Below are 57,671 nucleotides of genomic sequence, written 5' to 3'. Positions count from 1 at the left end.
GGTTTTGATTATCCGGCGATGTTCCATCGACGGCGCTGTCAGAATTGACGGCATCACCATGGCTACGAACAATAATATGCGCCGGAGTGCCGCGCATTTTAATCGCGGCGACCATTTCCTTCAGGCTTTGCACCGCAGCAGAACTTAATACATGGCTTCCCGCTTGAAACGCCATATCACTGGAAATATCGAAACAAGGATCGAGTTGCGGAACCGCCTTGATGATATGCAAATTCGCGGTATCGATACGCAAGTCCACTTTCCTTGATATTGTTTCCCTGGTTCCGAATGGCGTGGCACTGGACTCGCTGATATTGAATTGCACGAGTGATACGCTTCCCACTGCTGTCCAGAAGATATCTGCATCATGCACGAGTAATCGGCCGCCGGCAGTCCTGCGACAGTCCAGCAGCGGCCGGCCAAGGACTTCAGCTGCGCGGTCGATGCTGCCACGCTCCGATTCCGGCAATTCAATGCTGACATGGGGCATCCTGATGCCTATGCCTGCGAAAACCGGAAACAGCAACGCTTTTACACCAATAAAAAATATGACTATACCCAATGGGAATGCGGCAAAGACCAAACCCAGAACAAAATAAGATGGAGCAGCACCATGCGCCTTGCCACCTGCTGACTTCCGAATATTTGAAATTATCCATAAAAACAGTAACGTGAAAATTCCCGAAAAAAAGAAGGCCTCCAGGAACTCCGTGAAAACTACGTTCGCTTTGGAAAAAGCGACGGCGGCCATCAGCATAAACGTCATCAAGGAAGACAGACCGGGCAACCAGCCCTGAAAAACATGGGGAAGCAGCATTTTCTGGCTACCCGCAGCGACGGTCTTTCTTCCGGACCGGCGAATGCGGGTAGGCTGCCATCGCTTGCCGGGCCGCCAGCGCGCGGTGTGTAAAAAATAAATATCCGAACGCGGACGACGCCCATGAAACAAAAACTGATAAAGAGAACGTAATTTATAAACTATCCAAAGTACTGTCTGAAACGCCCACAACGCAGAAAAAGTTCCATATAGCCAGAATATTGAATATACAAAACCAAACGCCAGCGCGATGAAGACAAAAAGCACGGCCTCGCCCGCAGTCAGGCCAACGGGAAAGAAGTTTATAGAAAATAAGTATGCAAAGGTAATCACGGCACCAACAGCGATCACAAGCTGATACGAGAACGATGCATATGCTCGCAAGCGTTCCATATTTTTATCTTGCAATTCTTTTGCCTCCAGTGGGGCAGGCTGAGGTCCATTGGCTGGCGTATGCGGTGGCGTTTCCGTATCGTTGGAAGACATGGTCTATCCCTTCGCAAAATTCACCGCCGTGTTGAATTGAAGACGTTCCACAAATCGCCATGCATGCTGATCTTGCAATTTATGACAAAAAACTCCTGCAGTATTTATTTTTACGCAATAAGCATCAATCATTCATTAATGAGACACAGACGGCAGCGCGGCATGGGCAAGCTGAATGCGCTACGGCTGGCCTATCGCCAGTGCAAGCCAGCATGGGATGGCAGTCGGCGATGAAGGAAGGTATTTTGGCGGGAAAGAAACCATCGGCACCGATGGCAGGGAGGAACTACCACTGCAACGCTGGCAAGCCAGAAATGCATGGGCCGGACGATGCGGCCGGCCCAGGATAAAAGCCAGCCACGCAAGCGTCCGGTTTATGCGTTTACAAACACTTAGGCCACGACTTACGCCACGGCCGGCAGTCTTGCAAGCAATTTATCCAAGGTCACCGGATACTCCCGCACCCTCACCCCCGTCGCGTTGTACACGGCATTGGCGACAGCGGCCGCCACGCCGCAGATGCCCAGCTCGCCCACACCCTTGGCTTTCATGGGCGAGGACGTGGGGTCCGTTTCGTCCAGAAAAATGACGTCCTGGTGCGGGATGTCGGCGTGCACGGGCACTTCGTAGCTGGCCAGGTCGTGGTTGACGAAGAAGCCGCGGCGCTGGTCGACCACCAGTTCCTCCATCAGAGCCGCGCCCACGCCCATGGTCATGGCGCCGATGACCTGGCTGCGGGCCGCTTTCGGGTTCAGGATGCGGCCGGCCGCGCACACGGCCAGCATGCGGCGCACGCGCACTTCGCCCGTGTCGCTGTCCACGCCCACCTCGACGAAATGCGCGCCAAACGTCGATTGCTGGAATTTTTTATCGAGGTCGCCATATTCCATGTGGTCTTCCGCAACGACGTCGCCATGGTAGGCGGCGGCAGCGAGCGGCACGCTGCGCTCGCCCTGGCTCACCTGGCCATCGGAAAAGCGCGCCTCTTTCTCATCGAAGCCCAGCTTGCCGGCGATGGCCTGGCGCAGGCGCACGCAGGCCGCGTACACGCCGGCTGTGGAACTGTTGCCGCCCCACTGCCCGCCCGACCCGGCCGAAACGGGAAAATCCGAGTCGCCTAGGCGCACGATGACACGGTTCAAGGTGACGCCCAGCATTTCCGCCGCCGTCTGCGCGATGATGGTATAGCTGCCCGTGCCGATATCCGTCATATCCGTTTCCACCGTGATTACGCCATTGCCATCGAGGCGCACGCGGGCGGCGGACTGCATGACGAGGTTGTTGCGGAAGGCGGCCGCCACGCCCATGCCGACGAGCCAGCGCCCGTCGCGCCGCATGCCCGGCTGCGCTAATCTCTCCTTCCAGCCGAATTCCACGGCGCCCGTGCGCAGGCAGTCGATCAGCCGGCGCTGGGAAAACGGTCTACCCGGTTTTTCCGGGTCCACCTTGGTGTCGTTCAGGATGCGGAACACGATGGGGTCCATTCTCAGCTTGTCCGCCATCTCGTCCATGGCGATTTCCAGCGCCATCAGCCCCGGCGCCTCGCCCGGCGCGCGCATGGCATTGCCTTCCGGCAGGTCGAGCACGGCCAGACGCATGGCCGTCATACGGTTCGGTCCCGCGTACAGCAGCCGCGTCTGCATCACGGCCGTTTCCGGCTGGCCACCTTTGAGGTCGCCAGACCACGATTCATGGCCGATGGCCGTGATCTTGCCGTCGCGCGTGGCACCGATGCGCAGGCGCTGGATGGTGGCGGGCCGGTGCGTCGTGTTGTTGAACATCAAGGGCCGCGTCAGGGCGACCTTGACGGGACGCTGCGCCGCGCGCGCGCCCAGGGCCGCCAGCAAGGCTTCCGCGCGCACGAACAGCTTGCCGCCGAAACCACCGCCGATGTAAGGCGAAACGATGCGCACCTTGTCTTTCTGTATGCCCAAGGTCCGGGCCAGGTCGCCCCGGCCCCAGTCCACCATCTGGTTCGCCGTCCACACCGTCACCTTGTCGCCTTCCCAGGCGGCAATCGAGGCGTGCGGCTCCATCATGGCGTGCGACTGGTCAGGCGTCGTATAAGTAGCGTCCAGGCGCACTGGCGCATTGGCAAAGGCGCCGGCGAAGTTGCCCGTCTTGCTGTCGGGCTTGCCGTCTTTCGGCTTGGTGGCCGTGCTTTTTGCCTTGGCCAGGTCGAAAACGCCCTTCTGCTCGATATATTTGACGTCGAGCAGCTGCGCGGCCGAGCGGGCTTGCTCGAAGGTTTCCGCCACCACCAGCGCGATGGCCTGGTGGTAGTGCTGGATTTCAGGGCCACCGAGCAGATTGGCCGTATTCATCTTGCCTTTACCCAGCTTGCCAGCCGACTCCGCCGTCACCACGGCCAGCACGCCCGGCGCGCGCCGCGCCGCGCTCGTGTCAATCGAGGCGATGCGCCCCTTGGCAATCGCCGCGCCGACGACATGGCCGTAGGCGGCATGCGGCGCGGCTTTGTGTTGTTCATAGGCATACGGCGCCGTGCCCGTGGTTTTCAGGGGGCCATCGATGCGGTCCGTGGGACGGCCCACGACTTTCAGCTGGTCGATGGGATTGGTGGTCGCAGGTGTCGAAAATTTCATGGCCCTAGCCTTTCTTTGCTTGCGCTTCAGCCAGCACCGAGGCAATCGTGCGCTGCGCCAGGGTCACCTTGAAGGCATTGTCGTCAGTCGTCCTGGCGCCGGCCAGCAGGCGTTCGCTCACGGCGGCGGCGCCATTGGGGATCGCCTGCTCGGCGGCAGGCACTCGCCACGGCTGCGGCGCGACGCCGCCCAAGGCCAGCTTGCCCGTACCATTGGGCAAGATGATGGCCGCCACGGATACGAGCGCGAACGCATACGAGGCGCGGTCGCGCACCTTGCGGTAGACGTGCGTGCCGCCGATGGGCCGGGGCAAAGTCACGCTGGTGATCAGTTCGCCCGGCTGCAGCACGGTTTCCACGTGCGGCGTGTTGCCCGGCAAACGGTAAAAGTCGGCGATGGGGATGCTGCGCGTGCTGCCGTCGGGACGTACCGTGTCGATGCCGGCGTCGAGCACGCGCATGGCCACGGCCATGTCGCTCGGGTGCGTGGCGATGCAGGCCTCGCTGCCGCCCAGGATGGCCAGCGGCCGGCTGAAGCCGGCTATGGCCGAGCAGCCGCTGCCCGGCACGCGCTTGTTGCAGGCCTGGTTCGTGTCATAGAAATACGGGCAGCGCGTGCGTTGCAGCAGGTTGCCCGCCGTCGTCGCCTTGTTGCGCAATTGCGCCGAGGCGCCGGCCAGCAAGGCGCGCGACAGCACGGCATAATCGCGGCGCACCGTGGCGTGGGCCGCCAGCGCCGTGTTGCGCACGAGGGCGCCGATGCGCAAGCCGCCATCCTTTGTTGCTTCCACTTTATCCAGCGCCAGGCCATTGACGTCGATCAGATGCGCGGGCGTTTCGATCTCCAACTTCATCAGGTCGAGCAGATTCGTGCCGCCCGCGATGAAGCGGGCGCCCGGCGTGTTCACGGCGGCCGCCGCCGCTTCGGCCGGCGTGGCAGCCTTCTGGTAGCTGAACACTCTCATGCCGGCCTCCCCGCCACCTCGGTGATCGCCTCGATGATGTTGGAGTAGGCGCCGCAGCGGCAGATGTTGCCGCTCATGCGTTCGCGCAATTCCTCGGGTGTCGCCTGCGGGGCCACGTTCAAGTCCGCGCTGACGTGGCTGGGGATGCCCTGGCGGATCTCGCCCAGCGCGGCCACGGCCGAGCAGATCTGCCCCGGCGTGCAATAGCCGCACTGATAGCCATCATGCGCGATGAAGGCGGCCTGCATCGGATGCAGTTTCTCCGGCGTGCCGAGCCCCTCGATGGTGGTGACCTTGGCGCCATCATGCATTACGGCAAGAGTCAAGCAGGCATTGATGCGCTGGCCGTCGAGCATGATGGTGCAAGCGCCGCACTGGCCGTGGTCGCAGCCCTTCTTGGTGCCCGTCAGGTGCAAGTGTTCGCGCAAGGCGTCGAGCAAGGTGGTGCGCGTGTCGAGTTCCAGGCTGTGGCGCCGGCCGTTGACGTCGAGGCTGACTTTCATCAGGACTGGCGGCGCCTGGCCGCTCGTGCTGACGGCCTGCGCCGCTCCCGCCGCTCCTGCCACACTGGGCACGGCCGCCGCCGTGGCCGACAGCGCGCCGGCGATCAGCAAGCCGCGCCTGCCGGCATTGATGTGATGGGACTCTGTCATCTCGCGCTTCCTCCTGGCTGTGGACTGGCTGGGTGGGCGCATGCAGGCCCGAAGCACCAGTCTGACGCCCGGATGTTTACGCGTCTGTACGCGAACGAACGTTCAGCCTCAAGCCGCGCCGGGTCGTGCCGACGCCGCCCTGTGCCGCGTAGCCCGTGTGGCGGGCGCAATGGTCGAGCGCCTGGCGCAAGGCCGTATCGACGTTGCGCAGCGACATGTCGTGCCGCTCGGCCACTTCCTGGCGGGTCAGCTCGTCCACGCGCAGCGCTTCGAGCACTTGCCGATGGCGCCGCGGCAGCAAGTCGACGGCCTGCGCCAGACGCCGCACGTCGGCCTGCAGCTCGGCCAGGCGTTCCGGCCCGGCCGCCGTATCGGCGAGGAAATCGACGAGGCCGGCGGCGCCAGCGCCACCTCCATCGCCCTCGTCCGCATATAGCCAGGCGCGGTTGCGGCGCAGGCTGTCCATGGCCGCATTGCACGCCACGCGGAAAACATAGGCGACAGGGTTGAGCGCCAGCGCAGCCCCGTCCCCGGCCGCCAGCGCGCCCAGGCGCAGCCAGGCGTCGTGCAGGCTGTCGCTTGCCAGCTCGGCACAGCCCAGGTGGCGCGCCAGGCGCCGGTGCAGGGCCGCGTAATTGCTTTCCAGCACAGCCTGCAGTTGCGCGCCCTGCCCTGGCGCCACGTCGTTGGCCGCCTGCAAACGGGGCCGGATGGCGGGCCGGTACCAGGCCATGCCAGCCATGCGCAGGGGCAAGGCAGCAGCCATACTCACCACGCCGGCCATCATGGCGACAACCTGCTGCGCTCTTGCGCCGTCAGCTGGCGCGTGGCCGATTCCGGCAGCGTGCCCAGGCCCAGCACGCGCACGGCGCTGCGCGGGTTGTAGTCGGCCGCCTCGATGCGCGCGCCGTCCTGCGGCGCCGCTTGCGCGCTGTCGGGCGGTGCGTCATTGCCAAAGCCCAGCACGCGCACCGTAAACACCGATGGCTGCGCGGAACGGGTGGCGGCGCGTTCGCGCTGCACCACGTCCTGGGCGGCGGCCGTCGCCTGCGTGGCGGCCGCGCTGGCGTTCGTCATGGCGGCCACGTTGACGGACGCCACCGCCGGCATGCCCTTCGCTTCTCCCTTGACCTGGATATTCGCCGCGTTCATCACGGTCAGCGCGGCCAGGTTGACGTTGCCCGACACGCGGATGCCCGCCTCGCCCGCATCGATGGTGCCCAGCGGGGCCAGCAAGTCCACGTCGCCGGCCGGTACTTCCGCGATCGGCGCCAGGGTGGCGATGCCGGCGCCCGTGCTCGGCACGTCGGACGACAGGGTCACGTTGCCCCAGTTGTCATACACGCGCTTGGGCGGCGTGTAGACGATGGTCGACTTCGAGCCGCGGCCCGCGTTGATGTCGCCTTGCGAGGACCAGCCGAGGATATCGCCGCCGAACGTCGTCATGATGCGGCTCTGGCCCAGCAAAATGCTGCCTTGCGAGAACAGGTCGATGTTGCCGCCGCCCTTGGTGATGACGCCCGAGGTCGACGGCGGCGCCTCGCCTTCAATGCCCAGCACCTGCTTGCCGCCCGGCGTCAGCATCTGGATGCCGCCGCCGAAGTTGGTGTGCACGTAGCCGCTGCGGGGGAAGTAATCCCTGCGCTGCTCGCCGTCGTTCCACTTGGAATACAGGCCGCGGTACATGATGATGTCGCCCGTATAGGCAATCGCCTTGCCGTTCGCGTCCGTGGCCGGCGCCAGGCCCGCGATGGCGTTGCGGCTGCGCAGGAAGCTGCCGTAACGCGCGCTGTCCGCATCGTTGTACTCGCGCCCGCCCGCCTTCAGTTCCGCAAAATACACATTGCGGGCAAACACGCGCTGCTGCGGTGCCGGCAAGGCCAGGAAGTAGGCCAGCGCCTCGGCAGGCGTGCCCTTGAAGCCGTAGCGTTCACCGAGCCAGGTGGCCAGTTCGCCGTCGTACGCTTTCACCACCTTGCCGGCCTGGTCGGCCAGCGGCACGCCCGACTGCGCCACGTTCGCCGGGTCAAGATAGGGCTTGACGAAGCGCAGGTAGTCGAGGCCCGCCGCGCCCACGCCGGCCTGCATGGCGATGCCGGCGCCCGGGCGCTTGTCTCCCGCGACGACGGGGCCGAGGCTGACGACGCTGCCCTTGTCCTGCATCAATATATTGCGTCCGGCGCTGATGTCGAGCGTGCCGGGGCCGGCCACGTTGAAAGAGCTATTGAGTATGTCGCGTCCGGCCGAGACCACCGACACGTCGAACGCGTTGTTGTGCACGAACAGGTTGCTGTAATTGCGGAACATCATGTCGCCACCGCCCGTGCCGTCGATGGCTTCCAGCAGCGCCGTGCCGCTGCCGACGATATCGCGGCCCGCCTTCATCCACACCGGTTGCGCCCCCTCGTACCAGGTGACGCCTGCGTGTTTGGCATCGTAGAACGCGACCATGCGGCCGCTATTGACGCCGATCAGATCGCCCTTCACGGCGTAGATGCGCGCCGCTTGCGTGCCGCTGTTGGCCGGACCGGCGGCGGAATCGGGTCCGAAGGCGAACAGCGGAGCGTTCCACTGCGACGACGGCACGCCCGTGCTCGAAACATTGCCGCCCAGGGCAGTCTGGCTGCCGGGCCTGAGGTTCCAGGCCTCGAAGGCTGGCTTGAACGGCGTGGCCATGCTGTCGGCGGCCGCGCCGGACTGGCTGACGGCGTAGCCGCCCGCATAGATGGAATCGCCGGCCAGCCATTCCAGCTGGGCGTTTGGCGACGGCGCCAGCAGCAAAGGATCGGCATACGCGGTCGCGCCACCCCAGTCCGTGATGGTCTTGCCATAGTACAAGCTGCCATTCGCGGCCGCGGCCCGCACGATAGAGGGATAGACGACGGCCAGGTCGGTGGCCGTGCCGATCGGCGCGGTCAGCGGCGTCATGTTGCCGCCGGCGGAAAACAGGTCGAGCGCCGTGCGCGGCGTCCACAGGCTGAACCAGCTGTAGCCGGCGCCCGCTTCGCCCGCCGCGCTCGTATACGACGCGGCGTTGAACATCGGTACGCGGCCGGGGTCGGCCACATCCTGCAGCACCTGGTCGCCCAGGGTGGCCACATTGAAAGTGGCGTCGCCGGGCACCAGGGTCATGCCGCCCTGCGGCGTGGCGCGGGTGGCGCGGAAGGCGTCGAAGGCGCGCGTTTCCAGCGGCACGTGGTCGGTAGCGCGCGTGCCGTACTGCAGCGCGACCTTGCCCAGCTGGGCAGCGGCTACCTCCACGTGGCCGCGCAAGTCGGCCAGCGCGCCATTCAAGTGGCCGCCGCCGGACTGGCTGGCCGGATTGAGGCCGCCGCCCACGCGCAGGTCCAGGTCGCCGCCGCCCGTCAGTTGCAGGCTGCCGTCGGCCAGCACGCGGCCCGTGCTGCCCACGGCCAGCAGCAAGCCCTGCGAGCGCGGATTGATGTTGGTGTTGAAGACGGTGGCAACCTTCGGCGCCAGCACGCCCGCATCGCCGGCCACGTCGGCGCGCACATTGCCGCCGCCCAGGGTGCCGAAGCCCGTAAAGCCCAGCACGGTATCGGCCAGGGCATCGCGGCCCACATAGCTGCCGAAATTGATCCACCACGCCGTCGGCTGGGCCGGACCGCCTGTGGCCACGCCGCCGCTGCCCTGGCGCCACAGCCAGTTGCCCACCGCCACCGAATCGCCGGGGCCATCCTTGCTGACGGGGCGCCCGTTGGTGGCGGCAGCCCCGCCGACCAGCGAGCCGCTCAGGTCGCCAGCCACCCGCAGCAGCAGATTGCCGCCCTGGTCCGGATACCAGGCGCGGTAGAGACTGTCTGCGCCGCCATCGACCAGGCGCTCATGCGCGCCATCGGGGTTGGACAACACCGTGCCGTCCAGATTGCGCGCGCGCGGCAGGTTGTACGGGTCGCCCGCCGCCGTCGCCACCGACGACATGCCGGCCGTGTACACGCCGTACAGGCTATCCATGCGCAAGTCGCCGCCGCTGACGAGGTCCAGGTCGCCCGTGCCCGTGCGCAGCACGCTGTAGCGCAGGCTGGACGCCTTGTTGTCGAAGGTGGGGTTGGAGGTGCCGCACCAGGTGGGGTTTTCCTCGCACATGGTGGGCCAGCCCAGGCCGGCCAGGTCGACCACGTCGCCCGCCTTCACGCTCGGGTCGGCGAATTCTTCGGCGCCGGCCTTGGTCCATACATAGGCCAGCTTCAGCACGCACATGCTGGCGTCGCCAGCGCAGAACTCCGCCACGGTCTGGCCGAACTGGCTGATGAATTCCTCGGTGATCGGTTCGCCCGCCACGATGCCGACGATGCCCTCGCGCTCGCCCAGCTCCTGCGCCGCCTGCGTCCAGTGCTGCACGCCCTTCGGCGGGATCATGACGCCATACATGCCGTAATGGCTGTCGGCCAGGCGCAGGGTGCCGTGGGCCGGATGCGCCTGCACGCTGCGCGTGTCGGCCGCCTCCAGGTCGGCGCCGGCCGCCAGTCGCATGCCCCACGATTGCGAACCTTCGGCCAGCATCGGTGCGATGGCCCACAGCGCGCCCTGGCGCCCCGCCACTTCCGGGCGCAATGCGATGGACGTCACGCCGGGCAGCAGCTTGACGTCGGTGCCGTTCGGGATCAGCGCGCCGACGGGCAGCTCCACTTTGCCACTGAGGGTGACCACGTTGCGCTCGCCCAGCAAGCCCGGCAAGGCAACGCCTTTCGGCCAGGTCATGGCGCGCACCTTGACCATTTGCGCGACCACGCTGCCCGCGTCGAGCCGCATGCCGGCAGTAAAGGTCTGTTCCGTGGCCAGCAAGGTACCCGCCGCGTGGACGACATTGCCAGCGCTGTCGCGCACGGCAGCCGCCAGGACCGTGCCGGCCGGCAAGGTGAGCACCTGGTTCAGGACCACGTCCACGGGCAGGCGCGTGTTGGCGCGGAAACTCAGCGCCTTGACGGGCACGTCGTAATTGAGTGTGACGCCGCCCGGGAAAATGGTGCCGTCGGCCAGGGTCACGCCCGTGCCCGGCACGATGACGTCGCTGCCGTTGATGTCTCGCCCCGGCAACAGCAACCAGCCCTTGTCGTCCTGCGTGGACGGCGGCGGCGCGAAGCCGTCATTGATGCTGCCATAGATATTCAAATCGCCGCCGGCGCGCAGCAGCAGGCTGCCCACCTCGCCAGAGCCGCGCGCATTCGTTACTTGAAAACGCGGGTTCAGGCTGGCATAGCGCATGCCCGACAAATCCAGGTCGCCCTGCACCACCAGGTCGCCGTCTGGCGTCTTGCTGACGATATCGACGCCGGGACGCAAGTGCAGCGCCTCGGCATACGCGGCCGTGTTAAAGCCCGCCAGCTTGCTGTTGCGCAAGTTCGTGTTGGCCAGCGCCGCATTGATAAACGCCGTGCTGTCCGCATGCTTGCTGTCGAGGTATGCCTGGTTGACCACCTGATACGGGCGGCCACTGGCCGACAGGTCCGTGGCATAAGCCGCATCGTCGTAGCGCTGCATGGCGTTGATGGCGATCGATTTCGCGCCGCGGATGGTAAAACCGCTGCCGCTGGCGATGGCGACGTCGCCGAAGGTGGCCGCGTCTGCGTCCGTGCGGGAACCGCCGCTGCCCAGGCGCGGCGCGCTCAGTTCCACCGTGCCGCGCGTGGCGCCGTCGTATTCGCCCTTGCCCTTGCCAAGCACGGCGGCCGTGCCGTGGCGCACGTCGATCTGCGCGCCACCGGCCAGGTCCAATGTGCCCTCGCCCCCGTTCAGTTCCACCGTGGCGCGGTTTGGACTGTCGATGATCTTGCCATAGCTGTCGACGCGCAAGACGGTGCCGTGCGCATCGAGCACGGCGTTGCCGGCCAGGGTGACGCCATGCTTGCCGGCCAGGCGGATGCTGCCCACGCGCTCGCCGCTGGCGTCGATGGTGCCAGCAACGGTGAGGCGGCCGTTATCGACGGATACCTGCACTTCGCCAGCCTTGATTTCGTTACCTATCGTCAGGTCACCCTGTTTCAGCTGGAAGCTGCGTGCGCCCGTCACGCCGCCTTCGCTCAGGCGCTTGTTCAGCGACGCGAACTGGCTGTCCAGGGTGCCACTTGGGCCCAGGGTTTGCGCACGCACGTCCACGCTGCCCAGCTTGTACGGCACCACGGTGCCGCCCGCGTCGTAGCTGCCGCTGGCGCCGCCCAATATCTTGCCTTGCAGCTCCACCATGCCGGCCGCGCCATCGAGGGCTACGGCCTTCAGGCTGCCGGCGCGGTTGTTCTCGGCCGACAGGTCGAGCACGCTGCCGGCAGCTGCGCGGATATCGCCGGCGCGGCTGTCCAGGACCACGTCACCGCCCCAGCTGTATTTATCAACGTCGAAGAAGGTGCTCTTGCGGCCCGCCATGTCGATGCGCGCAGCGTCGGCCACGCTGATGTCGTGCTGCGCGTTGACGGTGAGCTTGCCGCTCGGCAGCACCACGGCTGTCGCCACCGTCACGCTGTCGCCGTTCAAGGCCAGCTGGGCGCCCAGCGCCGCGTTAGTTTTGGCGAAAGGGGCTGGCGCGCCGGCCGGCGCCGTCACGGCCAGCGCGCCGCCCGCCGTGTAGCTGTGCGACGAGCCGGCCTCGCCCGTCAGCAGCGGCGTGCTGATGTTCAGGTTGCCGCCGCTGTACCGGAAGCCCTTGCCCGTTTCATACGCGCCCTGCGCCTGGTAGACGGACAGGCTGCCCTTGTGGTTGGCCGTGACCTGGCCCGAGGCTTTCAGGTTGACGGTGCCAAAACCCAGCGCCAGGCGGTCGAAGGTGGCGACACCGGCCGGCTGTGTGAAGGGGCCGAAGCCGAAATCGATGCGTTCGGCCTCCAGGTTCAGGGTGCCGCTGCCCGTGCCGGCGCCATGCGCGATCACATTGCCGGGCGCCGACAGGGCCCCGCCCCAGATCAGGTTGGCCGTGCGGATGGTCGCCACCGTGCCGGCACCGCCCTGGCCATACATGGCCGGCGTGGTCAGCACCAGGCGCTCCAGGTTCGATTTTCCGCTGACTTTGTCGTAGGTGTCGAGCACCACGTCGCCATAAAAATTGACGCTGTCGGCGGCGTTCAACATCAGCGCCTGCAGTGCCGGCGCGCCCGTGCTGGTGTCGCCGCGCAGCAAACGGTCCAGCAGGCCCTGGTTCAGGGTCAGTCCGGCGGGACGCGTGCCGCTGGCCTGGGCCGCCGCCAGCGCCTCGTTCGAGCCGATATTGATGGCGCCCACAGCCAGGCTCAGGTTGCGCGTGCCGTAGCGGGCCGTGTCGTCGAGCTGGAAGCTGCCGCTGGTCGCCAGCAGCAAGGTGCCTTCCGAGTACAGGCTGGCCGTGCCGCTGCCCGCGCAAGCGTCGGCGCACATGCCGATGCGGATGCCGCCGCGCGTCGCGCCGCTGACGGGCGCCACGTTGAGCAAGCCGTTCGACGCGGCCAGCACGTGCACGTCCGGGCGGCTCTGGTAGATGAAGCCATCGTTGGCGTCGTAGGCCGCCTTGCCGCGTCCCAGGGTGTTGATGCCGGCGCCGGGCGCGATATCGATCACGCCGTCGCCCAGTTCAGAATTGCCCGGATCCTGGGCGACGAGGAATACTTCGGGCGCCGACAGGACGGCGCCGGCGCGCAGGTAAATGGCGCGCGCCGACTGGACGCCGAAGTTCACGTAATTGCCGCCCTGGCCATATTCCACCGTGGGCGCATTGCCCACCACGATGCGGGCCGCGCCGATATTGTTCAAACTGGAAGTGCGTATGCTGACCTGTTTCGCGTCACCGCTGGCCGGCGCGCCATCCGCGAGGAGCTCGATCTCGCCAGCGGAGGTATTGCTCGACATCAGCACCACGGTGCCGCCATAGCCGCCCTCGGCCGCGGCGAACTTGCCCGTGCCGTGGAACTGGAACGTCTCCAGGCCGCCGCCGGGCGCCAGGTTCAGCTTGAGCGTTTTCGCATCGGCCGGCAGCATCGCGCGGGGAATGCCCCGCGTTTGCGCATCGGCCAGGGCGAACGCGGCATAACCCATTTCGTTGTACTGGGAATACGTGCGCACGACCTTGGCCGGCGTGATGATCAGCTGGCTGGCCAGCGGCGCGCGGATGTCCGTGCCGGCGATCGACAAGGTGCCGGGCGCGGCCCAGGAACCGTTGCGCAGCGGCTGCGCCAGCGTACCGGCGCTACCCTGCCCCGCCAGGCCGTTCAGTTCCACGCGGAAGGCGCCCGGCAGCAAGGCGTAGGTCGACGGCATCAGGGTGTAGGTGCCGGCCGCCAGGCCAGGCACGCCGTTGCCTATCGTCACCTGCCGGCCGATGGCCGCATCGGCGGCGCCCGAAGGCGCTTGCGGCGCCTGCACACCGGGCACGATGGCGTACACGGGATTCGTCGCCAGGCCCGGCAGGATGAAACCGCCGTTCGCATTCACTTGCGCCAGCGGGTGGTAGCGCGCATCGGTGGAACCGCCGCGGCCCGCGATGAAGCCGGCGCCCGTCAGTTCGCCGCCGCCCGACAGGTCGAGCAGCGCGCCCGGCTGCACCTGCACGGCCACGCCGGCCATTTCCACGCCGACGCGCAAGCCGCCCTGCGCATTGAAGCCGCCCACGCCCATGAAGGTGGCCAGCTTGCCATCCACGTTCCAGCTCTGGCCATCGACCGTGCCGCCATACGGCATGACCAGGCCGGCGCCGCTGACGGAGCTGATGCTGTTGGCCAGCAGATTGACGCTCAGGCTCTTGTCATTTTCATAGCGGGCAGCGCCGATCGCCAGGCGCCCCAGCGGCGCACGCACCACGCCGCCCTGCTCGATATGCGCGGCCTCCAGTTCCAGCGAGCCGAAGGCGGAATACGGCATGGCCGGCACGCTGTCCGTCGTGCGGGCGATGCGCAGGCTGCGCGCCGGGTCGTAGCCAAACGTTCCATCGACGCGGCCGTAGCCGACGCGTACGGCGGCGCCGGCGCCCGTTTCCGGATACAGCTGGGCTGCACTGAGGGTCATGTCGCCCGGCGAGGACAGCACCGTCGTCGCCTCCGCGCCGCCCCAGCCCAGCGGGGACAGCAGGAAGCGCAAGTCGCCGCGGCTGCTCAGGCGCACGTCGTCGGCAACGATATTGACCAGGCCGCGCACATCGATCAGGTCGCCCGCGATGCTGACCTGGCCGGCCATCGGCGACTCCCCGGCCGTGCCTGGCGTGACATAGAAATCCTTGCCGGCCGGCTTGATGCTGGCCAGGCGCACGTACGGTGCCGCGATGCTGACCTTCGCGCCGGGCTTGCTGCCTGGTGTCAGCACGGGCGCGCCGTACAGCTGGAAGCTTTGCTGCAGATTCAGCGACACGTCGCCATCGAAGGAGGCGGCGCCCAGCAGGGCCAGGCTGCCGAAGCCGCCCGCTTCCACTTGCTCGACGGAAAAACGGCCGTGGCCGTACTGCAGCGTTGCCGCCGCATCCCGAGCGTTCACGTGTTCAGCCAGGTCGCTGGCGCCCTGGCGTTGCGTCACGGCCAGCTGGCGCCCCTGCAGCACCTTGTCCGTGGCCAGCACTTTCAGGTAGACGGGGGTGCCCGTGGCGACGGACAGGCTGCCGCCCGCCGCGCCCGCGCCGCCCGCCCGGGCCAGCAACAGGCCATCGAGGTACAAGCCATTGTTCGACGCCAGCGCGATGCTGCCGCCCGCGCTGGCCACGTCGATGGCCGCGCCGTTCACATCGAGCACCGCATGCGCGCCCGAAGCGTCCAGCACGGCGCCGTCGCGCACGACGACGAACAGGCTAGCCGCCGACGTGCTGCCCTGCGCATGGTCGATCTCGCCGCCGATGACGATGCTGCCGCCATCGAGCACCTTGCCGTAGCGCCGGCCCTGCACGTCCGTGGCCGTGACGGCGCGCGAGGCCACGTCGAGCACGGCATTTTCGCCTATCCACAGGGAGCGGCCATGGCCGGCCGCTTCCACCGCTTCGGACACATTCACGGCGACGCCCACGCCGCCGAGGCTGATCTTGCCGCCCCAGGCGTTCAGCCGCCCTTCCACCGTCAGCTGGCCCACGCTGGACAGCTTGATCGACTGGCCCGCATCGACATTCACCACGGCGCCCTTGCCGACCAGCAACTCGGCGCTGGCCATGTCGGCCGCATCGGACTGCACGTCGCCCACCTGCAGGGCCAGGCTGGCGCCCTTGCGCTGCGTCAAGGTGCCCTTGACGGCGTTTTCCGTGACCTGTTCCGGCGTCCACAGGGCCAGTTTTTCATTGTCCACCACGCGCAGCACGGGCATGCGCACGTCAACCTGCGCGCCGTCCGCCACCGTCACGCCCTGCTTGCCGAGCAGGCTGTAGCTGGAAAAACCCTTGTCGAAGAAGTCGCCCTCCAGCTGCAGGGTACCTTTCTGTCCGGTATCGGCTTGGCCGACCAGGATCTTGTTGGCCTGCAATTCCAGCTTGCCGCCACCCGCCACGCCATGGCCGCGCACTTGCGCGCCCTCGCCCAGCACCAGGTCGGCTTCCGGCCCATAGCTGGCCAGGGCCACGTTACCGCCCTTGCCGCCCTGCTGTTTCGCCTGCGACAGGATGGCCGCGCCCGAGCTCACGTCGATCAGGCTGCCATTGCCAATGCGCACGTCGCCAAACGCGCGCAACGATACCGTGCCGCCGTTCAGGTACGGCAAGCCGGCGGCGGCCAGCGGATCGCGCAGCACGTTGCTGAGCAGACCACTCGTATCGAGGGTCACGCCATCGGCCAGCAACAACGTGCCCGGCGACACGCCCGGATTGACGACAGTGTCAGCCATGCCCAGCGCGCCAATCTGGTTCAGCACATTGCCGGCCAGGATGCTGCCGCCATGGCTGCGCAGGCTGCTATTGATGGCCACATCCTTGCCGAACAGGGTGATGTTGCCGCCGTCGGCCACTTGCAGCGCGCTGTCGACGGTGATCGCGCCCTTGGCGGCGATGCGGATGGCGCCCAGTTGCTGGCTGTTGAGCAAATTGGTGTCGAGCAGCAGCCGGCCCTGGCGCTCCGGCTCCAGCGCGCCTGTCACATCGAGGCCGGCGGCGATGCCGTCCTGCACCCGCGTCAGGCGCACTTCGTCCATGACGGCCGACAGCGCATGCTGCAGCACGCCCGTGCGCTTGTCGAACATGGCCTGATACTCGCCGACGACCAGCTGGCCCCGCTGCGCTGCCGCCAGTTGCGACTGCTGGTAGCCGTCCAGCAGCGCCTGCGGCGCCTGGCTCTGGCGCTCGCCCTGGAAGACATCGCCCGCAATCGCTCCTTCCAGCACGGCCGACCCCGTGGCAACCACCAGCTTGCCCGCGTCGCGGCCCACCGTGTAGCCGTTTTCCAGGCGCTTTTGTGCGGCGATCAGGGGGTTGGCGTAGAAAGCGCTGGCTTCCTTGCCCCAGCGCGCATGTTCTTCCTCGTAACCCTTGTACACGCCCGCGTACGGCAAGTCGGCCGGTGCGCTGCCCGCTTCGTACAGCTTGCCGTCCGCGCCTTTCAGCCAGGTCTGGCGCAACGCGCCCGTCTGCACGTCCAGGGTGCCGCCGGACAGATTGATGCTGGAGCCAAGCTGCGTGACGACATCCTTGCCGCCGAAGCTCACCGTGCCGCCCTGCCCCATCCATTCGCTGACGGAGTGCCCCTGCGTGCCCAGATAACCGGCCACTTCCAGCAAGCCGCCGGCCGTGTACCAGCGGTCGCTGTCGTAGCCATTCGTGCCTTTCGGTACGAACACCAGCTTGCGGCGGTCGACCCAGATGCTGTTGTTGATCAGGGCCTTGCCGTCGCGGTTGACAGGCGCATCGCGCTGCTCGTTGCCCTGCACATTGATCTCGATATTGTTGGCCGCCATCGCCACCTTGACGCCGACGGCGCCGGACACGTCAAGCTGCGCCCCGTCGCGTAACAGGCTGCGGCTGGCCGCATTCACGGCGATCTGGCCGCCCGTGGCCAGGGTCAGCGAATCGGCGAGCAATTCCACCGTGCCGGCGCTGCCGATCTCGATGCGCGACTGGTCGCGGCGGTCATTGACGAGCGAGATATTCTGTTCCGCCGACACGGCCGGTCCGCGCATGGCGTCGCGCTGGCTGTCGAGCGCCATCGTCTTGCCGTCGTCCTCGACGAGGATGGCCGTGGTGGCGCCGCGTCCCACGGTGACGGCAGCGTCGCTGCCCAGGGCGTTGAGGTGGACCGTGCCGCGCGTGGCGGCCGTGGTGGTGGCGAGCAGCACGCCTTCCTGGCGCACGTCGCGGCCCGCCAGCGTGACATCGCCTTCACGCGCCTGTATCAGGCCCGTGTTGACGACCTTGCCCGCCGTGCTGCCGGCCGCGAACTGCGGCGTGACTTCGCTACCGCGCGTGGTCGACAGCGGATTGCCATCCGTGCCCACGCCCTTCTTGATGCTAAAACCGTCGCCGGCGGCCAGCAGGGCCTGGCCCTTGGGCGTATTGATCTCGCCCCCATTGTGGACCTCTGTCCCCAGCAGCATCACGTAACCACCGCCTTCCGTGCTGCCCTTGGGCGCATTGCTACTGACGCGCGCGCCGGCCTGCACCTGCACCTTGCCGGCCGCATCCGTGAACGTTGCGGCGCCGGCCGTGCCAGGGCTGTAGATGCCGTTTTTCTGGAATTGCGCGTCGCTGATGCGGGCCGCGGCCGCCACCAGGCTGCGCGTGTCGACCTGGCTCGTGCCCGTAAACACGATGCCGTTGCGGTTGACCAGCAATACCGTACCGTCGGCCTTGATCTGGCCCTGGATCTGGCTGGGACGCGCCAGCGGATCGTTGACGCGGTTCAGCACGGCCCAGTCCTTTTGCTGCTGGAACGTCAATGTCGTGTCCTTGCCCACGTTAAACGTTTCCCAGTTCAGGATGGCCTTGTCCGCCGTCTGCTGCACCACCACGGCCGTCTTGCCGTTCGCCACCGTCTGCACGGGACCCTGGGCATGGAGCCAGCCGGCCGTCAGGCTGTTGGTGTCGACCTGCAAGCCGCCCTGCGCCAGGCCATTTGGCACACTGGCGCCGCCGGCGGCCGCCTGGCGCGCCTGCGCCTGGGATGCTTGTTGCGCGGCGATGGCGCGCGCGGCCAGGTTCAGGTTGTTGAGCGAACGCTGCAACTGCTGATTTGCTTGCTGTTGCTGGCCGTCGGGACGACTGCCCAGCGGCAGCGGCTGGCCATTCGGCAGCCGGCCCGAGTTGGCCGCCGTATTTTGCGCCGCGCCCTTGGCCGCGAACCAGCCGCCGCTGAATGCCTGCTGCGCGCGCGCCGGCGTAGCAAAGGCGCCCGCCATCAGCATGGTGGTCAGTGCGTAAGCGAGCGGCGTGAGCCGCAAGCGGCTGCCCAGCGTGGAGGTACGCTGCGCGTCCGTGTCAACGTTTGGGACTGGGCGCTGGGCAGTGTGAAACTTGGTCATGGCAATGGTTTCCTGGCTAGAGAGTAGGGAACGGAGCCTGGCGGTAGCGCAAGCGTCCATACCTCCATGACGTAGCTGGGCGGCGGAAGGGATAATGCTTTTTGAAAAATATTTTGATTCCCCTGCCGCAGGGAAACCAGGAATCAGCTGAGCAGCACGATGCCGCCCGGCAGGCTGGTCATTTGCGCGCCGTACAGGTCGCGTATCATCGCCAGCGCGCCATCGATTTGCCCGATGGAAAAACGCATGCGCACGAGGCGGCGGCCCAGCTCGGCGTTGCGCAACACCACCCGGCCGGGCCGGTAGCGGTTGATTTCATCGACGACATCGGCCAGCGGCTTGCCGACAAACGACAGCGCGCCCGTGCGCCACGCGCTGGCCTCTTCCACCGGCGCCGCCATGGCCGCCTGCACGCCCCGCTCGTCGTAGACCAGTTGCTGTCCCGCATCGAGGGTGTGGCGGCGCTGCCGCCAGACCACCTCCACGGCGCCCGCCAGGCAGGTGACGCAGACGGCGTCGTCCGTATGGCGCACATTGAAGCGGGCCGACTGCGCCAGCAGGCGCCCCGCGCCCGCCAGCACCGTGACGGGCTGGCGCGCGCCGCTGGCGAGGATTTCCGCCTCGCCGCCCAGCAATTCGATGGACTCGGGCGCGCGCACATCGATGCGCGTCTGCGTATTCATCTGTATCGTCATCTGCTGCGACAGGGCCACTTGCCGCTGCTCGCCCGTGCCCGTGCGGTAGTCGGCGGAGAATTCCTGCAGCGACGGCCAGGCGCCCAGCGGTGGACGCAAAGCCAGCACGGCCACGCCGGCCGCCAGCGCGCCACCGAGAAACGCCCGCCGGCCGGGGCGCGCCGGGAACGCCAGCACGTTTTCCCCCTGCGGCGCGACGGCGGCGCGGGTCAAGGCGGGGTCGAGCGCCTGCCATACTTGTTGAAGCTCGCGCCAGGCGCGCGCATGGCCGGGGCTGCGTGCGCACCAAGCGCGCAAGGCGTCGGCGTCGGCCTGCGTAAAATCGTCGGCACGCAGCCGCGCCCACCAGGCGGCGGCTTCCCGGTCGATGGCCGTGTCGGTATGTTCAAAAACGTCGCGTGGATCGCGGTCAGAAGCAGTCATGGGATTCATCAGTATTTACGCCGGCCCGACACATCGCTGCGCTGGGCGGCATCGGCGCCGGCCATGCACGTTTTACAGTGTTGCATGGCGGCCTGCAATTCTTTCTTGACCATCGCCACGGAAATGCCGAAGCGCTCGGCGATGTCCGCATTGAGCATGCCGTCGATGCGCGCCGCCGTCAGGATGGCGCGGCGGCGCGGCGACAGGCCTGCCAGCGCAGCGTCGAGCGCCTGCACGTCGAGCCGCGCCGAGACGATGCGCGCCGGGTCGCTGATGTCGTCGCCGGCCTCGTCGGCCATGTGCATCAGTTCTTCGCGTTCGCGCTCCGTGACGATGATGCGGTCGCGCCGGTACGCGTCGGTGGCGATATTGGCCGCCATGCGCAGCAGATAGGCGTCGGGATTGTGGACGGGCGCGGCGGCCGGGCCAGGCGCCACCATCGCTTCGAGGCGCAGCCAGGTTTCCTGCAGCGCATCGGCCGCATGGTGCTTGCAGCCGACCACGCGCTCCAGGCGCCAGCGCAGCACGGCGTAGCGCGAACTGAGGTGGCGTTTGAGCTTGGTGCGCAGGTCGGGCATGCTCATGGCGCAAGCCTTGCCGTCGTGCCGGGGCCGCAATCGACTTCGCTGCCCGGCCCCTGCGGCAGCAGCAGGATGGAAACGGGCTGCGGCATCGACGGCAGCGGCGCGGCGCCCACTCTCATGCCCAGCACCAGGCGCGCAATGGCCGTGTCGCGCGCGCGCAAGCCTGTGCTGTCGAGCAGGTGCACGCGGTCCACCACGCCGGCGCGGTTCAGATACAGTTGCAGCGCCAGCCGGTAGCCGCCGGGACGCGTCTGCGCCGCGCGGCACAGCAGTCCCAGCAGCACGTGCTGCAAGCGGCTGACATAGGCCGCATGGTCGCCGCCGCCCTGCGTGGCGCCGGGAATGTCGGCGGCGGCCACGACGGCCGCCTGCGGCAAGTCCGCAGCGGTGGCCGCCGCTGAAGCTGCGGCCGGCGCATACACGATGACAGCTTCCGCATCGGACAGGCGCGATTGCAGGCCCGTGCCTTCCAGCAAGGCTTGCAGGGCCGCGCCGGCCGCATACGCGCCGCGCACGGCGGCCGACTGGCGCTGCGCGTAGCGCTGGTCCATCAGCACGGCGATGCCCGTGCGGCGGCTGTACAGGTCGAGCGCGTCGCCCAGATTTTGCGCGGCAATATCGAATTGCAGCACGGCGCCATCGGCCGGCTGCGCCCGCACCGGTCCCACCGCGGCCAGGAAACCCAGCAAAACCAGGTATCCCGCCAGCGCTAGCACATGGACGGATGCCGGGCTGCCTGTCATATCACTATCGAGTCGCTATCGTGTGAGGGAGAAATGCGTGGAAACAAGGCATTACCAAGTAACAATTCTTGCATCAACTGCAATAGCCTACACACAAAAAATGACGGCTTCGTGACATCAGCGGCGTGCGCAAATTTCGCCATACGGGACGTCGGGCGCGGCGCTTATTTCGGCTACACTGGCTGCTACTCTCCCTTTCAGACGCCTGATGATCGAAAAGAATCTGCCCGAGCTGGTCATGCTGAAGCGCCTCATCGACGAGGGCGGCAGCCACCTGGAAGTAGCCGCGCCCTGCAGCATCGCCATGGATGGGCGCGAGTTTCCCGTGTACACGATTGCGCTGGGCAATCCGAGTCCCGACGTGCCCGTGCTGGGTTTTTTTGGCGGCATCCACGGCCTCGAACGCATCGGCACGCAAGTCATCCTGTCTTTCCTGGAAAGCCTGATCGCCCGCCTGCGCTGGGACGCCACCCTGCACCAGCAGCTGGAAAGCATGCGCCTCGTGTTCATGCCGCTGGTCAATCCGGGCGGTATGTGGCAAGCCACGCGCTGCAATCCGCAGGGCGTCGACCTGATGCGCAACGCGCCATTGAGCGCACGCGAAAAAGTGCCGTTCATGCTCGGTGGACAGCGCTACAGTGCCCGCCTGCCCTGGTACCGCGGCGCGGCCGGGGGGCCGATGGAGGTGGAAAGCCAGGCCGTGTGCGACCTCGTCGAGCGCGAACTGCTGTCGCGCCAGTTCAGCATCGCCCTCGATTGCCATTCCGGCTTCGGCTTACGCGACCGCATCTGGTTTCCCCACGCGCATACCCAGGTGCCAATCGAGCACCTGGCCGAGATCGGCGCGCTGGAAGAGCTGTTCAGCCAGAGCTACCCCAACCACAACTATGTATTCGAGCCGCAAAGCCGCCAATACCGCACGCACGGAGACCTGTGGGACTATCTGTACCTGAACGGCACCAGCTACAGCGGGCGCGTGTTCCTGCCGCTGACCCTGGAAATGGGTTCATGGCGCTGGGTCAAGAAAAACCCGCGCCAGCTGTTCAACCGGGTCAGCATCTTCAACCCCACGGCCGCGCACCGCTTGCAGCGCGTGCTGCGCCGGCACCTCGTGTGGTTCGATTTCCTCATGCGCGCCGCCAGCAGCCACGGCCGCTGGATGCCGGAAGGTTTGCTGCGCAAGGCCCAGCGCCGACGCGCGCTGGCGCAATGGTACGAGTCATGAGCGGCTCGCCCACCTGGATCCTGCTGCGCGGCCTGATGCGCGAACAGCGCCACTGGGGCAGCTTTCCCGCCACCCTGGCGCGCGCCCTGCCCGGCGCCCGCATCGTCACGCCCGACTTGCCCGGCAATGGCGGGCGCCACGCGCAGGACAGCGCCACCCGCGTGGCCGACATGGTGGAAGCCTGCCGCGCAGACTTGCTGGCGCGCGGCATCGCTGCACCGTACCACTTGCTGGCCCTGTCCCTGGGCGGCATGGTGGCCGTGGAATGGGCTAGCCGCTATCCGCAGGAAATCGCCCGGTGCGTGCTGCTCAACACCAGCATGCGGCCATATAGTCCGTTTTACCGGCGCCTGCGCTGGCAAAACTATGGCGCGCTGCTGCGCCAGCTGCTGCTGGGCGACAAAAGTAGCCAGGAAGCGCTGATCCTGCGTCTGACGAGCCAGCGGCATGCTGGCGGCAACCCCGCGCTGCTGGCCGACTGGCTCAGTTTTCAGCAGCAATACCCGGTCAGCCGCCGCAACGCGCTGCGCCAGCTGCTGTCGGCGGCCCGCTACCGCGCCCCGGCAATCCGCCCGGCCATGCCCGTGCTGGTGATGGCCGGCGCGCTGGACCGATTGGTCGACCACCGCTGCTCGCAGCGTCTGGCGCGCGCCTGGCAAGCCGATTGTTTGATCCACGGCGACGCCGGTCACGACCTGCCGCTCGACGAAGGGCAATGGGTGGCGCAATCGGTGGCGCGCTGGCTGGGCGTGGCAGCGGCAGAGCATGACAAGATAAACACGGCACAATCATCATGCAAATATCGGAACATACGGACCAACTGACGGCGCTGGTGGAAGCCGGCGTGCATGAACAGATTTTTCCGGGTGCGGCCTGGTCCGTGGGCAGCGTCGACCACGGCGTGGCAGGCGCGGCCGGGCGGCTCACGCCCGAGGCGTCCAGTGCCGCGATGCAAGTCGACACCTTGTTCGACATCGCGTCGCTGACCAAGATCATCAGCGTCTGGTCGCTGGTCGGCCAGCTGGTGAAGCAGAATCGCCTGGGCCTGGACAGCCGGCTGGCCGACGTACTGCCCGGCACCCAAGGTTATGCGCTGGCGCCCATCACGATTTTCCAGCTGCTGACGCACACGGCCGGCTTGCCGCTGCGCGCCCGCCTGCGCGCCAGCTATGGCGAGGTGTACGACGATATCGTGCGCGGCGTGCTGCGCGAGCCGCTGGAAGGCATGCCAGGCCAGGCTGTCGAATACACGGACCGCGCGGCCCTGATCCTCGGCCTGGTCATCGAGCGGCTGCTGGGCATGCCGCTGGACGTGGCGCTGGCCGAGCATGTGCTGCAACCGCTGGCCATGGCCGCCACGGGCTACGGCCCTGTGACGCCACGGTACGGCCAGCTGGTCGCGCCGACCGAATATTGCGAGCAGGCGGGTGCGCACCTTGCCGGCGTGGTGCATGATTTTTCGGCCCGGCTGCTGGGCGGCGTGTGCGGCATTTCCGGGCTGTTTTCCAACGTACCGGACCTGGAGCGCTTCCTGCGGGCGATGCTGGCGCCGGACGGCAAGGTATTCGACGCCGGCTGGGTGCGCGATTCGCTGACGGTGCGGACGGGCGAGCTGCAGCCGTCGCGCGGCCTGTTCTGGCACCCGGCGGCAGGCACCGGGCCACAAGACGATGTCTGGTGCCACCTGGGCTTTACGGGCACGGCCATGTGGATCAGCCCGAGGCGCGGCCGCTATGCGATGCTGCTGACGAACAAGCTGTATTACACGCGCGAGTTCGACAGGATCAACGACATCCGGCGCGACTTCATGCGCTGCGCATTCGATCTCTGAAGCCACGCCGCTTTTCAGAACAGTCCGATTTTCCGTGGATGCCGAAGTTCCTATACTTCGTCCATCTTAACCTGTCGGGAAAATCGCCATGAGCGCAGCCGTGTATGCCCTTTCATCCACCACGATGAGGCAGCGCCTGCCGGCGCGCCCCTTCACCGTGCCCAGCGACGCGGACGTCATCCATGCCATCCATTCGGGTGACGGGCTGCGTGTCGTCTACCAGCCCCAGTATGACTTGCACAGCCGGCGCGTTGTCAGCGCGGAAGCGCTGCTGCGCTGGGACCATCCACAGCATGGCAGCGTGCCGCCGTCGGTACTCATTCCCATGGTGAACCGGCTCGGCCTGCATCTGCCGCTGTTCGACCTGGTCGTCAAGGAAGTCATCGCCATGTTGCAGCACCTGCGCCGTCAAGGTGGCGACGTGCCCGTTGCCGTCAACGCCTCGATCGATACCGTGTGCACGCCCGGCATGGCCGATCTGCTTGCCACAAAAATGTGGGATGCCTGCCTGCCGACGCGGCTGCTCAAAGTCGAAGTCACCGAAGACTTGCCGGTGCTCGACGAACTGTGCCTGTCGGCTTGCCTCAACACCTTGCGGGCGAAGGGCTTTCCCCTGTCGCTCGACGATTTCGGCGCCGGTTCCGCCACCTTCAACGTCCTGTTCAAGATGCCTTTCGATGAAGTCAAGATCGACGGCGCCTTCATTCGCGACATGGAAACCAACGCCCATTCGCACGCCATCGTCGCCACCCTCATTTCACTGGCACAAAGACTCAATCTCAAGCTGGTGGCCGAAGGCATCGAGAACGAATCGGTGCTGGCGGCCTTGCTGGGCATCGGCTGCCATATCGGCCAGGGCTATGCGCTGGCGCGCCCGATGGAGCGCGAAGAGTTTATCCAGCGTCAACTGACCAAGCCCGTGGCAATGGCAATGACACTGAAGGCGATGTGACATGAGCGACATGAAGCAATTACCGCTGATCTTGACCACCGATGCCATGGCTGCCGGCACAAGCGTCCACACGCACGATGCCGCGGCGCTGGTCGAACGCCTGCTCGCCTACATGGGGCTGCGCAATGATGCCTGCCTGGCGCGCGAACTGGGTGTGCCGCCCTTTGCGATCAGCAAGCTGAGAAGAGGCAATGCCGCGCTCGATACCGACATGCTGATACGCATGCACGAGGCATCGGGCCTGTCCATCGGCGAACTGCGGGCACTCACGGGCTCCAGCCCCTGATCGCTGACGGGCGGCATGGCCGCTCCCCACGCAAAAACGGCGCGCCATCACTGGCGCGCCGTTTTTTTTGTATCGGAGCATGCCCACATGGCGGCATGCTCCAGCCATTGCACAGCTTTATGGCTTTCTCTTTTGCGTGATGCCTGCGGCGGCCAGCTGCGGGCCCTGGCGCGGCGAGCGCGCCGTGAGGAATGCCGGAGGCACCTGCAGATCGAGGCGCTGGACGGCAGCCTCTTGACTCCAGCTGGCGCCGGGAATCGATGCCAGCACTTGCTGGCAAGGCAGCAGATGCTGCGCTTTGGACAGCTGCACGCCATATTCCTGCAAATCCACCGTACTCATGCACGGTGAGGGGCGGCTTTCTCCAGCCACCGGCAGGAAGGCCACGTCGCGCCGTTCCATGCGCTGGCCATTGACGAAAATGTCGACCGTATGCGTGCCGCCCAGCAGTTCGGCGCTGCGTTCATCGGCGGGCGCCGCCTTGGCGTTGATCAATTCCGGTACGCACACGGCATCGGCCTGCTGCAGCTTGCCGCCCTCGCCCTGCATGACAGATGCGGGAATGGCCAAGGTACAACGTTCATGCGCCCTGCCGCCCCAGGAAATCGACAACTGCCGGGTAGTTTCCTGCAGGCGCGCATACAGCTGGCCGCCCTGTCCCACCACGCCCACCGGCAAGCCCTGCTCATCTTTCACTGTGGCGCCAAAGGCCAGCGCCTCGCCGTTCGCCAAGCTCACGTTGAACAGGATCGCGCGGCCCGTGCTGGTGCCATACTTCAAAAATACGACAGCGCCATCGCGCGGTGCCACCTGCTGGCTTGTTTCGCTCAGCTCGACATCCATCGACGTGCCCTGCGGATCAATCGCCACTTCATTCAATTCATACGGACGCAAATAGGGCAGAACCGCATTGCCGCTGGCGTCGAGCCTGAGGCCAGGATAGCCGGCCACCCTGGCGCCGGCGGCACCAGGCGCATGCACGACGGCGATGGTTTCGCCACGCAGCGGCGTCAGGGTCACACCGCCCGGATGGGCCACCACGCTGCCGCTCATGCTGACCGAGGCACTGCTATAGCCGGTACCGCGCCCCACGCTGGCGCCAACCATCGCCTGCGCCCCGGTATACTGGCCGTTGAGGGTGCTGCTGTTGCTGCTGCCATTGCGGCTCACTGATGCGCCATAGCTAAATTGCCGTTCTTCTCCCGCGCTGCCGCTCAGCGTTGCCAGCTGGTCATAGCGGCCATCCGTGTCGCGCGATACCTGCGCCGACATTTGCGGCCTGTACAGACTGTCATTGCCACCCAGCGGCATGCTCAAGGTCAGTTGTATCCTGCTTTCCATGCCGCCATAAGATACCTTGCTGCGATTGGCATTGATGCCGTAGCTCACGCGCCCCACCTGCTTGTTGTAGCTGAGCTGATATTGCAAGTCCTGGCCCGGCCGGTTCCAGTAATTCTGTGCATAACCACTGATGCTGACCTGCCCCCACGCACCCAGGCGCTGGTCGGCGGTCAAGGACACGCGGTTGCGGGGTCTATACTGCATATTGGAATCGTAACCATTGCGTTCGGCGTCGAGTACTTGCGTCGCATTGGCAAAATCCAGATAGCCGCTGGTGGAAAAACGGTAAGCAGCCATCGAGAAATTACTGCCGGTGCTCAAGACATTCTTGCTGTATGACAAGCGCAGACTTTGGCCCTTGGCCGTGTCCGCGGCAAGTTTCGTCTGCGCGTGACTCAGATCGATGGATACGGCACCTATCGGTAATGCAAAGGCCACGCCGCCGAGCAGGGACAAATAGTCCTCACTGGCCTGCAAGCCACCGTAACCGGTCAGGCTATTATTCAAACCATACTGCAAAGTGCCCTGCAGGACGCGCGCCTGCTTGCTCAAGAAATTATTGCGCGTTACGCCAGCCGCCGCGCCGAAGCGCAGCGAACCCGGACGCAGCAACTGGCTGACGGCCGCATACGGCACGACAAAGCGCTGTTCGCTACCGTCCGCTTCGGACACCGTCACGTTCAAGTCGCCACCGTAACCCGTGGCATACATGTCATCGATGACGAAGGCGCCTGGCGCCACCGTCGTTTCAAACAGGAGATTGCCCGCCTGGCGTATGCTCACGCGAGCGTTGGTGCGGGCAATGCCGCGCACCACGGGCGCATAGCCGCGCAAGGAATTGGGTAACATGCGGTCATCGCTGGCCAGTTGCACACCCCGGAAGGACAAGGTATCGAAAATCTCCCCGCTGGTATTCGCATCGCCCAGTGTCAGCTGGCTTTTCAGCGCCGTCATGTCGCGCCGCGCATAGGTATCGAGCACCTGGTAACGACTGCCTCCCTGCTGCTGCCAGCTGAGTGCGCCATTATGGCGAAAACGCCAGCCGCCCATATTGAAGCCGCCGTTGAGACCCAGATAAGCGGAGTCGAATGACGTTCCGCCACTCTTGTTGTGATAGCTGTTAAAGTTGTAGCCCAACATGCCCGAAGTGACACCGCTATCCCACAGTTCCGGGCTGACATAACCGCGCGCATTGCGCCGCAGCGACGCCTGGGGAATGCTGATACTGACCTGCTGAATCTCCGGCAAAAACACGGCCGTGGCATTCGCTATCAATTTGCCCAATTCGACACACTGCCCTTCTGCCAGCAAGGTCATGGCTTCCGGCGACAGCAGTGATATATTCACGCCCAGCAATTCAAGCAGTTTGCGCGATATGCACACCACGGGATTACTGCCGTCATCGTTGGCATTGATGCGGATATCCTGGCGATTTCTCAGCTCGCCGTTGAGAGCGATATCGGCGCGGTACGTGCCCGGCAAGACAGGATTGCCTTTTTGATAAATAGCGAGATCCAGGCTGCGCGAGCCTTCCGGCAAGAAAACACTATTAAACTCGACCTGGTCCGCATGCGCAGCTGTTACGGTCAAAGCACATGAACTGAACGCCACCGCCTTGAGCATACTGCCAACAAGCGCATTGACGCCTGGACTTGGCCTTGCTTGAGGATAATAGAAGACGTGGCGATGATTATTCATGATTCAAACCTTAAGGAGCGGGCCGCGCGGCCGGCGCAGAAAGGCTACGCCGTGCCGGCATCGGGACACCGTAATCATTGATGGCGCTAAACTCCACCTGTGCGCCTGCGGCAGGCAAGGCCTTCAGGGAGGGCAGCGCAAATTGTTTCGTCTCGCCTGGCGCCACCATGCCGCCATCACTCTCGCTGCGCTGGGCGCCGGCCACCAGCGACAGCGACGCCACCGACACGTGAAAGGCGGACGGGTTGTATGCTTCCAGGGCAAAGCCCTTGCCACTGCTGGCAGAAACGGCACGCCATTGCACTTGTTCGATCGCGTCGACAGGATTGCCAGCGAGCCCCTCGGGGCGATAAAAAATCTTGATGCGTGAGCGGAACGCCATCTGCAGGCTGTTCACATCGGCGTCTTGCGACTTGGGCGGGATCTCCAGCATATTCAGCCAGAACACCGATTCTTTCGTTGCCGGCAGGGCCGGACCGACAAATATCAGGCGCAGGCTCTGGCCCTTGCCCGGATCGATGCGGGCCAGCGGCGGCGTCAGCACAAAAGGCACTTTGGCCGCCGCCGGCGTCGATGCGACATCGCCAGCATCGACCCACGCCTGCACCAGCGCCGGCACTGCGCCATCGTTATTGAGCTTGACCGTGATTTCCTTTTGCTTCGCCGGATAAATCTGCCGCGTGCCCGTGATCACTACGCTGGCCATTGAGGAAGAACAAAACAACAAGGCGAGACTGAGCAACAACGAACTTTGCAATGAATGATAGGGGAGCATGGAAGACCTCAGAATGTAGACCGGAAGCGCGTCCCGCCTATGCGGCGAGGACGTGCTTCCCTGGCGAGTGGATTACTCGTAAGTGATGGAGTAGGTAACGGCACCCTTCACCAGACCGGCAGCGGCAACGCCGGTGGAAATATATTGCACGGCATACGGCAGAACCGCACCGCCGCTAGCATCTTTCGTGACCTTGCTGGTATTCGCAACTTGCGAGAAATCACCAGCCTTGATCACCTGACCGTTATTGGCATCGACCAGCTGCAGCTGAACATTCTGGGCACCATCTACGCTCTTGTCGTTATTTCTCAGATTATGGGTCAGTGGATCAACGTTGGCACCCGCTTCGAAAAATGCGGCGGCCTTGGTGGTCGTACCGCTACAAGCACTCAGCGTAATGTTAAAACCTGTCTGACCTGCAATGGTGCCAGCCGTTTTCAGCTGGGCAGCCGAGACTTTCGGCAATGTCACGGTCGCAGCAGCAGGGCCAACCGTGCCGTTAACATTCACGGTACAAGTCGAATCGAGCAGTTGGCCTTCAAAATTGATCGTGCCATCGGAAGCGAAAGCGGATTGGCTTACAGCGGCGGCCAGCAGAACGGCGAGGATACGGACTTGGGATTTCATTGAGACTACTCCTGAAAGATAAAGGTAAATGCGCACCAGTTAATGTAGGAACGCGGCTGTTGTTGCAGATACGTACTTTACATAGCCGCGGTAGTTGTCGATATGAGAATGGTCTTAAAAATCCGCGCCGCCGGATAAGACATGTGCAAATAGACGCACGCATCGGCAACAACACGCACAGGATGCAAGCGGCCTGGCAAATTGACGTTGCGGCGTGGATGGAGAAAATGGGGGAGGCAGTGCGGGGATGAAAGCGATGGGAAAGCCTGCAAGGCGGCGCTTGCAGGCAAGGTAAAGGCCTGCCGATCAGCCGGGCGGCACCGCCTGATCGGCAGGCGTCAAGATGCGCTGCGCCAGCCAGACCAGAACGGTCGCCAGCACCAGTGGCAAGACAAGCTGCAATAACACCAGCGTTGTCAAGCCCACCCTCTCTTTCAGATGGGTGAAAAGCACATCCGTGGCAGGAATGCCCAGGTTGAACGCGACATAGAACAAGCCCGCCGCCCGCATGTTCTGCATGGGCGGCACCGATTGGATCAGGGCCGCCAGGATGTTGATATAAAACACGGCGCTCAAGCCAAAGCCCAGGAGGAATGCCAGCAACATGAGGATATCCACGGGCAGATGCCATTCCAACGCTATCAGGCCGCCGATAGCCGCCGTGATGGGGAGCGTGATCAACAGTATTTTCATGGCGCCATGGCGGTCCCCCAGCCAGCCGCCCAGTGGCGATAGCAAGGTTGCACTCATGGCAATGCCGATCACCATCTCTACCGTCCTGAGGGGAAATCCCAGTATCTCGCGCATGTACACGCTATACAGGTAGTCGAAATTACCCGCACTCAATGGCAGGCATACGGCTGCCAGAAACAGCAGCAACGGAGCACGGGACCAGACCGACCCCACCTGGCTCCTGGCTTCAGGACGGATAAAACGCCGCTCGCCGGCGGCGCTGATCTGCTGGAAAAAATGCCAGATCAGGATATACAGCAGGATCAGGATGAGCATGCCCGCCAGGGCGGGCAACAGGGGCAGTTTACCCTGTTCATTGATGGCATGCTGAATGGCGCTGAGTTTGTTCGCGACAATGTTACTGGCCGCGGTAAGGCAAATCATGAGTCCCACGACCAAGGCGCAATGGCGGGGGAAATACGTGGCCCCGATACTGATCCAGGCACAGATATTCATCGTGCATCCGATGCCGCCCAGCAAGCTCCAGCAGCACAGTTCAAATAGCGAGCGGGAAAACATGCCCATCAACGCAGCGACCGCCAGCAACAGGAAGCCCGCCAGCAAGGTTTTCTTGCGCGACAGGGTTTCCGGCAGCAGTGCCAGCACCAGCCCCGTCAACCCCATGCTGATGTAAAAGATCACGGCCGCTATCGGGAAATTGCCAAGCGTCGCGGGCAGGCCGAATGGCAGGGGCTGGGATGCCAACGGCAACTTTGTCGGATCCATGCCGGACAATACCAGGAACAGCAAGGTGGTCGGCAACATCAACGCCAGCATCCCCATGGCCTCTTTTTTATTCTTGTTCATCCTGCGCAACATGATGCTCCTTTCAATTGAAATCAATGCTGACCGCGGCTGCGCCAGGCTGCCACTACGTCCTGCAGAAGCTGGCCGCAACGCGCATCAGCGTGCGCTGCCTCACTGCGCAACAGGCTCTCGAGCTGCCCTGCCGGCTGCACCATCTCCGTCCATTGCATGGCCAGGGCGGCGCCATGCAGGCGATGCGCGGCACGCACCGCACCATCCGGTTCGTGCATGACCATGGCCTGCAGCAACTCGCCCATATCGTTGGCGAACGCTGCGCGCACCTGCGGCATATCGAATACCGCCAGGGTTTCCATCGGCGGCGCATGCAGCGCCAAGGCCACGTCGCACCACAGTTCGACGATATCCTGCAGTTTCGCCAACCGGATCGGCTTGCTCAATATGCCATCCATGCCTGCCTCGAAGCAGCGTTCCGCATGATCCTCGCCCGTCGAAGCGGAAATCGCGATGACCGGACAGCGCGCCTGCTCCAGATCCGCTTCGCGCCTGCGCCATTCGGCCGTCAGGCTGTAGCCGTCGATGTCGGGCAAGTCGCAATCCATCAGTACCAGGTCATATTCGCGCAGCTGGAAACAGGCCAATGCCCTGGCGCCATTCTCGGCAATGTCGGCATCGCAGCCCAGGCTGGCGAGCTGGGCCCGCAACACGGCCTGGTTGGCCGGCACATCCTCAACCACCAGGATCGACAGGCGCTGCGCCGCCGTGCCACCCACCGGGACGGGCCCCGCAACGACCGCGTCTATCGCCGGAGCGGCCCCGGACGCTATCTGTGCAGGCAAGGAAATCAGCATGCGCGTACCCCTGCCCATCTCGCTATCGATGGTGATCGTGCCCTGCATCAATGTCACCAATTCGCGGCAAATGACGAGACCCAGGCCGGTGCCGCCCGAACGCTTGTAGGTACCCTCCACCTGCACATATGGCCGGAACAGGGTCGCCTGCATGGCGGCGGCTATGCCGATGCCCGTATCGGCAACGGCAATTTCCAGCCGCGCCTGCCCCGGCCCGTCGTCCAGCATGGCGATCTGTATCTCGACGCCGCCTGTCGCCGTAAATTTGATGGCGTTCGAGACCAGGTTGTGCAGCACCTGCAACAGCCTGGCCTCGTCCAGCATCAGCAGCGGCACCGCCATGGGCAGCACCACATCAAGCGTAATGCCCTTCTCGCGCGCCCGCAGCTGCTGCAGGGCCACCACGTCGTTGGCCAGGGCCGCGACATCGATGGCATCGAGGCTGAGCGTGAGTTGCCCCGCCTCCAGCTTGGAGACATCGAGCACGTCGTCGAGCAAGCGCAGCAGGATATTTCCGCCGTTGCTGGCCAGGTCGACAAAGTGACGCTGCTCCGCATTCATGGGCGTGGAGCGCAGCAATTCCACGGCGGCCAGCACGGCATTCATGGGCGAGCGGATTTCATGGCTCATCACGGCCAGGAACATGGCCGCCCTGCGCTCGTTGCGCAAGGCACGCCGGTGCGCGCTGTAGGCCTGGTACGCCAGGCCCGCCAGGATCAGCAGCAAGGCGACAGCCAGGCCCACATGTTCGCCAAAGTGGTCCGCGGAGAACAGCATGCCCGAGTGATCATCGCCCGGTGCTCCCAGCCAATCCTGGCGTACCAGCCGGATCTGGGCCGGGGTCATCGCGGCCAGCGACTTGTTCACGATCGATACCAGCAAGGGATCGCTATCGCGCAACGCCATGCGCACGTCGGACGTCATCGCCACGGGCAGTTCCGTAAAATGCAGGTCCGCGCCTTCCTCGCGCATCAATCCCGGCAATAACTGCGCCTTGCTGCCGATGGCGACGTCGGCGCCGCCTTTCGACAGCAGCGCCAGCGCCTGACGCATGGTGGGACTGACAACGATGCGCATGCCGTCGTGGCGTTCACGCAGGAAGGGACCGAACAGGCCAGCTTCCGCGGCCGGCAGCGCCACGGTCTTGCCATCGAATGCGATGCCATCGGCACCAGGTTCACCCTGTTCACGCGTGGCGGCAATAGCCGTGGTCGACAGGTAGGGCAAGCTGTAGCTGATGCCGGGCACCTGCTCCGGCGTGCCGATGCTGCGCACCGCGGGCAGGCAATCGACCCTGCCTTCACGCAGCGCAGCCAGACCGTTGTCCGTGTCGGCCAAGGTCACGATGTCAAAGTCCAGGCCGCTATGCCGTTGAATGACTTTGATGTAATCGGCGGCGATGCCAACCCCGGTCGCGCCGCGCTGGACGATTTCAAATGGTGGCCGGTTTTGCAGCAGGCCCAGCTTCAACACGGGATGCGCGCGCACCCAGGCTTGCTCCGCGGCGTTGAGCGCGTGCGCCCTTTCCTGCCCCTGCGCCGCCATGCAGCAAACGGCCAGCAGGAAAGCGGCGATGCCGGCTCGCCAGCGCCTCATGCTTCGCCTATGGTATGCCTGATCTTGAATAGTTCATTATTCGACGTGACGCCGAGCTTGCGGAAGGCGGTGGTCTTTTGCGAGCTGATGGTCTTGATGCTGCGCTTGAATTTTTCGGCGATTTCCGTCACCGTCATCCCCGCCAGATAACAGCGGATCACCTCGCGCTCGCGCGCCGACAGCGCCGCCCCCAGCAGCAGCGCATCCGCGCCGTCCTCACCCTCTCGCGCATCAAAGGTAGTGCTCGCCTCCGCCACCCGATAGGACATCTCGGCGCTCAGGTACACGGCGCCCGACACCACCTTGCGCAGCGCCTTGACCAGTTCCGACATTTCCTCGCCCTTCCCGGCAAAACCGCGGGCGCCGACGCGCAAGGCTAGCGCCACCGTGGCCGGCTCATGATGCGTGGACAACACGAGGATGGGGCAATCGGGGAATTTGGCCCGCAGCGCACGGATCAACGACACGCCATCGAGTTCGTCCGGACCCAGCGCATAGTCGAGCAAAATGACGTCGGCTGGGGCCGCGAGCAAGCCCGCGATCAGCTCCCGGCTGGTACTGTAGGCGCCCACCACGTCGATATCCGGTTCCGCGCCGAGGCGGGCCACAAGGCCATGCCGCACCACGGCGTGATCGTCGAGCAAGGCAATGCGTAAGCGTTTCATAGGCATGGGCAAGAACCAGACGCTGTATGAAAAAAGTTTCTTTTGATGAGATTACTCCTATTTGTGCCACGACCGCCATACGAGATGCAGTTTATTAACATAGGTGCTCCTGTGCAACAAAAATGCTTCGATTGACCCGCCTTCAGACTCACATCACAATAAAGTTACTTTTATTGCATTAGCGAAGGCACGCATTATTTATTGCTGACGCTGGCGAAAAAGTCGCGCAACTCCAGGGGGCGCGCCAATGCATAGCCTTGCCCCGTGGGGCAGCCAAGCTGGCACAGCGCCTCGATGCATGACGAATCCTCGATACCTTCCGCCACCACTTTCAGATTCATCAACCGTGCCAGATTGACCGTCGCGGTAATCACGGCCTGCGCGGAGGCACTGGTTTTCATGTCGCGCACAAACGCGCCATCGATCTTGACCTCGTCAAAGGACATCCTGGCCAGCAGATTCAGGGTCGATGAACCTTGCCCAAAATCATCGAGCGAAACGGGAAATCCTTTCGCGCGCAGCGTATTGAGCGAGGCGGACAGCAGCAGTTCATCGTCGACCGGCAGATCGCCAGTCAATTCAATTTTCAGCAATTGCGGCGGCACACCAGCCCGCTGCATCTTTTCAGCCAGCCGCTGCGCGAGACCTGGCGTACACACGGTTTCGGCAGAAGCATTCAGGGCGATGGGCAAGGTCACCTGGCGGCTCTTGAGCACCAGCAGGACGTCGATCACGCGCGTCTCGATAAAGCTGAACAACAACAAGTGCAGGCCCAGGCGGTTGACCATGGGAATCAGCACCGATGGCGGCACTTCGCCAACGCCGGGATGATTCCAGCGCAGCAGCGCCTCGGCGCCGATGATGCGCCTGGTACGCAAATCGTACTGCGGCTGCAGCATCACGCGCAGATTCTTGCCTGTCGTCAACGCTTCGATCACATCGGCTTCCGTCGGACCGTCGGACGGCGCAAAACAGGATGCCTCCCGCTTGATCGACGGGACCAGCAGCAAGGCGCGCAAGGCCTCGGCAAACGCGGCATTACCTCCACCGTAGACCATGCCGACATTGATGCCGGCGCGATGCGCCAGCCGGGCATGCGCCAATAATGCCGACACGGACAGGCCGCCGATGCGGGCAACCGCCGGTTTTTCCAGCATCGCCGCGGCTTGCCCTTGCAGCAAATTGAGCAGCGTCGGCTGGCCAACCCACAGCACATGCGGAAAACGCGCCAGCGGATTGGCCGCATCGAGCGTCTTGAGCAAGGTCGGCACCATCAGGCCACCATGTTCGACATCCGCGACGATCACGTCAACCTTCCCTTCGCGCAAAAGCGAGGGAATCAAGCTCAAGGAATTGATACTTTTCACGTCTGCAACATTGATGGCACTCAGCATCGTGCCCAGCCATCGGGCACCACTCTTGTCCGTATCAGGCGTCAAGGTCAGCACGCGCAGGCAATGAAATTCGCTACGCACAGGGGAGCTGATGGTTTTCACGGAAGTTTTCCTTGGGTTAAGACGCATGGGTGAACAAAGAGTGGGAACGCCAGAAAATGACGGGCGGCAAGCCTCTTAATTGCTGTCCTCGTCATCGGGCATGCCGAAACGCGTGCGATGATCGCCCATGCATGCCCGCAGCTCTTGAATACTCAAGCGGCTCACTTCGTGCATGCGTATGAGGATGGCGGCGCTCACTGGCAGCGAACCATGTCTGATTTTGGAAAGGATGGGCGCCGACACCTGCAATTCGCGCCCCAGGGCCGCATCGTTCTTCAAGCCCAGAAAATCGATGAGCACATCGAGCAGATCGGCATTGCGAAAACCGCTTGCGGCATTCAGAGGAAGCCGGTTGCGTAATCCCGTCACGCGTGGGGAATGCTGCTGTATTTGCTTTGTCATAGCCGCTACTTTCAATATGGAAGGTCAGGAACCGGCCGCGCCATGCGCATGGGGGCTGGCGCGAACCGGTGATGACTTGAAGTGTAGCGACAGACTTTCTTGACCGAAATCAGAACAGTCCTAAAATTCCCAGCGAGCATTTAAAGCGGCGGCTTACAGCCGCAGGCTGACGACAATCGCCAGCAGCAGCGCGCCGGCCGCCGCCAATAATGCATTATTGAAACTATGCGACTGCGCATACAGGCTGCCGGCCAGCAAGGGGCCGAGGATCTGTCCGATGCCATACACCACCGTCATGATGGCCATCATGTTGCTGCCGGCCTTGACTGCGGCCCGCTGCGCGGCAGGCATGGCGATGGTCACCGTGCCGACAAACGTGCCGCCGACGAGAATGGCGCTGAGCAGATAACCGGCGGCCGAGGGCGCCAGCACGGGCAAGGCCACGCCCAGCGCCTGCAGCAGCAAATTGAGCCTGAGCACCTGGCGCGTGCCCAGGCGTTCGTGCAGCCGGTGCCACAGGAAACACGAGGGTGCCGCACCGAGGCCGAAAACGGCCCATATGTGGGCGGAATTGAGTCCGGGCAAGGCCGCGCCGACCAGCACGGGCAAATACGTGGCCGTGACGATGTAGCCGAGCCCTGCCAGTCCGTAGATCAGCACCAGCGGCCACGGCGCCACGGGTGCCAACGCCGATGCAGCGGCTGGCAGCGGCGCATCCGGCGTCGTCTGGCCGCTGGCGGCAATCGCGGGCGCGGCCGCCAGCCCCGCCAGCACGGTGACGCCGGCCAGCAGCAGCCACATGTCGGCGCTGTGCCAGCCCAGGTGCGACGCCAGCACCAGCAATTCGGCCGAGACGGCAATGCCGGCGCCCACGCCCGCGTACAGCAGCGGCGCGCCGCGCGCCTGCCGGCGCTGCACCAGCAGCCACAGCGAGGCCGCCACCATGGCCAGGGCGCTGAAGACGCCCGCCACGCCGCGCACCGCCACGATGAGCCAGACGGGCATAGGCAAGGCCAGCACGCCCAGGCAGATGGCCGTGCCGGCCACCGAGCACAGGCACAGCCGGTGCGCGTTGTGCGCCCGCGCGCGCATGGCCAGGATGGCGCCCAGCAAATAACCGGCATAGTTGGCCGAGGCGGCCAGGCTGCCATCGCGCAAACTCAACACGCCTTCCTCCACCATGTGAGGGTAGATGGCCGTGAAGGCGAAGCGGCCAAAACCCATGCCGATGGCGAGAATGGCCGCCGCGGCGATGGCCGCGCGCAGCCTGGCCGGCGCGCTCACGGCGCCTCGCCGAGCTGCGCCAGCAAATGCTGAAAGGCGGGCACGTCGAATCCGGTGCGCCACACCAGCACGGTGTCAATCTGCCCTGCGGGCAAGGTTGTCAAGGTGGCCGGCGCGTCCGACAGCGCCAGCACGCTGGCCGGCAGCAGGGTCACGCAGGCGCCGGCCGCCACGCAGGCGATCATGGTGTGATATGAACTCAGCTCCTGCACCCGCCACTGCGTGCTGCCGGCCACGCCCAGCAGCTCTTCGGCGATGCCGCGGTAGGTGCAGCCCTGCGGAAACGCCGCCAGCGAGCGCGTGCGCACATCCGAGGCGCGGCGCACTTGCCCTTCGCTGGCCGGCAGCAGCAAACACAGTACTTCGCGCCACACGGCTGTCGATGCCAGGCCAAGTTCCTCCAGCGCGCCGGCGCCGCCGAACGCGGGCGGCAAGGCGACGAAGGCGCAGTCGAGCAAGCCCGTGCGCACCTGCTCGATCAGGGGGCGCGACGGCCCCGTGCTCAGCGTCAGGCGCGTGGCCGGATGGCGGGCGTGATACGCGGCCAGCAGGGCCGGCAGCCGGCTGGCCGCCGTGCTTTCCATGCTGCCGACGCGCAAGGTGCCGCCCTCGCGCCCGCCCGTGACGACGTGCCGCGCTTCTTCCGCCAGCGCCAGCAAACGCTGCGCATACTCAAGAAAGCGCTCGCCGGCCGCCGTCAGGGCCATGCGTTTATTGGTGCGCACGAACAGTTCCGCGCCGATATCGGCTTCCAGCTGCTGGATGCGCGTGGTGACGCTGGATGGCGCGCGGCCCAGCCTGGCGGCGGCCTGGGTCACGCTCAGCTCACTGGCGACAGAGCAAAAAATCCGCAATGATTCCGACTCCATCGTATTCTCCATTTGAAAATGATTATGCTATTATATTCTTTAAATACGAATACCGCATAGCCGCCTTAACTTCGTGAAGGAAACACCATGAGCTCCTCCCAAGCCTTTCTCGACCGCCTCGGCTTGCAACTGTCCATCATCCAGGCGCCAATGGCGGGCGTCTCCACGCCGCGCATGGTCGCCGCCGTCTCGAACGCGGGCGGCCTCGGTTCGCTGGCCATCGGCGCCGGCACGGTGGCGCAGGCGCGCCAGGTGATAGCCGACACGCGCGCGCTGACGAACAAGCCCTTCAATGTGAATGTGTTTTGCCATGCGCCGGCCGTGCGGGATGCGCGGCGCGAAGCGGCCTGGCTGGCCCATCTGGCGCCCCTGTTCGCCGAGCTGGGCGCAAGCGTGCCCGTGGAACTCGACGAAATCTACGCAACGTTCATCGGCAATGAGGCGGCATTCGATCTGTTGCTGGAACTGCGCCCCGCCGTCGTCAGCTTCCATTTCGGCTTGCCGACGCCGCAGCAAGTCCAGGCCCTGCGCCAGGCCGGCATCTACACCATGGCCACCGCCACCAATCTGCGCGAGGCGGCCCTGATCGAACAGGCCGGCGTCGACGCCATCGTGGCGCAAGGCGTGGAAGCGGGCGGCCATCGCGGCGTGTTCGACCCGCAAGCGCCGGACGAGCGCCACAGCACCAGCGTGCTGCTGCGCCTGCTGGCGGGCCGCACCGCCCTGCCCCTGATCGCCGCCGGCGGCATCATGGATGGGCGAGGCATTCGCGCCGCGCTGGACCTGGGCGCGGCAGCCGCGCAGCTGGGCACGGCATTCGTGCTATGCCCGGAATCGTCGGCCAATGCCGGCTACCGCGCCAACCTGAAAAGCGAGCGGGCATCGGCCACGCGCCTGACCAGCGTACTCTCGGGCCGCCTCGCGCGCGGCATGGTGAACCGCTTCATCGACTACGGCGAAGCGCCGGGCAGCCCGCCACCAGCCGACTACCCCGTCGCCTACGATGCCGCCAAGCAACTGAACGCGCTGGCCAGCCAGCACGGCAACAGCGAATTCGCCGCGCAATGGGCTGGCCAGGGCGCGCCGCTGGCGCGGGAAATGGGGGCGGAGGAACTGGTGTTGACACTGGCCAGGGAAATGGCGCGCTGATTTCAGCACGCCGCTGACATGCGGGCGGCCAGGACAAGAAAGCCCTTGGTCGCATGCCGTGTTGGCTAGATGCTGCGACCCAATTGCAGTATCCGCTTCAGGCGCGAAACGGACCTTTCAGCGATGTTACGCTTGCCACGAAGTAGCCTTAGAGACAGCCCCAAAGATACATGGATTGTCCCGTGGTGGCGGCTTGCCGTGCGAGCGATTGCAAATCCTTTAATAGCGGCTGCAAATCTGCTGCATCGCAGTCGATCTCTTCAGTTTTTGCCCATTGCTCCGATGCGCTCTCCAACCCGTCCGCATTTGAATTTGCAAGAAGGCTTGTCAACTCGTCCGGAAATCGGTGAAGCCAGGACTCGCCGTCCTCCTCAACGTAAATGTCTTCAGGCATGTGTTTTTCTATATCCCACTCCCTGCTTTCCAAAATGGCCCAAAGAGTACCGATTTCCAGGTCTGTGATGCCATTGAATTGGACCGGATTCAACAAAAGCGCAATTTCCTCGCCTTCGTCAGGCTCTTCAATCCGATTTGCATATCGGATGGCCTCGGCTGGACCGGCGATAAAGAAGTCTGCAATTACTCCCAATGTAGTTCTCCCAGTTTTTTGCACAAGATTGATTGGATATTCAACGACTGCTGCTGGCCGGCTGCCGTCGTTTCACTAACGGGCTAGGCGCCGATCCGGTGGGATTCCCTCAGGTCGTCTTCTGACCGAGCTGTTCGGCAAGCCCGATGAGGATTCCTTCCGGACCACGAATATAGCAGAGCCGGTACATGTTTTCGTACTGGACTACTTCGCCGACCAGCTTCGCGCCGCGTTTGACGAGCCGGACGAGCGTATCGTCGATATTCTCGACGGTAAACATGACGCGCAGGTAGCCGAGCGCGTTCACTGGGGCGTTGCGGTGATCGGCGACCACGGGCGGCGCGAGGAAGCGGGATAACTCCAGACGGCTGTGACCGTCCGGCGTACGCATCATGGCAATCTCGACGCGCATGCCGTGCAGTCCGGTGACCCTATCTGCCCACTCTCCTTCAACCGGGGCGCGCCCTTCGAGAACGAGACCAAGTTCGGTGAAGAATGCAATGGCGGCATCGATGTCTTCTACCACGATGCCGACGTTGTCCATGCGCTTGACTGTCATGTTGCCTCCTGGGTGTCTAACGTAGTGTGCGGTCAGGGAGAACGAACGCCCCGCTACGGCAGCCTGTGCCGGAAAGTCGGCTCGATATTGCGCGCATGCAGCCAACGCACGATGTCTTCCAGGGTGGCGTCCTGCAGCAGCAAGCCCGGCGCAGTCGCGGACGTTGCCACTGGCAATGCGGCGATGGCGGGAGCGGGAGCGGGAGCGGGCACGGCGTCAAGCAGGCCCGCATGGCCCTGCAGCTTGGCCAGCGCCTGCGCGAATTGTCCCGGGGTGATGCTGCGCAAGCTTTCCAGGAAGCCCAGCTGGGCGGCGGGCGGCGGCGGCATGTCCAGGCCCGGCTCATCGACAAAGGCGGCGCCCATGCTGGGGTGGATGAAGGCGGCCCACTTGCCCGTCGGCTGCAGGCACGGCGGCAGCGCCGCCTGTTCCACGTAGTCTGGCGGCACGATGGCGAGGATGTCGGTCGATGCTGGCAGGAAAGTCGAGCGCAGCAATTGGACGAACTGGCGCGCCTGCGCGACGGGTACGGGCGTGGCCAGCGACAGCCACAGCTGGAATGCACTGCCCGAGATGCTGACGGCGGGCGCCGGCAAGTCCAGCTCGTGCTGCACGGCATTGGCGATCATGCACAACGCGCTCCAGTGCGCCTCGCCGCCGCCCTTACCGCCAAACTCCAGCACCAAGGCGCGCGTCAGGCCGCTCCCGGTCACGAGTTGCACCGCCACCGTCTGCTCGCCCGACAGATGGCGCGCCAGCACGGCTGGCGTCAGCGGCTGCGCGCCGCCATCGGCCTCGACGTATTGCTGTTGCTCGTCGAACAGGTACAGGCGGGTGAGTTCGGAAATCAGTTTATGCATGTGCGGCCTCGTAATAACGTTGAGCAAGACTTGTCAACGTGCCCGGATTATAGCCGAGCGCCAGCGTCCATTCCGGCCGCCGTCACGCTGCACGTCAGCACCGGCAGCATGAGCGGCCAGGGCCAGCATGATGCACGAAACAAACCGTTTCGAGGCTTGCGTTCCCCACACTATGTTTCCTCAAGTTAATCATAACTGATCGTAAACGTGGCCGACGCATTTGCCGGACCTGGCGTCACCTTGCTGCCCGTCTGCAAGTAGCGCGCGCGCAGCGGGATGACATAACTGCGTTCGGTGGAGCTCAGGGTCAGGCCACTGTTCTGCAGGCTGGCCAACGGTATCGCGTTAGCGGCCTGGTTTGCTATCTGCAGGCCTATGCCGGCAGCGGCGGGAGGACGCCCGTCGGCAGCGGAGTCGAGGCTCAGCACGCCATTGCCTGCGTTGATGGCCATGCGAACGGGATCGATGCGATAGCGCAGGCTGTTCACTTCACGCGTTCCGCGTGTCCCCGTGCCGCCCGGGGAGCTGCCGCTTTGCGACTCCCAGCTTGCAGCGGTCTTGCTCACTGTTCCATGAAACGCCGGGCAATCATTCAAGCGTATGGAAAAATCCTTCCAGCCGGTGGCGCTGTTGGTCCCGCTAAAATCTTTGGGTGCATACGTGCCCATGGGCACCGAGACATCCGGCGTGCTGCAGGTCTTCGAGACGATCTGGAGACTGCCGGTGATGCCCATCTGGAAGCCCAGCACTCTGGCATCGCCGAAATTGCCGTACAGGCTGACGGTCGGCAATGAGCTGTTTGTCAACACCCCGGGAGTCACGTCTCCCAGTTTGATCAATATCAGTTCAAAATTGGACGGCACCTCGAAAGGAATCAGACAGCGATGGCCCGGCGTACAGGTGCTCGGTTGCGTGGAGGTCCGTCTTGGCAGCACACCGCCCCGACTATTCATGACAACCCCCAACCCCGGAATACTGGTCCTGTAGACTTTATTGGCATACATCCCGCTGGTCCAGGTTGCCAGGCCGAAGCGGGCGTCAACCGTCAGCTCGGTAAACATTTGAAACGGCGCGTACTGGCAATCCGGTGTCACTGCCTGGCCGGAGGCCATTTTGAATGTCTGGCGATACACCTCGGTACCCACCGGCACGTCGCGCCCGACGGTGATCGCCGACACTTGCAAAGGCATGTTGCCTATTGCCGGCTGGATCCCATTTGAATAGGTGCAGTTGACCGCGAAAGCCGAATCGGCTACCGCCCACAGCAGCGCGACGGCCAGACCCGATTTGAGTAAAGAGCCAATATTCATAACGCGACCTTTTATATGTTGATTGGTGCAACTTACTGATGATTCATGACGTAATCATGGCGCTGGCGAGGGCGCCCAGCGGCGCAGCAATTGCTCCGTGGCAGCCCCGAACCAGGAATGTCCGGCGTTCAGATGGAAAGCATCGATGCCCGAAATCGCTCCTGTGTTGTTGCGGATGAAGTGTATGGCCCCCACGGCACATGCCATATAGGAGCACTCCGAAAAGCGGATACATTGCAAAAAATGGCTATGTCACCGTCAGATGTGGGAATGCGCCCAGCGTTGCTTTCAATAATGCTCCGGTGAACGGATACACCGGGCGTCGAGTATCCAGCGCCATAACTGAGCAAACTGCGCGATAAAACTGATCCATCAAGCAAACCCGGCAATACCCGGCAGCGAGCTGGAAAGCCTGGTGCCTGGAACGATGCCGATGCGGCGCCGGCGGCCATTTGAGCCAGCGCAAGCCTCCTTCGAGCGTGCACGGCCACTTGCGCGAACACGCGTTTACCGCGCGGCGGCGCAGGTCTATAGTGGCATCTTCCCCACCTTTTCAAGGACAGGATCGCCATGAAACTCTTTTATTCTCCAGGCGCCTGCTCGCAGGCGCCGCACATCCTCCTGCGCGAAACAGGCACGCCGTTCACCCTGGTCAAGGTCGACCTGGGCCAGCACCGGACGCAGGAAGGCGGCAATTACTATGAACTCAACCCGAAGGGACAAGTGCCGCTGCTGGCGCTCGACGATGGCACGACCTTGAGCGAAGGCCCCGTCATCGCCCAGTACATCGCCGAACAGAGCGGCAAGCAAGACCTGCTGCCGCCCGTGGGCAACCTGGCCCGCTACAAGGTGCTGGAGTGGCAGAACTACATCACGTCCGAACTGCATAAATCGTTCAGCCCCCTGTTCGATTCCCGCATCGACGCCGCCACCAAGGCCTTGTTCATTGAGCAACTGAGCAAGAAATACAAATGGGTCGACAGCCGCCTGGAAGGCCAGGACTACCTGACGGGCGACACGTTCACGGTGGCCGACGCCTACCTGTTCGTCATCACGGGCTGGGCGCCAGGCGTGGGCGTGGATTTGTCCGCACTGGCGAATCTGCAAGCCTTCCTGACAAGAGTGGCCCAGCGCGACAGCGTCAAGGCGGCTTGGGAAGCGGAAGGATTGGCCAAGGCGTCTTAAAAGCAGTGTTGCGGTGCAGGGAAAGACCGTTCCTTGACGGCGCCGACATAGGCCGTGAAGGCGCCGCCGATGCTGGCCTGCCCCGTCATGAAGTCGCGCACGAAGCGCGCCTTCTTGCCGGGAAACACGTTGAGCATATCGTGCATGACGAGTATCTGACCCGAACAATCGGGCCCGGCGCCGATGCCGATGGTGGGAATGGCCAGCAGTTCCGACACTTCCTTGCCCAGCGCGGCCGGGATGGCTTCGAGCAGCAATAGCGTGGCGCCAGCCGCCTGCAGGGCCAGCGCGTCGGCTTTCAAGACTGCCGCGCTTTGCGCCGTCTTGCCCTGCACCTTGAAGCCGCCCAGCTGGTGTACGGACTGCGGCGTCAGGCCGAGATGGCCGAATACGGGAATGCCCCGTACGGTCAGGAAGCGCACCGTGTCGCATAGCCAGCTGCCGCCCTCCAGCTTGACCATATGTGCGCCCGCCTGCATCAGCTGGACGGCGTTGGCATACGCCACTTGCGGCGTGGCATAGCTGCCGAACGGCATGTCGGCCGCCAGCACTGCCGTGCGGTTGCCGCGCGCCACGCTGGCCGTGTGATAAGCGATGTCGGCCACGCTGACGGGCAAAGTCGTACCCTGCCCCTGCAACACATTCCCCAACGAATCGCCGACCAGCAACAGTTCCACGCCGCAAGCGTTCTTCAGGGTGGCGAAACTGGCGTCATAACAAGTCAGTGCGGCAATTTTTTGCCCCCCATCGCGCATGGCCAGCAAGGCTGGCGCCGTCAACGGTTTGCTATGCGGCAGGTGTTCATTGTGGTCTGGGGTGGGCATGTTCTCTCATTTCATGAAGTTACGTTTTTTCGGACTTGCCGTGCATCACCATGATGGTTTGCTGCATCAGCGCGCACAGGGTTTCCTTGCCATTGCGTACGGCGAACACTTCGGCTTGCGTAACGATCAGGGTGCGTCCCGGACGCACCACCTTGCCACGCGCGATCAGTTTCTCGCCATCGGCGGGCGCCAGCAGGTTCATCTTGTATTCCACCGTCAGCACGGACGCACCGTCAGCCACCATGGTCATGGCCGCATAACCGGCGGCCGAGTCCGCGATCATGCCCACCACGCCGCCATGCACGAAGCCGTGCTGCTGCTCGATGCCGCTCCAGTGCGGCACGTGGATTTCCGTGCTGCCATGCGTCACCACGGGCAGGCTGGCCTTGATCAAGGTCATGGCGTTCTGCAAATCAAAACTGGCGCGGACGCGATCGGCGAATTGCGTGTCAGGAAGTCGGGTCATCGTGGACTGCTTTCTCAAGTGAACTGGGGAAAATGATTACAGCTCCACTCTACCCTGCTTCTGACGCGCCGCGAACCGCAGCGTCAGCGGACCGCTTGCACTGACCAGCACGATGCCGGCCAGCACCAGCGCCGCGCCGATGAGAAAAGCCGTCGATACGTGTTCGTCCAGCAACATGGCGCCAGCAGCACGCCGAACAGCGGCGTCAGGAAGGAAAAAATACCCAGGCGCGACGCCAGATAGCGGCGCAGCAAATGAAACCACGCCAGCAGGCTGGCAAACGAGACGACCAGGGACTGGAACACCAGGTTGCCGATCACCAGGGGCGTGGCCGCGAAGGCCAGCTGACCCAGCATTGCAGCCGCGCCCAGCAGCAGCACGCAGCCCGCCGTCAACTGGTACAGCACCACCTGCGTGACCGGCACCTGCGCCAGGCGCGAACAGCGCACCACCAGGGTCGTCGCGCCCCAGGCCGCGCCAGCGGCCAGGCACAGCAGATCGCCCAGCAAGCCGCGCGGGTCGGCCGGCGCGCCCGCTGGCGCAGCGCCAGGCACAAAGGCGACGACGATGCCGGTAAAGGCCAGCGCCACGCCGGCCCATTGTGGCGGAGCCAGGCGCTCCGACGCCAGCCTGAAATGCAGGCCCAGCGCCACGAAGAGCGGCCCCGTGTAGAGAAACACCACGGCATGCGCCGCGCTCGTATATTGCAATCCAGCCCCCAGCAGTAGGTATTCGAGCGCAAACAGGCTGCCGGCCAGCAAGCCAGGGCGCCAGGCGGCGCGCGCCGGCCCCAGATTTTCGCGGCGCGCCAGCATCAGCAGTATCACCAGCATGGCGGCCAAGCCCGAACGCAGCGCGATCTGCAGCACCGGCGCCATGTCATGCGCCACCGCCTTGATACCCACCTGCTGCAAACTCCATACGAGGCACAGCAGGGTCATGACGACCACCGCCTGCCCATCCATTGCCTTGCGCGTTTCCACAGTATTCCCTCAGCTAATCCGGAGCGGCTAGTATGAAGGGTGCGGCTTTTCTTGATATAGTGAGAATCCGACAGTACCTCGCGCAATACAGCCACCTGCAAACATTCCCATGTCCACTACCAGACACTTGCTGACAGCACCCTACAGCGGCGTCTTGCCCGCCCCCATCTGCTTTCGCAGCGCCGCCATGCCCGCTGCGGCCATGTATCCCAGCCACAGCCACTCCTGGGGCGAATTCGTGTATGCGCTTGGTGGCGTGGTGGAGGTGCTGGTGGCAGAAAAACACTACCTGGTGCCGCCCCAGTACGGCATCTGGCTGCCGCCGCGCGTGGCGCATACGGGACAAAATCGCCATCCCGCCTTCCACAGCTCGCTGTATGTGAGTGAAGCACTGTGCCGGGAGCTACCCGCCGCGCCATGCGCACTGGCCGTCACGCCCTTCGTGCGCGCCATGCACGAGCACTTGCACGCGCACCCGCCCGGCTTGCCGCAGACTATCCATGAAGAGCGCCTCTTGCATGTCTTGCTGGACCAGTTGGCACGCGCCACGCCCGTGGGCAGTTACCTGCCCAGCTCGGATGACCCCATGCTGGGCAAGGTATTGGCCATGCTCGACAGCAACCCCGGCGACCACCGCCCGCTGGCCGCGCTGGCGCAGGCCGTCAACACCACCGAGCGCACCCTGATGCGCCGCTGCCAGCGCGACCTGGGCATGAGCTTTGCCCAATGGCGCGCGCGCCTGCGCGTCATCAAGGCCATGGCCATGCTGGAAGCGGGCCAGACAGTCGAAAGCATCGCATTCGACCTCGCGTATGCCAGCTCCTCGGCCTTCATCACCATGTTCCGCAAGGTGACGGGCGAGACGCCGGACGAGTACCGGCGGCGCACTGCCTAGCCAAACCCGCCGCCCCCCCGCAAGCGTGCGCGCTGTGCGAAAATGCCCGCCTCTGCCATAGACGGACTTTGCCCATGCCGCACGCTGCCATTGATCTCCTTTTCGAACGCGACGCACGCCGCATCGCCCGCCACGCCCAAGTGGCTGATGCGGCCCGCTTCCTGCATCCGGTGCAGCAAGCCTTGCTGCACCGGCGCGGCTGGCTGACGATGCTGGCGCCGCGCAGCGCGGGCGGCGCCGAGCTGCCCTTGCCGCAAGTGGTGCGCCTGGAAGAAGCCGTGGCCGCCGTCGATGGCAGCATGGGCTGGGTGCTGACCCTGTGCGCGGGCGCGGGCTGGTTCGCGGGTTTCCTGGAACCTGAGCTGGCGCAGGCCATCATCGGCACGCCGCGGGTCTGCCTGGGCGGCAGCGGCGCGGCCACCGGCTACGCGGAGGAAGAAGGCGACGGCTACCGCATCACGGGCAGCTGGGACTACGCCAGCGGCGCGCCCATGGCGACCCACTTCACCCTGAACGCCCGGCTGCAGCGCGATGGCCAGCCGCTGCTCGATGCAGATGGCAAGCCGCGCATCCGCGCCTTCCTCGTGCCCGCCGCGCTGGTGCAACTGGTGCCCTCGTGGACCAGCATCGGCATGCGCGCCAGCGCCTCGCACAGTTATCGGATCGACGGCCAGTGGATTGCCAAGGAACACGGTTTCACCATCGACGCCAGCGCCGCGACGGCCGGCGGCCCCCTGTACCGCTACCCTTTCTATTCACTCGCCTACGTGACCCTGGCCGCCAACGTGGCCGGCATGGCCGCGCACTTCATGCAACTGGCCGAAGAATGCATGCGCCACCGCCGCCACGCGCGCGCAGGCTTGCCGCTGCTGGAGGTACCGGAGGTGGCGGCCATGCTGCAGGGCAAGAAAGACGCTTTTATTGCCGCACGCACCCGTTTTTACGCCGTGCTGGACGACAGCTGGGCGCAGGTGGCGGGTGGCGCGGCGCTTGACGCGGACGCCATGCTGGCCGTGCAAGAGCGCTCTCTGGAGCTGGTCGCCGTGTGCCGCGCGGCAGTCGATGGCCTGTATCCGTATTGCGGCCTGTACGCGGCCCGCGAAGACAGCACCATCAACCGCGTCTGGCGCGACTTTCATACGGCCGGCCAGCATGCATTGCTGCTGCCCTGACAGGCGCATGGCTGAAAAGGCTGCCGGGCGCCATGCAGGCCGGATTGCCTGATACTATGGGAGCATTGCTACTTCCCGCTCCCCTACCCATGCACGTCAACACGCTCAGCAGCCTGGCGCAACTTTTGGCCAGCGCCGAAACGGAAACCCTGGCCTTTCCCACAAGCATCAATACGGCCCTGCTCCTGCAAAAGGAACTGGCCAATCCCGATTGCCACTCGGCCGACATCAGCCGGCTGCTGCTGTGCGAACCGACCTTGTCGGCGCGCGCCGTGGCGCTGGCCAATTCGGCCCTGTTTGCGCCCGGCCAGTCGCCCGCCATCACCAGCGTGCGCGCCGCCGTCGAGCGGCTGGGCCACCGCAACCTGTATGCGCTGGCGACGGCGGCCGTCATCCGCCAGCTGAACGCGGGCATCCGCGACGAAGCCTTGCGCGCCCGCGCCACCCAGCTGTGGGCGCACACCGTGCACGTGGCGGCGCTGGCGCATGGCCTGGCAGGCGCCGTCACGCACACGGATGCCGATACGGCCCTGTTCGCCGGCATCGTGCATGAAGTGGCCGGCTTTTATTTGCTGGCCCAGGCCGACAAGACCCCGGGCCTGTACGCCCACCTGGAAACGCAGATGGCGTCCGCCCTGGAAGTGATCGGCCGCGCGCTGATGCGCCAGCTGGGCGTGCCGCTGCAGGTAGCCGATGCCGTCAATACCTTGCCCGGCTCGACCATCATGCTGCCGCCCGAGGGCTTGCGCGACACCCTGCTGCTGGCCAAGGCGCTGGCGCCCGTGCCTTCGCCGCTGCCGCAGGCCGGCATCACCATCAGCGCACCGCTGCAAGCCTACCTGGAAAATGATCCCGTGCTGCAGGCGCTGCGCACGCAACCGTCGGCCGAAGCGAAGGGCCTGATCGAGGTACTGCTCAGCTGATGGCCTATCTGCTATGATTGCGCAGGCCGGAATGGATCCGGCTTGCTTTCATTGACGTCCACTGGAAAACTGCCTTGACTACCTCCTTACGCATGCTCGGCCTGGCCGCAGCTCTGACCATGGCGTGCAACGCCAACGCCGACAGCTTCGTTTCCTCGGCCTCCAGCGCCGGTTCCCAGTCGAGCGGCAGCATTTCCGATTCGCTCAACGGTTCGAGCAACAGCTCCTCGCGCGACAACAAGGTGGCCAATGGCCCCTACCGCATCATCGACGTGGCCGCCGTGCCGGGCCGCGATGGCATGACGCGCCTGACCATGCAGGCCGACGCCACGGCGACGCCGCTGGTGCTGGACTTGCCGCAAGCGGCGCTCGACAAGCAGCAACTGGCGCAGGGCGACGTGGTGCATGCGCAAAACCGCGCCTACGGCATCGAATTCTCGCGCAACGACACGCGCGCCGCCTTCTTCCTCGTGCTGGCCGACGACTGGTACGGCGAAATGGCCACGCGTCCCGTCAGCCTTTGATTCGTTTTCTCCTGCACCGCCCGGCGCTGCTGCTGGGCGTTTGCGCCATCGTCGGCGCCGGCGCGGCGCAGGCGGGCACCTCGCTCGCCTCCTCGCGCTTTTGCGACCGCGCGCAGGAACTCACGGCCACGGAACAGGATCGCCTGTTGCGCTTTGCCGCCGTCGTGCGCGAGGAACTGGCCGCCAGCGAAGGCAGCGTGGCCCTGATCAGCCGCTCCGGCCTGGACCTGGCCCGCTTCGGCATCCGCTATTCGCATGCGGCGCTGGCCTGGCGCCACGACAATGACAGCGGCTGGTCCGCGCGCCAGCTGTACTACGCCTGCGACGAAGGCCGCCCGCGCATCTTCGACCAGGGCACGGCCGGTTTCGCCATGGGCACGGAAAATCCGTCACTCGGCTACATCTCGCTCGTGAAACTGCCGGCCGAAACCGTGCCGCCCCTGCGCCGCGGCCTGCTCGACCCCGTGCGCGTGCAGCAGTTGCTGGCGGGCCGCTACAGCGCCAACGCGTACGCCTTCAATTTGAAATACCAGAACTGCAATCAGTGGGTGGTGGAAATGCTGGCCGCCGCCTGGGGCGAACTGGCGGCCGGCGGCGACTTGCGCGCCCGCGCCCAGGACTGGCTGCGCGCCGCGCCGTATGCGCCCTCCCCCGTCGATGTGGGTGCGCGCTGGCTGATGCTGGGATCGATCTTCGTGCCGCTCGTGCACATGGACGACCACCCGCCGGAAGCCATCGGCACGATGCAGCTGGCAGTGAGCCTGCCGGCCAGCCTGGAAGCGTTCGCGCGCCAGCGCCTGCCCGCCAGCGAACGCGTGGAAATCTGCCACGACGGCAAGCAGGTGGTGGTGCACCGGGGCTGGGATGCGATCGCCGACGGCTGTATTCCAGGCGCGAACGACAGGGTCATCGCCCTCGACTGATCATTTGTCCGCGTCGAGCGCTTCGCCGATCGCATAAAAGCGCCCGCCGGCGATGTAGTGCAAGCTGCGCCACGATGGATCGGCATCCTCGAAATGCCAGTGCCCGTCGCGGAACACGCGCGTGTCGGCCCAGGCGCCCACCACTTCGCCAATGAACAAATCATATGCCTGCTGGTTGTGCGGCTCCGGCAGCAGGCGGCAAGCCAGCCAGGCCGAGCATCCGGCCACGAACGGCAGATCAAACCCTTCCCGATGGAACAGCCCTACCCCGGCGCGCGCCAGTTTATCGGGCTGCGCATCGAGGCTGTGCGTGCCCACCGCATGCGTGAGCTGCAACTGCGCCGCCGTCGGCACCTGGATGACGAAGCTGCCGCTGCCTTCGACCAGCGCGCGCGTGCGCGTGGCCTTGTCCAGCACCACGGTCAGTTTGGGCGGCGCGAAATCGAGGGCGCAAGCCCACGCGGCGGCCATCACGTTGTCGATGCCCGCATGGCGCGCCGAAACGAGAATAGACGGGCCGTGATTGAGCAGCCGGTAGGCTTTTTCCAGTGGCACGGCGGCGATGTGGTCCCGTTCATTTAGCGACAGCAGCATGTCCCACTGGTCGATGCCGGGCCCGAAGCCGTCCGGCGTCACCTTGACCGGTTCAAAGCCGAAGCGCGCATAAAAGGCCTGCGTGTGCTGGCTGGTGTTCATGCTCACCCTGGCCACGCCCGGCACGGTGCGGATGGCGTCCAGGCGCGCCTGCGTCAGCACGCGGCCCAGACCCTGACCGTGCATATCCCGCGCCACCATGCCCCAGCACAGGCTGGCCACCGTGCCGCTCGCATCGAGCGCATGGCCGCCGCAGGCGACGACGCGTCCGTCGCGTTCGATGACCAGATAAGGATGTGTCGAATTTTCCAGCCAGGCGACAAAGCTGGCGCGCTCGGACGGGTCGAAAAAGCGCGGCGTATTGCCGTCAAAAAGGGCCAGGCAGGCGTCGCGGTCGCCGGCCTGGTAAACACGTACTGTCTGCATTGTCTGTACTCGCAAGTAGATGATCGGGAATTATACGGGCGGCGCGTTCAAACCAGCTGCTCCGGGCTGACGACGTGCACGCCCGGCGCGCTGGCCAGCGCCGCTGCCAGCAAGGCGCTGGCGATGCGTGGCGCGGGATTGATGCGCCAGCGGCGCGGCAGCACGGGACCGAGCACGCGCAGCAGGCGCAAGGCGGCACCCTCGCCCGCCCGCGCCACGTCGCGTTCGCCGCCGATCAGACCGGGACGCACGTGCGTGAGCGAACCAAAACCCAGCGCTTCCAGGTCGCGTTCCAGCTCGCCCTTGACGCGGTTGTAGAAAAAGCGCGAGGTGGCGTTGGCACCGGCGGCGGAATTGAGCGCATACGTGCGCGTGCCGGCCGCCAGCGCCAGGCGCGCCGCGGCCAGCGGATAGTCGTGGTCGACCCGCCAGAACGCCTGCCGTGTACCCGCCACCTTCATGGTCGTGCCCAAGGTGCAGATGACGGCGTCCGCCTGCCACCAGGGCGCGTCCGCCGGCAAGCGGTCGAAATCGACGAGCGGCGCATCGAGCTTGGGATGCGCCGGCAAGGGCTTGCGCACGGGCGCGACGATGGCCGTGACGCGCGCATCAGCCAGCGCCAGGCGCAGCACTTCGCGGCCCACCAGGCCCGTGGCGCCTATCAGTATCAGTTTCATTCCTTCTCCCGCATACACTGGACGCCACACGATACAGTATCAGGCGCCCGCGTGCGTGTGATAGATCTTGCTGACGATGGTCCACTCGCCCTGCACCTTGAGCAGATTGAAAAAGTCGGTGAAGCAGAAGCCCGAGATGTCGTCCGTATCGACGCGCGCGCTGGCCGCCGTGCCCACGATATCGATGCGCGCAATGGCCGCCTTTGCCTGCGGCGATGGGCGGAAGACGCTGTCGATGATCTCGAACAGACCTTCGATGGGCCCGCCCGTCAGTTGATCGTCGCCATCGACGCCGAAAATGGTGGCCTCGCTGCTGAAGGCCGGGCGCATGATGCTGCTGTCGGCCTGCGCTCCGCCTGCATTGTATTGATTCAGCACGGCGACGATGGCCTGGTAATCCTGCACATAAGTGGTGGTGTTCATGTTGCGCTCCTTGGGGTGGGTGAAAAAATCAGGACTGGCTGGCGGGCCAGTCGGTGTAGCCGACGGCGCCGCCGCCGTAATACGCCGCGCGCGGCGCCACGGCCAGCGGCACGCCATGGCGCAGGCGCGCCACGAGGTCCGGGTTGGCGATGAAGGGACGGCCAAAGGCCACCGCATCGACCTTGCCTTGCGCGCGGCGCGCCTGCGCCAGCGGCAAATCGTAATGGTTGTTGCCGATGTAGGGGCCGGTGAACAGCGCGCGCAGCGCGTCGAGATCGACGCCATCTGGCACGTCGCGCGAGGTGGCTGTGGCGCCCTCGACGAAGTGCAGGTAGGCCAGAGCGTGGCGGTTCAGTTGCTCGATCAGGTAGCCATAGGTGGCCATCACGTCACTGTCGACAGGCGTGTTGCCCGCGTCGGGCGTGACGGGCGACAAACGGATGCCGACCCTCGCTGCGCCCCACACTTGCACCACGGCGTCGGTCACTTCCAGGGTCAGGCGCGCGCGGTTGTCGATGCTGCCGCCATAAGCATCCGTGCGCCGGTTGGTGGAATCGCGCAGGAACTGGTCGAGCAGGTAGCTATTGGCCGAATGCACCTCGACGCCATCGAAACCGGCGCGCAGCGCGCATGCGGCCGCATGCGCATACTGGGCCACGATGCCAGCGATTTCCCGCGTTTCCAGCGCGCGCGGCATCGATACGGGCTGCATGCCGCTGGCCGTGTAGGTGCTGCCCTCGGCCCGGATGGCGGAAGGCGCGACGGGCGCGGCGCCGCCGGGCTGCAGGCTCGTATGCGAAAAGCGTCCCACATGCCACAGCTGGCAGACGATCTTGCCACTGGCCGCATGCACGGCATCGGTCACCAGCTTCCAGCCCGCCACCTGCTCGTCCGTCCAGATGCCCGGTGTCATCGCATAGCCGCGCGCCTGGGGCGAGATATTCGTCGCCTCGCTGATGATCAGGCCGGCGCTAGCCCGCTGGGCATAGTACTCGGCGTGCATGGCGTTCGGCACGCCATCGTCGCCCATGCGGCTGCGCGTGAGCGGCGCCATGACGATGCGGTTGGCCAGGGCCAGCGCGCCCAGGTCGACTGGAGAAAATAGATCGCTTTCATGCTGTTCGGTCATCGTACTGCTTTCATATTGTGCGAGAGGTCAAAATAACTGACCGGTCGTCTAGTTAATGGTTAAAAAAAACGGCTAGGACAACAGCCGTTGCGTGGTCGACATGGCAGCGTCGAACGGTCCGCCGTTCCTGGCCACCTTGACCATCAGGGAAGCGCCCAGCCACAGCTGGTACAGCGATTCGGCCAGCACGCGGGCCGGCGTCGCCGCCGCCACGGAACCGTCGAGGTGGCCCGCTTCGATACACTGCGTCAGGCGCTCCAGGATGGCGCCCGTACCCTGCTGCAGCACGGCGCCCATGTCCACGGACAGGTCGCACACTTCGGCGCCCAGCTTGACCACCAGGCATTTGCCTTCCGGCGCGCTGCCGGCCTGGGTGGCGCTCCAGTAGTCAAAATAGGCCAGCAGGCGCTCGCGGGCATTGCCCGGGCCGTCCAGCAAGGCGTCAACCGTCTGCAGATAGGTGGTGAAGTAATCGTCGAGCAAGGCTTGCCCAAACTCTTCCTTCGACTTGAAATAATAGTAGAACGAGCCTTTCGGCACGCCGGCCGCCGCCACCAGTTCCGCCAGGCCCACGGCCGTATAGCCCTTCTCGGCCATCAGGGCCTTGGCGATGTCGATCAGGTGCTGGCGCATGTCAGCGGAAGATTTTTTGCTCATGCGGCCAGTATAGCAATAAATCTGACCGGTCGTCTAGTAGACCATCCCCCGCTCCGCCATCACCCCAGGCGCAGCGCCAGCGCGGCCAGGGTCACCAGCAGCACGGGCATGGTCAGCACGATGCCGACGCGGAAATAGTATCCCCAGGAAATGTGGATGTTCTTGCTGTCGAGCACGTGCAGCCACAGCAAGGTGGCCAGGCTGCCGATGGGCGTGATCTTCGGGCCCAGATCGCTGCCGATGACGTTCGCGTAGATCATCGCTTCGCGCACTGCCCCTTGCGCCGTCGTCGGATCGATGGCCAGCGCGCCCACCAGCACCGTCGGCAGGTTGTTCATCACGGAAGACAATAAGGCCGTCAGCACGCCCGTGCCCATGGCCGCGCCCCACACGCCGTACTGCGCGAAGTGGTTCAGCATGCCCGTCAGGTAAGCCGTCAGGCCCGCATTGCGCAAGCCGTACACGACCAGGTACATGCCCAGCGAAAAGACGACGATCTGCCATGGCGCATGGCGCAGCACATGGCGCGTGGAAATCACGTGGCCCTTGCCGGCCACGGCCAGCAGCAGCGCCGCGCCCACGGCGGCGATCAGGCTGATGGGCACGCCCAAGGCTTCTTGCGAGAAAAATCCCACCAGCAGCAGCGCCAGCACCAGCCAGCCGGCGCGGAAGGTAGCAAGGTCGCGGATGGCGGCGTCCGGGCGTTTCAGCTGCGCGACTTCGTAGTCGCGGGGGATATCCTTGCGGAAAAAGAGCAGCAAGGCCGCCAGGGTCGCCAGTACGGCGACGACATTGACTGGCGCCATCACGGACGCGTACTCGGCAAAGCCGATCTTGAAGAAATCGGCCGACACGATATTCACCAGGTTCGACACCACCAGCGGCAGGCTGGCCGTGTCCGCGATGAAGCCGGCGGCCATCACGTAGGCCAGGGTGGCCTTGGGGGAAAAATTCAGGGCCCGCAGCATGGCGATGACGATGGGCGTCAGGATCAGCGCGGCGCCGTCATTGGCGAACACGGCGGATACCAGCGCGCCAAGCAAGACCAGCAGCACGAACAGTTTGCGTCCGCTGCCGCCGCCCCAACGCGCCACGTGCAGCGCGGCCCATTCAAAGAAGCCGGCCGCGTCGAGCAGCAGACTGATGATGATCACGGCAACAAACGTGCCGGTGGCGTTCCACACGATATGCCAGACGACGGGGATGTCGCCCCAGTGGATCACGCCGGCCAGCAAGGCGACACCAGCGCCGATGACGGCGCTCCAGCCAATGCCCAGGCCGCGCGGCTGCCAGATGACGAGGACTAATGTGGCGAGAAAGATGAGGAAAGCGGTGAGCATGAGGTCCCGTTCGTTGCGGCATCGCGGGCACCATGCGCCGCAGCCATTGAATATCAACAATAATTCCATGATACTGGAATTATTGAATCGAAGCAAAGCTGCGGCGTGTTTCCTTACTTGAGCGCGATGGCGAGATCGACCAGCCCCACCGCCCCGTTGCCGATGGCGGAAGCGGCCGGCGTGGCCGCGCCGCCGCTCAGCACGGCCGCACCCGTCGCCAGGTCGATGCGGTACAGCGAGCTCGGTCCCGTGGCCGACGTGCGCAAGGCCGCCAGGGCCAGGCCGTTGGCGCCACCCGCGATATCGAAGCCCGCGTCACCCGCCACGGCCACGCCAAGCGCGCCGACGTTGACGAGCGTGCCGTCGTTCGGCGGATTTTGCAAGGCGAGACTGGCGCTGGCCGTGTCGATATCGAACAGCATGGTCGCCGTCGTGCCGGCAAAGCTGTTGCTGTAGGCGGCGGCCGTGACGGCCGGCGTTGCACCGGCGCGGTTGACGGCGCCGTCGGTGGTGGTGGCGCCCGTGTCGACATTGATGCGCAGGCTTTGTCCCGCGTTGCCGATCACGCGCAGGCGGTCGGCGACGGGGTTGAAATCGACGCCAAAGGCCGTGCCGGTGATGGCCGTGTACGGCGCGGTGGCATCCGCCGCATCGGCGGCCAGCGTCGCCTTGACGGTGACGGCGCCCGTGTCCGGGGCGATGGTGACGATGCGTCCCGCCGACGATATCCCGTACAGCAAGCCATCCTTGGGACGGATGTCAAAACCCAACAGGCGCTCGCCCGCCGCCAGGCCCGTCACGGCCACGTTGGCGTCCAGCGTGTTCGGGGTGGCCGTTTTGAAGGTGACGATGCGGGCGTCGTCCGTCAAACCGTAGGCGACGGGCGCCGCCGGCGCCTTCAGGGCGATGCCGCGCACTTCCTCGGTCACGCCGATGGCCGCCACCAGGGTCGCCGGTGCCGTGCTGGCCGCCAGGTTCAGGGTGTACAGGTTGCGCGCGCCGGCCACCGTCATGACGGCGTAGCCCGTATTCGTGCGCGCATCGATGTCGAAACCGGCCACGCCGGTGGCTGCCACGCCCAGCGGCACGGCGCTGGCCAGGGTACCGTTGTTCGGCGGATTTTGCGTGTACAGGGTGGCGTTGGCCGCGTCGATGACGAACAGGGTCGTGCTGGCCGTGCCCGCGAAGCTGTTGCTGTAGGCGGCCGCCGTGATGGCCGTATTGGCCGCGCCGCCATTGATATTGCCATCGGTCGTGGTGGCGCCCGTATCGACATTGATGCGCAGGCTTTGCCCCGTGTTGCTGACGATG

At 65.0% G+C, this 57,671-nt stretch carries 46 protein-coding genes and 1 pseudogene (2 of these 47 running past the window's edge); 13 read left to right on the top strand and 34 right to left on the bottom strand.

Going from position 1 to position 57,671, the window contains the following annotated elements; all coding sequences use genetic code 11:
* Nucleotides 1-1,303 carry the 5' portion of an OmpA family protein gene (locus FG13_RS03180; RefSeq protein ID WP_081922396.1) on the bottom strand. The gene continues 233 nt to the left of window position 1, outside the view, so the window shows 1,303 of its 1,536 coding nt (coding positions 1-1,303); the start codon lies at nt 1,301-1,303; its stop codon lies beyond the left edge, outside the window.
* Between the two features lie 59 nt (nt 1,304-1,362).
* On the opposite strand from FG13_RS03180, the gene FG13_RS29855 reads away from it, so the two are divergent.
* Nucleotides 1,363-1,653, top strand: a complete 291-nt coding sequence (locus FG13_RS29855) for a hypothetical protein (RefSeq protein ID WP_152598656.1) — start codon at nt 1,363-1,365, stop codon at nt 1,651-1,653.
* A gap of 54 nt (nt 1,654-1,707) precedes the next feature.
* On the opposite strand, the gene paoC is transcribed toward FG13_RS29855, so the two are convergent.
* The 8 genes from paoC to FG13_RS03140 form a co-directional block, all read right to left on the bottom strand.
* Nucleotides 1,708-3,906, bottom strand: a complete 2,199-nt coding sequence (gene paoC / locus FG13_RS03175) for an aldehyde oxidoreductase molybdenum-binding subunit PaoC (RefSeq protein ID WP_035818323.1) — start codon at nt 3,904-3,906, stop codon at nt 1,708-1,710.
* Nucleotides 3,907-3,910: 4 nt separating this feature from the next.
* Entirely contained in the window at nt 3,911-4,870 is a 960-nt protein-coding gene (locus tag FG13_RS03170; protein ID WP_035818321.1) for an FAD binding domain-containing protein, read from the bottom strand.
* Nucleotides 4,867-5,523, bottom strand: coding sequence for an aldehyde dehydrogenase iron-sulfur subunit PaoA (gene paoA, locus FG13_RS03165; protein WP_035818319.1), 657 nt, complete (start codon nt 5,521-5,523; stop codon nt 4,867-4,869). Before paoA ends, FG13_RS03170 begins: the two co-directional genes overlap by 4 nt.
* A gap of 76 nt (nt 5,524-5,599) precedes the next feature.
* A complete protein-coding gene (locus FG13_RS03160; protein WP_051958432.1) occupies nt 5,600-6,310 on the bottom strand; it encodes an RNA polymerase sigma factor in 711 nt (236 codons plus the stop codon).
* Complete coding sequence (locus tag FG13_RS03155) at nt 6,307-18,912, bottom strand: filamentous haemagglutinin family protein (RefSeq protein WP_035818316.1); 12,606 nt, start codon at nt 18,910-18,912, stop codon at nt 6,307-6,309. Before FG13_RS03155 ends, FG13_RS03160 begins: the two co-directional genes overlap by 4 nt.
* Nucleotides 18,913-19,055: 143 nt before the next feature.
* Nucleotides 19,056-20,030: a FecR family protein gene (locus FG13_RS03150; RefSeq protein ID WP_051958430.1), complete on the bottom strand. Its 975-nt coding sequence runs from the start codon at nt 20,028-20,030 to the stop codon at nt 19,056-19,058.
* Between the two features lie 8 nt (nt 20,031-20,038).
* Nucleotides 20,039-20,614, bottom strand: a complete 576-nt coding sequence (locus tag FG13_RS03145) for an RNA polymerase sigma factor (protein ID WP_051958428.1) — start codon at nt 20,612-20,614, stop codon at nt 20,039-20,041.
* The gene (locus tag FG13_RS03140) at nt 20,611-21,357 is read right to left on the bottom strand and encodes a hypothetical protein (RefSeq protein ID WP_152598655.1); all 747 of its coding nucleotides are present in this window, start codon (nt 21,355-21,357) and stop codon (nt 20,611-20,613) included. Before FG13_RS03140 ends, FG13_RS03145 begins: the two co-directional genes overlap by 4 nt.
* Before the next feature lie 208 nt (nt 21,358-21,565).
* Between FG13_RS03140 and FG13_RS03135 the strand changes: the two genes are divergently transcribed.
* The 5 genes from FG13_RS03135 (at nt 21,566) to FG13_RS03115 (ending at nt 25,651) form a co-directional block, all read left to right on the top strand.
* A complete protein-coding gene (locus FG13_RS03135; protein WP_035818308.1) occupies nt 21,566-22,582 on the top strand; it encodes a M14 family zinc carboxypeptidase in 1,017 nt (338 codons plus the stop codon).
* On the top strand, nt 22,579-23,406 hold the full coding sequence (locus FG13_RS03130; RefSeq protein ID WP_051958426.1) for an alpha/beta fold hydrolase: 828 nt from the start codon (nt 22,579-22,581) through the stop codon (nt 23,404-23,406). Before FG13_RS03135 ends, FG13_RS03130 begins: the two co-directional genes overlap by 4 nt.
* Entirely contained in the window at nt 23,376-24,413 is a 1,038-nt protein-coding gene (locus FG13_RS03125; protein WP_035818304.1) for a serine hydrolase domain-containing protein, read from the top strand. The genes FG13_RS03130 and FG13_RS03125 overlap by 31 nt, the downstream gene beginning before the upstream one ends.
* A gap of 88 nt (nt 24,414-24,501) precedes the next feature.
* Nucleotides 24,502-25,365: an EAL domain-containing protein gene (locus FG13_RS03120; RefSeq protein ID WP_081922395.1), complete on the top strand. Its 864-nt coding sequence runs from the start codon at nt 24,502-24,504 to the stop codon at nt 25,363-25,365.
* A 1-nt stretch (nt 25,366) separates the two neighbouring features.
* The gene (locus tag FG13_RS03115; protein WP_235211651.1) at nt 25,367-25,651 is read left to right on the top strand and encodes a hypothetical protein; all 285 of its coding nucleotides are present in this window, start codon (nt 25,367-25,369) and stop codon (nt 25,649-25,651) included.
* Nucleotides 25,652-25,768: 117 nt separating this feature from the next.
* On the opposite strand, the gene FG13_RS03110 is transcribed toward FG13_RS03115, so the two are convergent.
* From FG13_RS03110 to FG13_RS03065, 10 genes are all read right to left on the bottom strand, one after another.
* Nucleotides 25,769-28,582, bottom strand: coding sequence for a fimbria/pilus outer membrane usher protein (locus FG13_RS03110; RefSeq protein WP_200880246.1), 2,814 nt, complete (start codon nt 28,580-28,582; stop codon nt 25,769-25,771).
* 118 nt (nt 28,583-28,700) lie between these two features.
* Entirely contained in the window at nt 28,701-29,396 is a 696-nt protein-coding gene (locus FG13_RS03105; protein ID WP_235211650.1) for a fimbrial biogenesis chaperone, read from the bottom strand.
* Between the two features lie 141 nt (nt 29,397-29,537).
* Nucleotides 29,538-30,092, bottom strand: coding sequence for a fimbrial protein (locus FG13_RS03100; RefSeq protein WP_035818300.1), 555 nt, complete (start codon nt 30,090-30,092; stop codon nt 29,538-29,540).
* A 306-nt stretch (nt 30,093-30,398) separates the two neighbouring features.
* Nucleotides 30,399-31,643 (bottom strand): MFS transporter, encoded by a 1,245-nt coding sequence (locus FG13_RS03095; RefSeq protein ID WP_081922394.1) that lies wholly within the window; start codon nt 31,641-31,643, stop codon nt 30,399-30,401.
* 20 nt (nt 31,644-31,663) lie between these two features.
* Entirely contained in the window at nt 31,664-34,036 is a 2,373-nt protein-coding gene (locus tag FG13_RS03090) for an ATP-binding protein (RefSeq protein WP_051958422.1), read from the bottom strand.
* Complete coding sequence (locus FG13_RS03085) at nt 34,033-34,707, bottom strand: response regulator transcription factor (protein WP_200880245.1); 675 nt, start codon at nt 34,705-34,707, stop codon at nt 34,033-34,035. Before FG13_RS03085 ends, FG13_RS03090 begins: the two co-directional genes overlap by 4 nt.
* Before the next feature lie 188 nt (nt 34,708-34,895).
* Nucleotides 34,896-36,197, bottom strand: a complete 1,302-nt coding sequence (locus tag FG13_RS03080; RefSeq protein WP_200880244.1) for an EAL domain-containing protein — start codon at nt 36,195-36,197, stop codon at nt 34,896-34,898.
* Between the two features lie 75 nt (nt 36,198-36,272).
* The gene (locus FG13_RS03075; protein ID WP_235211649.1) at nt 36,273-36,599 is read right to left on the bottom strand and encodes a hypothetical protein; all 327 of its coding nucleotides are present in this window, start codon (nt 36,597-36,599) and stop codon (nt 36,273-36,275) included.
* Nucleotides 36,600-36,752: 153 nt separating this feature from the next.
* The gene (locus tag FG13_RS03070; RefSeq protein ID WP_035818292.1) at nt 36,753-37,883 is read right to left on the bottom strand and encodes a YbfB/YjiJ family MFS transporter; all 1,131 of its coding nucleotides are present in this window, start codon (nt 37,881-37,883) and stop codon (nt 36,753-36,755) included.
* The gene (locus FG13_RS03065; protein WP_035818289.1) at nt 37,880-38,752 is read right to left on the bottom strand and encodes a LysR substrate-binding domain-containing protein; all 873 of its coding nucleotides are present in this window, start codon (nt 38,750-38,752) and stop codon (nt 37,880-37,882) included. The genes FG13_RS03070 and FG13_RS03065 overlap by 4 nt, the downstream gene beginning before the upstream one ends.
* An 87-nt stretch (nt 38,753-38,839) precedes the next feature.
* On the opposite strand from FG13_RS03065, the gene FG13_RS03060 reads away from it, so the two are divergent.
* The gene (locus FG13_RS03060; RefSeq protein ID WP_035818286.1) at nt 38,840-39,901 is read left to right on the top strand and encodes an NAD(P)H-dependent flavin oxidoreductase; all 1,062 of its coding nucleotides are present in this window, start codon (nt 38,840-38,842) and stop codon (nt 39,899-39,901) included.
* A gap of 148 nt (nt 39,902-40,049) precedes the next feature.
* Here the strand turns inward: FG13_RS03060 and FG13_RS03055 are convergent, their stop codons facing one another.
* The 4 genes from FG13_RS03055 to FG13_RS03040 form a co-directional block, all read right to left on the bottom strand.
* Nucleotides 40,050-40,490, bottom strand: coding sequence for a hypothetical protein (locus tag FG13_RS03055; protein ID WP_035818282.1), 441 nt, complete (start codon nt 40,488-40,490; stop codon nt 40,050-40,052).
* A gap of 109 nt (nt 40,491-40,599) precedes the next feature.
* On the bottom strand, nt 40,600-41,049 hold the full coding sequence (locus FG13_RS03050) for a VOC family protein (RefSeq protein ID WP_035818280.1): 450 nt from the start codon (nt 41,047-41,049) through the stop codon (nt 40,600-40,602).
* Nucleotides 41,050-41,102: 53 nt separating this feature from the next.
* Nucleotides 41,103-41,909, bottom strand: a complete 807-nt coding sequence (locus FG13_RS03045; RefSeq protein ID WP_035818278.1) for a TOTE conflict system archaeo-eukaryotic primase domain-containing protein — start codon at nt 41,907-41,909, stop codon at nt 41,103-41,105.
* Between the two features lie 185 nt (nt 41,910-42,094).
* On the bottom strand, nt 42,095-43,219 hold the full coding sequence (locus tag FG13_RS03040; protein ID WP_035818276.1) for a fimbrial protein: 1,125 nt from the start codon (nt 43,217-43,219) through the stop codon (nt 42,095-42,097).
* Between the two features lie 570 nt (nt 43,220-43,789).
* Here FG13_RS03040 and gstA point away from each other — a divergent pair.
* Complete coding sequence (gene gstA, locus FG13_RS03035) at nt 43,790-44,404, top strand: glutathione transferase GstA (protein WP_035818274.1); 615 nt, start codon at nt 43,790-43,792, stop codon at nt 44,402-44,404.
* Here the strand turns inward: gstA and panB are convergent.
* The 3 genes from panB to FG13_RS03020 form a co-directional block, all read right to left on the bottom strand.
* On the bottom strand, nt 44,401-45,228 hold the full coding sequence (panB, locus tag FG13_RS03030; protein WP_051958419.1) for a 3-methyl-2-oxobutanoate hydroxymethyltransferase: 828 nt from the start codon (nt 45,226-45,228) through the stop codon (nt 44,401-44,403). The two genes, gstA and panB, sit on opposite strands and share 4 nt — an antisense overlap.
* Before the next feature lie 19 nt (nt 45,229-45,247).
* Nucleotides 45,248-45,694 (bottom strand): PaaI family thioesterase, encoded by a 447-nt coding sequence (locus tag FG13_RS03025; protein ID WP_035818271.1) that lies wholly within the window; start codon nt 45,692-45,694, stop codon nt 45,248-45,250.
* An 83-nt stretch (nt 45,695-45,777) separates the two neighbouring features.
* Nucleotides 45,778-46,677 (bottom strand): DMT family transporter, encoded by a 900-nt coding sequence (locus tag FG13_RS03020; protein WP_327062274.1) that lies wholly within the window; start codon nt 46,675-46,677, stop codon nt 45,778-45,780.
* A 109-nt stretch (nt 46,678-46,786) separates the two neighbouring features.
* On the opposite strand from FG13_RS03020, the gene FG13_RS03015 reads away from it, so the two are divergent.
* From FG13_RS03015 to FG13_RS02995, 5 genes are all read left to right on the top strand, one after another.
* Nucleotides 46,787-47,572, top strand: a complete 786-nt coding sequence (locus FG13_RS03015; protein ID WP_035818269.1) for an AraC family transcriptional regulator — start codon at nt 46,787-46,789, stop codon at nt 47,570-47,572.
* Between the two features lie 74 nt (nt 47,573-47,646).
* A complete protein-coding gene (locus tag FG13_RS03010) occupies nt 47,647-48,744 on the top strand; it encodes an acyl-coA dehydrogenase-like protein (RefSeq protein ID WP_035818267.1) in 1,098 nt (365 codons plus the stop codon).
* Nucleotides 48,745-48,800: 56 nt separating this feature from the next.
* Nucleotides 48,801-49,667 carry an HDOD domain-containing protein gene (locus FG13_RS03005; protein WP_225241008.1) on the top strand — a complete coding sequence of 289 codons (867 nt, stop codon included), beginning with the start codon at nt 48,801-48,803 and terminating at the stop codon, nt 49,665-49,667.
* A 92-nt stretch (nt 49,668-49,759) separates the two neighbouring features.
* Complete coding sequence (locus FG13_RS03000) at nt 49,760-50,191, top strand: hypothetical protein (RefSeq protein WP_034788152.1); 432 nt, start codon at nt 49,760-49,762, stop codon at nt 50,189-50,191.
* The gene (locus FG13_RS02995) at nt 50,188-51,114 is read left to right on the top strand and encodes a DUF2145 domain-containing protein (RefSeq protein WP_235211648.1); all 927 of its coding nucleotides are present in this window, start codon (nt 50,188-50,190) and stop codon (nt 51,112-51,114) included. Before FG13_RS03000 ends, FG13_RS02995 begins: the two co-directional genes overlap by 4 nt.
* Here FG13_RS02995 and FG13_RS30770 read toward each other — a convergent pair whose 3' ends face one another.
* The 8 genes and pseudogenes from FG13_RS30770 to FG13_RS02960 form a co-directional block, all read right to left on the bottom strand.
* Complete coding sequence (locus FG13_RS30770; protein ID WP_035826983.1) at nt 51,115-51,708, bottom strand: flavin reductase family protein; 594 nt, start codon at nt 51,706-51,708, stop codon at nt 51,115-51,117.
* A 9-nt stretch (nt 51,709-51,717) separates the two neighbouring features.
* Nucleotides 51,718-52,134, bottom strand: a pseudogene (locus tag FG13_RS30765) (GNAT family N-acetyltransferase); the annotation flags it as partial.
* 47 nt (nt 52,135-52,181) lie between these two features.
* Nucleotides 52,182-52,811, bottom strand: coding sequence for an NAD-dependent dehydratase (locus FG13_RS02985; protein WP_035818263.1), 630 nt, complete (start codon nt 52,809-52,811; stop codon nt 52,182-52,184).
* A gap of 39 nt (nt 52,812-52,850) precedes the next feature.
* Complete coding sequence (locus FG13_RS02980) at nt 52,851-53,234, bottom strand: nuclear transport factor 2 family protein (RefSeq protein WP_035818261.1); 384 nt, start codon at nt 53,232-53,234, stop codon at nt 52,851-52,853.
* 28 nt (nt 53,235-53,262) lie between these two features.
* Nucleotides 53,263-54,363, bottom strand: a complete 1,101-nt coding sequence (locus tag FG13_RS02975; protein WP_035818259.1) for an alkene reductase — start codon at nt 54,361-54,363, stop codon at nt 53,263-53,265.
* Between the two features lie 72 nt (nt 54,364-54,435).
* Nucleotides 54,436-55,020, bottom strand: a complete 585-nt coding sequence (locus FG13_RS02970) for a TetR/AcrR family transcriptional regulator (RefSeq protein ID WP_200880243.1) — start codon at nt 55,018-55,020, stop codon at nt 54,436-54,438.
* Nucleotides 55,021-55,079: 59 nt separating this feature from the next.
* Nucleotides 55,080-56,360 carry an arsenic transporter gene (locus tag FG13_RS02965; RefSeq protein ID WP_035818253.1) on the bottom strand — a complete coding sequence of 427 codons (1,281 nt, stop codon included), beginning with the start codon at nt 56,358-56,360 and terminating at the stop codon, nt 55,080-55,082.
* A 113-nt stretch (nt 56,361-56,473) separates the two neighbouring features.
* Nucleotides 56,474-57,671, bottom strand: partial view of a DUF4394 domain-containing protein gene (locus tag FG13_RS02960; protein WP_035818250.1) — the 3' portion only. Its footprint extends 452 nt past the window's final position; the window shows 1,198 of its 1,650 coding nt (coding positions 453-1,650); its start codon lies off the right edge, out of view; it ends in the stop codon at nt 56,474-56,476.

The organism is Janthinobacterium sp. RA13 (assembly GCF_000745325.1).
In the GTDB taxonomy this organism is placed as follows: Bacteria; Pseudomonadota; Gammaproteobacteria; order Burkholderiales; family Burkholderiaceae_D; genus Janthinobacterium; species Janthinobacterium rivuli.
The sequence above is the reverse complement of the archived record's forward strand: the minus strand, read 5'-3'. Positions and strand labels throughout refer to the sequence as shown.

Excerpts from the sequence above, each read along its gene's own strand:
- FG13_RS29855 (WP_152598656.1), top strand. The coding sequence starts at position 1,363 with ATGCATGCTGATCTTGCAATTTATGACAAAAAACTCCTGCAGTATTTA.
- paoC (WP_035818323.1), bottom strand. The coding sequence starts at position 3,906 with ATGAAATTTTCGACACCTGCGACCACCAATCCCATCGACCAGCTGAAA.
- FG13_RS03170 (WP_035818321.1), bottom strand. The coding sequence starts at position 4,870 with ATGAGAGTGTTCAGCTACCAGAAGGCTGCCACGCCGGCCGAAGCGGCG.
- paoA (WP_035818319.1), bottom strand. The coding sequence starts at position 5,523 with ATGACAGAGTCCCATCACATCAATGCCGGCAGGCGCGGCTTGCTGATC.
- FG13_RS03160 (WP_051958432.1), bottom strand. The coding sequence starts at position 6,310 with ATGATGGCCGGCGTGGTGAGTATGGCTGCTGCCTTGCCCCTGCGCATG.
- FG13_RS03155 (WP_035818316.1), bottom strand. The coding sequence starts at position 18,912 with ATGACCAAGTTTCACACTGCCCAGCGCCCAGTCCCAAACGTTGACACG.
- FG13_RS03150 (WP_051958430.1), bottom strand. The coding sequence starts at position 20,030 with ATGACTGCTTCTGACCGCGATCCACGCGACGTTTTTGAACATACCGAC.
- FG13_RS03145 (WP_051958428.1), bottom strand. The coding sequence starts at position 20,614 with ATGAGCATGCCCGACCTGCGCACCAAGCTCAAACGCCACCTCAGTTCG.
- FG13_RS03140 (WP_152598655.1), bottom strand. The coding sequence starts at position 21,357 with ATGACAGGCAGCCCGGCATCCGTCCATGTGCTAGCGCTGGCGGGATAC.
- FG13_RS03135 (WP_035818308.1), top strand. The coding sequence starts at position 21,566 with ATGATCGAAAAGAATCTGCCCGAGCTGGTCATGCTGAAGCGCCTCATC.
- FG13_RS03130 (WP_051958426.1), top strand. The coding sequence starts at position 22,579 with ATGAGCGGCTCGCCCACCTGGATCCTGCTGCGCGGCCTGATGCGCGAA.
- FG13_RS03125 (WP_035818304.1), top strand. The coding sequence starts at position 23,376 with ATGCAAATATCGGAACATACGGACCAACTGACGGCGCTGGTGGAAGCC.
- FG13_RS03120 (WP_081922395.1), top strand. The coding sequence starts at position 24,502 with ATGAGCGCAGCCGTGTATGCCCTTTCATCCACCACGATGAGGCAGCGC.
- FG13_RS03115 (WP_235211651.1), top strand. The coding sequence starts at position 25,367 with ATGAGCGACATGAAGCAATTACCGCTGATCTTGACCACCGATGCCATG.
- FG13_RS03105 (WP_235211650.1), bottom strand. The coding sequence starts at position 29,396 with ATGGCCAGCGTAGTGATCACGGGCACGCGGCAGATTTATCCGGCGAAG.
- FG13_RS03100 (WP_035818300.1), bottom strand. The coding sequence starts at position 30,092 with ATGAAATCCCAAGTCCGTATCCTCGCCGTTCTGCTGGCCGCCGCTGTA.
- FG13_RS03095 (WP_081922394.1), bottom strand. The coding sequence starts at position 31,643 with ATGTTGCGCAGGATGAACAAGAATAAAAAAGAGGCCATGGGGATGCTG.
- FG13_RS03090 (WP_051958422.1), bottom strand. The coding sequence starts at position 34,036 with ATGAGGCGCTGGCGAGCCGGCATCGCCGCTTTCCTGCTGGCCGTTTGC.
- FG13_RS03085 (WP_200880245.1), bottom strand. The coding sequence starts at position 34,707 with ATGCCTATGAAACGCTTACGCATTGCCTTGCTCGACGATCACGCCGTG.
- FG13_RS03075 (WP_235211649.1), bottom strand. The coding sequence starts at position 36,599 with ATGACAAAGCAAATACAGCAGCATTCCCCACGCGTGACGGGATTACGC.
- FG13_RS03065 (WP_035818289.1), bottom strand. The coding sequence starts at position 38,752 with ATGGAGTCGGAATCATTGCGGATTTTTTGCTCTGTCGCCAGTGAGCTG.
- FG13_RS03060 (WP_035818286.1), top strand. The coding sequence starts at position 38,840 with ATGAGCTCCTCCCAAGCCTTTCTCGACCGCCTCGGCTTGCAACTGTCC.
- FG13_RS03050 (WP_035818280.1), bottom strand. The coding sequence starts at position 41,049 with ATGACAGTCAAGCGCATGGACAACGTCGGCATCGTGGTAGAAGACATC.
- FG13_RS03045 (WP_035818278.1), bottom strand. The coding sequence starts at position 41,909 with ATGCATAAACTGATTTCCGAACTCACCCGCCTGTACCTGTTCGACGAG.
- FG13_RS03040 (WP_035818276.1), bottom strand. The coding sequence starts at position 43,219 with ATGAATATTGGCTCTTTACTCAAATCGGGTCTGGCCGTCGCGCTGCTG.
- gstA (WP_035818274.1), top strand. The coding sequence starts at position 43,790 with ATGAAACTCTTTTATTCTCCAGGCGCCTGCTCGCAGGCGCCGCACATC.
- panB (WP_051958419.1), bottom strand. The coding sequence starts at position 45,228 with ATGCCCACCCCAGACCACAATGAACACCTGCCGCATAGCAAACCGTTG.
- FG13_RS03025 (WP_035818271.1), bottom strand. The coding sequence starts at position 45,694 with ATGACCCGACTTCCTGACACGCAATTCGCCGATCGCGTCCGCGCCAGT.
- FG13_RS03015 (WP_035818269.1), top strand. The coding sequence starts at position 46,787 with ATGTCCACTACCAGACACTTGCTGACAGCACCCTACAGCGGCGTCTTG.
- FG13_RS03010 (WP_035818267.1), top strand. The coding sequence starts at position 47,647 with ATGCCGCACGCTGCCATTGATCTCCTTTTCGAACGCGACGCACGCCGC.
- FG13_RS03005 (WP_225241008.1), top strand. The coding sequence starts at position 48,801 with ATGGGAGCATTGCTACTTCCCGCTCCCCTACCCATGCACGTCAACACG.
- FG13_RS03000 (WP_034788152.1), top strand. The coding sequence starts at position 49,760 with ATGCTCGGCCTGGCCGCAGCTCTGACCATGGCGTGCAACGCCAACGCC.
- FG13_RS30770 (WP_035826983.1), bottom strand. The coding sequence starts at position 51,708 with ATGCTGCTGTCGCTAAATGAACGGGACCACATCGCCGCCGTGCCACTG.
- FG13_RS02985 (WP_035818263.1), bottom strand. The coding sequence starts at position 52,811 with ATGAAACTGATACTGATAGGCGCCACGGGCCTGGTGGGCCGCGAAGTG.
- FG13_RS02980 (WP_035818261.1), bottom strand. The coding sequence starts at position 53,234 with ATGAACACCACCACTTATGTGCAGGATTACCAGGCCATCGTCGCCGTG.
- FG13_RS02975 (WP_035818259.1), bottom strand. The coding sequence starts at position 54,363 with ATGACCGAACAGCATGAAAGCGATCTATTTTCTCCAGTCGACCTGGGC.
- FG13_RS02970 (WP_200880243.1), bottom strand. The coding sequence starts at position 55,020 with ATGAGCAAAAAATCTTCCGCTGACATGCGCCAGCACCTGATCGACATC.
- FG13_RS02965 (WP_035818253.1), bottom strand. The coding sequence starts at position 56,360 with ATGCTCACCGCTTTCCTCATCTTTCTCGCCACATTAGTCCTCGTCATC.